Genomic DNA, 57172 nt, shown 5'->3' with positions numbered 1-57172 from the left:
ACACCGCGCAGATCCTCTTGACCCATGACGACCTGTCCGACCGCAAGCGTTACCTGAACGCCCGCAGCACCTTGCGCACTTTGGTCGACCTGGGTGTGGTGCCGGTAATCAACGAAAACGACACCGTGGTCACCGACGAAATCCGCTTCGGTGACAACGACACCCTGGCGGCGCTGGTAGCCAACTTGGTCGAGGCCGACCTGCTGGTGATCCTCACCGACCGCGATGGTATGTTCGACGCCGACCCGCGTAACAACCCGCAAGCCCAACTGATTTACGAAGCCCGTGCCGACGACCCGTCGTTGGATGCCGTGGCCGGTGGTACCGGTGGTGCCCTGGGTCGTGGCGGCATGCAGACCAAGCTGCGCGCAGCGCGCCTGGCTGCCCGTTCCGGTGCCCACACCATCATCATCGGTGGCCGCATCGAGCGCGTGCTGGATCGCCTCAAGGCGGGCGAGCGCCTGGGTACCTTGCTGTCGCCCGAGCGCGGCATGCTCGCTGCGCGCAAACAATGGCTGGCAGGCCACCTGCAGACCCGTGGCACCCTGGTGCTGGATGCCGGTGCCGTGCAGGCACTGCGCCAGGCCAACAAGAGCCTGTTGCCGGTCGGCGTGAAGACCGTGCAGGGCAGCTTCCGCCGTGGCGAGATGGTGGTGTGCGTTGGCCCGGACGGTATCGAGGTGGCCCGCGGCCTTGCCAACTACAGCGCCCTGGAGGCGCAGAAGATCATTGGCCAGCCCTCGGACGCGATCGAGTCGATTCTTGGCTACAGCGCCGAGCCTGAGCTGGTACACCGCGACAATCTGGTGCTGGTATGAGCCTGTTCAAGCGGGTGATTGCCGTGGCAGCGCTGGCACTGCCAATGCTGGCCGGGGCCGAGGAAGTCGGCCAGGTGTCCACGGTCTTCAAGTTCCTTGGGCCGAACGACCGCATTGTGGTCGAAGCGTTTGACGATCCCAAGGTCGAGGGCGTGACCTGCTACCTGTCACGGGCCAAGACTGGCGGCATGAAGGGTGGCTTGGGGCTGGCGGAAGACCGTGCGGAGGCGTCGATTGCCTGCCGTCAGGTTGGGCCGATCAACTTCAAGGGTGAGTTGAAGGATGGCGAGGAAGTGTTCAAGGAACGCACCTCGCTGGTGTTCAAGACCATGCAGGTGGTGCGCTTTTTGGACAAGAAGCGCAATACGCTGGTGTACCTGGTGTACAGCGACCGCATGATCGAAGGCAGCCCGCAGAATGCGGTGACCGCGATACCGATCTTGCCTTGGGCTCATTGATAGCCTGGTAGATTGCCGGGAGGCCTTCGGCCTCCTTTCGCGACACAAGGCCGCTCCTACAGGGGAGCACATATCCCTGTAGGAGCGGCCCCATCACACCGATATCAGGCCAATTCCTCGGCCTGATCCTCACGCACAACCGCCTTCACTTCATCCAGCCGGCTGATGAACTTCCAGTCCGCCTCGTCGATGTAGATGCCGTTTGGCCCGCTGCCACCTTCCAGGTCGATCGCCACGCGTGCCGATACCTGCGGCTTCACGCTCGCCAGAATCGGCACGAAGCCCAGCTGCAGGCTGGTTTCCAGCAGTGCCGCCTGGTTGCGTTCGTCGATGTCCGCCGCTTCGTCCAGGTAGTACGGCAGGCGAATGCGACCGGCCAGGTCGCGGTCCATCAGGTGCAGCAACAGGTACATGTTGGTCAGCGCCTTGATGGTCATGGTGGTGCCGTTGGACGCTGCGCCGTCGATGTCGGCGTGGATGATCGGCTGGCCGTTGACCTTGGTGATCTCGAACGCCAGCTCGAACAGGTCCTTGAGGCCCAACTGGTTGTGGTTGGCTGCCACCAGGCGTGCCAGGTATTCCTTGGCCTCTTCGTTCTTGTTGTCCTGATCGGCACTTTGGGTCAGGTCGAACACCGACAGGGTTTCGCCTTCTTCGTACTGGCCGGCACTGTGGATGATCTGGTCGATGTGCTTGAGCGCTTCCTTGTTCGGCGCCAGTACCACACGGAAGCTTTCCAGGTTGGACACCTGGCGCTTGTTGATCTCACGGTTGAACAAGGCCAGCTGGTGCTCGAGGCTGTCGTAGTCGCTGCGGATGTTGCGCAGGGTACGGGCGATGTCGGTGACTGCAGCGCGGCGGGCCTTGGCCAGGGTCAGGGCCTCGTCGGTTCGGTGCGCATAAGCGTTCACCAGCAACTGCAGGCGGCGTTCCATGTCGTCTTCGCTGTCGAACTTGGCCACGCCTTTCAGGCGCACCTGGGCGTACAGCGCCTCGATCTGGTTATCCACACGTTGCAGGCCTTGCCAGCTGTCCTGGTAGTCGTTGAGCAGCGGCAGCAGGTTGTCCATCGAGTCGTCGATGGCTTCCATGAACGGCGTGCCATAGGGCAGGTCGGCCGGTAGCAGTTGGCGACGACGCAGGGCGTCTTCCAGGGTGCGCTGCTTGGACTCCAGGTCACCAAGCTGCCTACCGACCAGCTGCAGCTTGGCCGACAGCTGCTGGACACGCTCGGTGAAGGCATCGCTGGAGCGCTTGAGTTCGTCCTGGGCGGCTTCCAGTTGCGACAGCTGTTCCAGCTTCTCGGGCTCTTCGGCGGCCAGGGTTTGGCTGCGGCGGAAGTCCTCCAGCGCTTTCTGCGCATCCAGCACTTCCTGGTACAGGGTTTCGGTCTGCGCTTTGGAGGCGGAGCGGTCGGCGGCCACGGCTTGCTGGGTCTTGAGCTGCTTCAGCTCTTTTTCCAGGCGCTCTTTCTGGTCGCGCAGGGCGGCGCGGTCCGCCAGGGCTTGCAGTGCCGGCGGGTCGATGTGGGTCAAGTCGATGGCCAGGCCCGGGGCTTCGAAACGTTCGCCCTTGAAGCCATCCAGCACCGCTTCCAGCGTTTTCACCCACAGGTCGCTGTCGTCCAGCTCGATGCCACGGTCGCCCAGCGGCAGGCTGAACAGTGCGCCGTTGAACAGGCGCATCAGGCGGTCGACGTCCTGCTGCGAGAACTCTTCGCGCAGGCGGGCGTAGCTGTTGTTGTCGGCGTGGTCCAGCTGCTGCTTGACCTGCTTCAGGCGTTTTTCCAGGTCGCGCACGCGCTCGTCCAGGTCTTCGGCACTGAACTGCCGCGACTGGGCCAGGGCGCCGGCCAGTTCGTCGTGGGCGTCCTTGGCCGCCAGCAACTGCTGCTCCAGCACCTTGACGTCATCGACCAGGGCGAAGCGGTGCTTGAGCACCGACAGCTCGCCCAGCCAACGCTGGATACCGGTGATTTCACGTTCCAGGCGCATCAGTTCCTGGGTACCGCCGCGCTGATCGTTCTGCAGGCGGTCCTGCTCGCCACGGTAGTGCTCGGACTGGATGACCAGCTCTTCCTTGCGCGCCATGGCGTATTCCTGCCAGGTGCCCAGCAGGGTGTCGAGCACAGGCGAAATGCGGTGCAGCTTGCCGCGCAGGATGTCGCGCTGGGCAACACCACCAGCCAGGGCCTCGACCAGTGGGCCGGCAGCAACCAGGGCGTTGTAGTCCTGCTCCATGCGGCGTACGTCGCGGAAGGCCTCTTCGCACGCCGCGATGTAGTCGACGCTGCCTGAACGCAGGCTGTGCTCGAACGCGTCGAGGAACAGCTGCTTGAGCTTGGCCGCGGTGATTTCGCGCATGTGCAGCAGGTTGATGAACAGCGCGCGGAAGGTTTTCAGGCTTTGTTCGCTGGTGGAGCGCAGCGGGATCATGGTCAGGTCCAGCGGCACCGAGGTGTGGCCGCCAACCAGCAACCGGCGCAGTTCGTCCGGCTTCACTTCATAAGCCTTGATGCCAAGGCGCTCGAGGTTGGTGAACAGCTCTTTCTGGCGTAGGCAGGTGTCGTTTTTCTGGTAGTGGGCCAGGTCCAGTTCGCCTTTGTAGGCGAAGAACTGGTGGCCGAAACCGCCACCCGGGCCGCGGCCGACCACGCCGATCACGTGCGGGCCGTGGGGCAGGCTCAGTTCGCAGAGTATGTACGAGGTGTCGCTGGCAAAGTAGAAGCGGCGCGACTGCTCGAGGCTGTACTTGCCGAAGCTCATGTCCGACATGCGCGCCAGGATAGGGAACTGCAGGGCGTTGATCGACGCCGATTTACCCAGGTTGTTGGCGCCGTACACCGACAGCGGGTGCTCCAGCGGGAACAGGCCAAGGCTGTAGCCGGCGGTGTTGAGCAATGCGAAGCGGCGGATGCCGTAGCGTTCCTGGCTCATGCGTCAATCTCCTGTTGCTCTTCGCGGATGGCCCGGGCCAGCGCGTCCTCTTCGCTTTCCTCGCCCTCGAAGGGCGTGAGGTCGAGCGGGTCGTCGGTACGGTTGAGTTCTTCGGCGCTTTCTTCCTCGACCAGTACCGGGGGCGGCAGCGGCAGGTCGCTGTGCAGGGTGGCGGCTAGGTCGCGGTCTTGCTGCACCGAAAGGCACACATCGAGGAAGCGGTGCATGGGCGGCAGGAAGCGGTAGATACCACCTTCCTCGTGGGCGAAGCCGAGCTGGGTCATGCGCCGCAGGATCTTTTCTTCCAGCTCGTCCACTGTCTGCACTTCGGCTTGCAGGAACAGGTCGCGGTACTTGTCCAGCAGCGAGGGCAGTTCGTCGCGGCCAATGCTGCCGCCGTCGAGTACGGCCATCGGGTCACGGCCCTGGTCGGCAAGGTGTTCGACCAGGATGAAGGTGAACAGCGACAGGCGCTGCGCGGTCTTGTTGACCTGGGCGGCGGTCATGTCCGGGACGAAGTAGTAGAAGCCACGGGTGTCGCACACCAGTTCGAAGCCCAGGGCCTTGAACAGGGTGCGGTACTGGTCCTGGAAATTCGACAGCTGCGCATACAACTCGGGGTCGCGGCGGCTGACGTGGAAGCCTTTGAACAGCTCGCGGAAGATCGGCGCGAGCTGGGACAGTTCGGAAAGATCAAGATGCATGGGCTGGGCTCGCGTTGGATTCGGTAGGCGCGCTGGCGGCGTCTTCGCGGCTGGAGGTCAGGGCGAACGAGCGCAGGCTGACCAGGTGTTCCTGGGTGGTGTACTCGCGGCGGTCGAGGCGTTCGCGCTTGAAGCGTTTTTCCCGCGACAGGCGCGAGAACCAGTACAGCAACTCGTCCGTAGCACCCTCGGGCTCCTGCTCAAGCAGCCAGACCATCAGGTCAGGCAGCGGCAGGGCTTGTTCGCAGCGTTCGGCCATTTCTTTCACCGTGCGCGGGGCGCGGGGCAGGGCACCGGACTGGGTCTTGTGGGCCTTGGGGAAGCGCGCTGGCTTGGGTTCGAAGCGGGCCAGGGCGTAGACGTAGGCCTCGACCTGGCTGGCACTGCCAAGGAAGGTGCTTTGCGGGCGGGTGAACATCGGCATGGCCGCTTGCGGCACGGCATCGATGCCCTTGCGCCGGATCACCGACAGGGCCAGTGCGGCGCCACGGGTCACGGCATTGTGCCGGCGTGCTTCTTCGCGCAGTGGCAGTAGCAGCTCGCGGGCGTGGCGCAGGGTCAGCTGGGCGCTGGTCTGCATTTCCAGGATGCGTGCGTGGGTACGCAGCAACATGTCGTCATCGACCAGGTGGCCCAGGCGCGCCTGTTCGCCCAGCAGCTTCAACAGCACGGTCTCGACCTTGCGTACGCCCTGCTCGAAGGCGCCGTCGGCGTTGACCAGCTGGATCATCGGCTCGACGTATTCGTCCCAGGTGGCGAGTACTTCGGCATACCGCTGGCGCAGCGGAATCTGGCGGTTGCTGGTCTTGGCCCGTTCGGCCACGGCTACCAGCGCCTGCTCGTCGTTGTCGAGTTTTTTCAGCACATCGCGCACGCGCATGTCGAGCAGGCGCAGCTGGCGCGCCAGGTCGTCGCTGTCGCGATTGTCGAAGGCATCCTGGATGTGCCCGGCCAGGCGTTCCAGGTGGCGCAAGTACGCTTCGATTTCCAGGCACAGGCCCAGCCGGTGTTCGCGGCGCAGGTAGGCGAGGAAGTCGTGGATCTGCGCGTTGAGCTCGAAACGGTTCGGGCTCTTGGCAACCGGGACCAGGATATCCAGGCGGATCCACACGTCGAGTAGCTGGGTGATGTCCTGCGGGGTGCTTTCGAGCTGCTGGCGGGCCACATGCTGGCGCAACTCGACCAGGCTCAGGGTGCCCTGGTCGAAACGCTCGCACAGCGGCTCGATCAGGGCCCAGTGTTCGGCTAGGGCGCGCAGGACGCGCTTGGGTTCGATCATTGGCTTCGACTCGTTGCCAAGAAAAAGGGGGCGATTGTACTGCATCCCGGGGGGAGGTTTTCACCCCTTGGTCTGTAATGAGGGATAACCTTATGGCTAGTAGGTGTATGGCGTTGTTTTTGGGGCGGTTTTGAGAGCGAGCGCCGCACCGGCGGCGCTCGGTCTGATAGGCGCTGCAAAAACCAAGGCGTACACGTTAGAATGCCCAATTGTCTTCACCCCTCGGATACCCATCCCTTGCTCACCGAACCCCGTCGCCGCGCCTACCTTTCCGCCATGCAAGTGGTGCACTGGTTGCCGCGCGCCGAACTGCCGTTCGCCGCACCGTCGCGGCCGGAGCTGTTGTTGCCGGTGGCGACGGTCGAGGATGTCGATTTCGAAATCAGGCCGGCATCGGCTGCAAATGACGCTCCCGCCACACCCCAGGCCCGTTCCGGCGAACGGCCGAAAATCGAGATCCCGCGCCCGAACAGCGCGCCCAAACCCGCCGCCAAGCCGGTCGAGGCCGAAGAGCAGCCGGCGGCACCCCGCCCGGCGCCCGTGCCACCTCCACGCTTCTCGTTGCAGTTGCTGCGCGCCGGCAGTTGCCTATTGCTGGTGGAGTTGGCCACAGGCCAGCCGTTCCAGAGCCGCGACCCGTCCTACCTGCTGCTCAAGGACATGCTGCGTGCCGCCGGCCTGCCCGACGCCCCGCAGATCATCGGCGAGCCTGTGCGCTGGCCGCTGCTGGTGCGCGGCAACATGGACCAGGGCCCGGAGGCCGCGCGCGATTTCGTCCAGGGTTTTGTCCAGGCCCGCCTGGAAGACGCCCCGAGCACCTGTCTGTGGCTGATTGGCTTGCCGGCACTGCGCTTTGCCGCCAATGCCGATGCCGAGGCCTATTACCAACCCCTTAAGCTGGACGGCCTGGGCGACGCCTGGGCGCTGCCGGGCCTTGAACTGTTGATGGACGAGCCGCAACGCAAGGCGGACGTCTGGAAAGCCATGCGCCAGCTGATGGCGCGCTGGAAGAGCGTTGAATGAGTGACTCGATCAGTTTCCGCCCGATGACCGAGGCGGATCTGGATGCCGTGCTTAAGATCGAATATGCCGCGTTCAGTCATCCCTGGACCCGCGGAATCTTTCAGGATGCGCTCAAGTCGTACGAGGTCTGGCTGATGTTCGACGGCCAGCAGCAAGTGGGCCATGGCGTAATCAACGTGATCATCGACGAAGCCCACCTGCTCAATATCACCGTAAAGCCGGAAAACCAGGGTTGCGGCATGGGCCTGCGCCTGCTCGAGCACCTGATGGCCCGGGCCTACCAGCTCAATGGTCGCGAATGTTTCCTGGAAGTACGCGCCAGCAACCAGTCGGCTTATCGTCTATACGAACGTTACGGTTTCAACGAAATCGGCCGGCGCCGTGACTATTATCCGATTGCTGGTGGCCGTGAAGATGCCCTGGTGATGGCCTGCACGCTGCTTGAGGATTGACCTGGCTTAATCGATAGCAGCCACGGCGTGGTTTTCTTTGTTCTCCAAGCACGGATGGCTTAAGGATGAAAAAACTGCTTCTTGTAGCAGGCCTGTTGATTGCCGGGGCTGCTCACGCCGATGAGCGCGACGTGTGGATGTTCGCCCAGTGGGCTGGTGACCATCAAACTCGGCCCTTTCGTGAAATGCTGGTCGATGCCCGTCTATATGGGGTAGTGCCTATCCATCAGTTGCTGCGGTCGGCCTCGGACTGGAAGCTGTGCCGAGCGTCGCCTTTCGCCGTGCCACCCGCCGACAATTGGCCGGCTGTGCGCACCACCCTTGCGTTGATCAAGACACTCGATGACCAAGGCATCCTGCGCCAGTTCGAGGTGGTTTCGGCTTACCGTGAGCCGCGACTGAACGCCTGCGCCGGCGGGGCAGCGAACAGTGCGCATATGCGCGCTTTCGCCGTCGATATCTTGCTGCCAGCCTGGGCCGACCCCAACCCGCTGTGCCGTTTCTGGCAGCAGCACGGGCAGGCCTGGAACATGGGCCTGGGGCGCTATCCTTCAGGCCGCATTCACGTGGATACCGCCGGTTATCGCACCTGGGGTGGCGATGGCAGTGCGGGGTCGTCGTTCTGCAGCAAGCCCAAATGAGCCAGAGAGCGCCGGCATTCGTCCATTACCCACTCGGCGAAGCGCTGGCGTTTGCTGTTGTCGTCCAGGGGCAGTGGGCTAAGCAGGTGATAGGCCGAGCCGTCGCGCACAAAACCGTAGGGGGCCTGCAACTGCCCGCTGTCGAGTTCGTCGCCCACCATCAGGGCTGAGGCCATGGCCAGGCCCAGGCCGGCGCTGGCGGCCTGGATAGACAGGTAGAAGTGCTCGTAGTCGCTGCGTTCGTTGTGCAGTGCCTGCTGGCCGCTCAGGCGCAGCCAGGTGGGCCATGCAGCGGGGCGGGTGGTGCTGTGCAGCAAGCGCTGGCCGTCCAGTTGAATGGGGGCGCCGGGGTGGCGCACCGGGCCGATCCATTCGTCACAGATTTTCTGGTTGTACAGCTGGTTGCCCCAGTGGAAGTCGTCGCGGCGGATTGCCAGGTCGACACCGCTGCGGGCGAAGTCCAGCGGCCCGCCTGCGGCCACCAGGTGCAACTGCAGGTCGGGGTGTGCAGCATGGAAGCGGGGCAGGCGTGGGATCAGCCAACGCATGGCGATGGTCGGCTCGCAGGACAGCACCAGCACATTGTCGCGGGCCTGTTGTTGCAAGCGCTGCACGGCGCCTTCGAGTTGTTCGAATATTGCCTGGGTAGTGCCTTGCAGGGCTCGGCCGGCGGGGGTGAGGAAAATGGCCCGGTTACGGCGCTCGAACAGCTCGACGCCAAGGCTTTCTTCAAGCAGGCGTACCTGGCGGCTGACCGCGCCGTGAGTGACGTGCAAGTGTTCGGCGGCGCGCACGAAGTTCTCGGTTTGGGCGGCGATGTCGAAGTAACGCAAGGCATTTAATGGCGGCAGTTTCATGGTCTTCCTGCTGGCCTGTGCAAGCGTTTGCACAGGTTAACGTTTTGCTTGTCTGTGAGGAAAACTATCAGATTTACAGCACTTTAAATCGATTTTTACTCTTCTATAAGCACTCGATAATAACGCGGTCTGCGCATTTTCATCGCCTATCGAGAGCCCCTCAGCATGACCGAACTAATTGCCGTCGCCTTGTTTACCCTGCTCGCCGTCATCAGTCCTGGCGCCGACTTCGCCATGGTCACTCGCAGCAGTTATGCACAGGGCCGCAAGGCCGGGCTGGCCGCCGCAATGGGTATCGCCCTGGGGGTACAAGTGCACGTGCTGTATACGGTCTTGGGCATTGCCGTGGTTATCAGCCAGAGCCCGGCGCTGTTCCTGGGCATGAAAGTACTGGGCGCGGGCTATCTGGTTTACCTGGGCTACAAATCGCTTACCAATACTCAACGCATCAGCCTTGAGGGGGGCGGTCAATCGGCCGCCAGCATGGTGCAAGCGCTGCGCACCGGCTTTCTGACCAACGCCCTCAACCCCAAGACCATGTTATTCGTCATCAGCGCCTTCACCCAGGTGGTGCAACCTGGTAGCCCATTGAAGCAGGCATTCGCCTACGGCGCATTCATGTCCTTTGCCCATTGGCTTTGGTTCAGCCTGGTCGCAGTGTTTTTCTCCAGCACAGCATTGCGCAAGGCAATGATCGACCGTCAGGTGCTGGTGGACCGCGTCATTGGGCTGGCGTTGATCGGGCTTGGCCTGGCAGTGGCGGTGGCCGGTATCCGTTGAGCGGGGATGATTGCATGTTGGGGTGATGGCCATTTAGAATAGAATCATTCCCATTTGCGAAGCTTCGCGATGATACCAACCCCATCTGCCGCCGCTGAGGCCTGTCTGTGAGCCCGGAAATCCTTCACGAAGCTGCCGAATGGCTGGTGCGTCTGGAGGGCCAGCCGAGTGGGCGCGACCGTGAGGCGTTCCGTGCCTGGTTAGCGCAGGACAGTGAGCATCTGGAAGCATTCCAGCGCATGCATGAAACTCTGGGCCCCATGCAAGTGCTCAAGCAGGCGCCTGCATGCAGCGCGCAACTGAGCTGCAATCAGCAGCGCCTTTCGAGCCGGGGGCTGAAGGCACTGGCCTTGATCGTGGCCGTGGTATTGGCGCTGTCATTGGCGCTGTAGCTGCAGCAGGGGCCAGCCTATCGCCAGGCGACAACTTTTTCGTAGGCAAAGAAAAAGGGCTTACCTTGCGGTAAGCCCTTCGTCTTGTTTGGTGGCTACACAGGGACTTGAACCCCGGACCCCAGCATTATGAATGCTATGCTCTAACCAACTGAGCTATGTAGCCGATGGCGCGCATTATTCTCTTGAACGGCCCCCCTGTCAACACTCATTTCAAAAAAAATTTGCACGCTTTCAAAAACTTAGCAGCCAGCCCCTGTTTCAGCGCACCACAAGCCAGTGTCCCAGCACGCCCTGCAGTTGCAGATGCTGGGCGTCAGCCAGGGATTGCAGGCTTTCGCCAGGCCGGTCGAGATTGAAATCGCCGCTCACGCGTCGATGCGCCACTTGTTCATCCATCATCCACAGACGCTGCCCTTGGTAACCGGCAAGGCGTTCGAGCACTTGCCCCAAAGGCATGTCGGTGGCTTTCAGGCGACCGCTGCGCCAGCTGTCGGCGGTTTTCAGGTCGGCCTTCTGCACCGGGTCGACGCGCTTGCCATCGAAGGTCACCCGCTCACCCGCCGAGACCATGCGCTGCTCACCGCCCTGGGTGACCATGGCCTTGCCACTGAGTACCACGAGTTCGTCACGCCCGGCATGGCGGGCTACCTGCAGGCGGGTGCCGTACACCTGGATGCGGGCGTTGCCGACTTCTACCTCCATGGCTCGCCCGTCGAGCATCACTTCCATGAACACCTGGCCCTGCACCAGGTGCAGCAGGCGGGTGCGCCCGCGCAGGTCGACGTTCATCGCGCTGGCGCTGTCCAGGTTCAATGTCGTGCCATCTGCCAGGCGCGTGCTGCGGCGCTCGCCCACATCGGTGTGCAGCTCACTGGCCAGGCGTTGCATCAGCGGCCAGTACAGGTAGGCTGCGGCGCCCAAACCAAGCAGGAATACAACCGCCAACCATTTGCCCAGGTGGCTGCGCTGCACAGCGACTTGCCGTGGGCGAGGGCGAGCGGGGGGTGGTTGCAGTTGTTGCCAGAACGTTTCCAGCTCGGCATAGGCGTGTGCGTTCTCAGGGGCTTGGCACCAGGCCGCGAATGCCTGGCGCTGGGTGTCGTCGCAACCGGGCTGGCGCAGCAACGAAAACCACTCCAGCGCTTCCTGCTGTGGGTCGGGCTGCAGTTGCTTGGCGGGCATCGGGCTCATGGGTTCGGTCTGCTCACGATAGGGGCCGTTTCGCCCAACGATGACAGGGATAATGAGCCAAGGATGCTAATTATATTGAGAACCATTTTCAAGTACGTTGCGACAGAGGGATAAAAAAGGTAGCTATGTATCTATTTGTTTCCCGATAATCGGATCCCAAACCTGAGGACGGAGATTTAGGCAAATGGCCACCAGTAGTGCCTCCACCGCATCCACCGCTGCAACGGCCAACCAGGCCACACCGCTGGTGATGCGCATCATCGGTTTCTGTGCCTTGGCGCACTTGATCAACGACCTGATCCAGTCGGTACTGCCGGCGATCTACCCCATGCTCAAGGCCAACTACGACCTGAGCTTCGCCCAGATTGGCATGATCACCCTGACATTCCAGATCACCGCCTCGCTGTTGCAGCCCTGGGTCGGCTTCTTCACCGACCGCCGACCGACGCCCAACCTGCTGCCCCTAGGCACCCTGTGCACACTGGTGGGCATCGTGATGCTGGCCTTCGTCGGCAGTTTCCCGATGATCTTGCTGGCGTCGGCGCTGGTGGGCATCGGCTCGTCGACCTTCCACCCGGAAACCTCGCGTATCGCGCGGTTGGCTTCGGGTGGGCGTTTCGGCCTGGCCCAGTCGACTTTCCAAGTGGGCGGCAACACCGGTTCAGCACTGGGCCCGCTGCTGGCGGCGGCCATCGTCATTCCGTTCGGCCAGACCCACGTGGCCTGGTTCGGCCTGGCCGGGCTGTTCTTCCTCGGTGTCACCCTGATGCTGCGCGGCTGGTACAAGGAGCACCTCAACCAGGCCAAGGCGCGCAAGGCGGTGCAAGCCACCCACGGCATTTCGCGCAATCGGGTGATCGCGGCGCTGATCGTGCTGGGCCTGTTGGTGTTCTCCAAGTACTTCTACATGGCCAGCTTCACGAGCTACTTCACCTTCTACCTGATCGAGAAGTTCGGTGTATCGGTGGCCAGCTCGCAGCTGCATCTGTTCCTGTTCCTCGGCGCGGTAGCAGCGGGCACCTTCTTTGGCGGGCCGATCGGTGACCGTATCGGGCGCAAGGCGGTGATCTGGTTCTCGATCCTGGGCGTGGCGCCGTTCACCTTGGCGCTGCCGTATGCCGACCTGTTCTGGACCACGGTACTGAGCGTGGTGATCGGTTTTATCCTGGCGTCGGCGTTCTCGGCCATCGTGGTGTATGCGCAGGAACTGGTACCGGGCAGTGTGGGCATGATTGCCGGGATCTTCTTCGGCTTGATGTTCGGCTTTGGCGGCATTGGCGCGGCGCTGTTGGGGTATGTGGCAGACCTGCGCGGTATCGAGTATGTGTACGGGCTGTGCTCGTTCCTGCCATTGTTCGGGCTACTGGCGGTGTTGTTGCCGAGCACCGGTAAGCGCTGATGCAAGCGGGGCTGCAAAGCAGCCCCGACGATTGACGATTGGGCACCCTTGGCCTAGAGTGCCGCCTCTTTTTTTCAACCACCTGCGTAGTAGCCAAAGCAATGTGCCGTACCCAATCCCTGCCCAGCGCCCGCCAGCCTGCCTTCCAGGCCCTGCGTCGTGCATGGCCGAGCGACACGGTACTCAAGCGCCGCCGCAGCGTGCTGTTTGCCTTCACCTTTTCGCCACACCTCGCCTGAACTGATCTGCGCTTTTGCGTCGCTCGCCGCCCCGGCGTGCGCGCCTGTGTCTGCACGTCTTTTCGGTTTGCAAGGAGTGGTACATGAACATGCGTTTACTGGCGGGCCTGTTGTTCGCCGTTTCGGTTGTGGGTTTCAGCCTGGGGGCCAGCTTGCCGCTGGTGTCGTTGCGCCTGCATGAGGCGGGGGCAAGCACCCTGGAAATCGGCATCATCTCGGCCATCCCTGCCGCAGGCATGATGCTCTCGGCGTTTCTGGTCGACGCCTGTTGCCGTCATCTCACCCGGCGCACCATCTATCTGCTGTGTTTCAGCCTGTGCACGGTCAGCATTGCCTTGCTTGAATCGGCTTTCGGCTCGCTGTGGCTGCTGGCGCTGTTACGCCTGGGGCTGGGGCTTGGCATGGGGATCGCCATCATCCTCGGCGAGTCGTGGGTCAACGAACTGTGCCCAGAGCACAACCGCGGCAAGATCATGGCCCTGTACGCCACCAGCTTCACCGGTTTTCAGGTGCTTGGCCCAGCCATGCTGGCAGTGCTGGGCGCAAACAGCCCCTGGATAACGGGTGTCGTCACGGTCTGCTATGGGCTGGCGTTGCTGTGCATCGTGCTGACCGTGCCCAACGACCATGTCGAACACGAAGAGGGCGAAAAGAGCTTCGGCCTAGCCGGGTTTTTCCGTGTGGCGCCGGCGTTGTGCATGGCCGTGCTGTTCTTCTCGTTCTTCGATGCCGTGGTGCTGTCGCTGCTGCCGGTTTACGCCACCAGCCATGGTTTTGCCGTTGGCGTGGCGGCGTTGATGGTGACGGTGGTGTTTGCCGGCGACATGCTGTTCCAGCTGCCGTTGGGCTGGTTGGCCGACCGGGTCGAGCGCACCGGGCTGCACCTGGCGTGCGGGCTGGTGGCGATGGCGATCGGCATCGGCTTGCCTTGGCTGCTGAACCTGACCTGGCTGCTGTGGCCGCTGCTGGTGGTGCTGGGCGCGGTGGCAGGGGGCATCTATACCCTGGCGCTGGTGCTGATCGGGCAGCGCTTCAAGGGCCAGGACCTGGTGACAGCCAATGCCAGCGTGGGCTTGTTGTGGGGCGTGGGCAGCCTGGTGGGGCCGTTGGTCAGTGGGGCAGCCATGAACGTCGCGCCGCATGGCCTGCCCATGGCGCTGGCACTGATGGCCGGGCTGTTCGTGTGCTTTGCCAGGCAGTCGTATCGGCGTGCAGGGCGGATGCGGGCTGTGGCGGAATAATGCCCCTCACGCCGCGCCGATGCTTACCCAGTAGCGGGTCCTGTAGTCGACCCGCACCGGCAGGCTGCGGCTGAGCAACTGCAGGATTTGCTCGGTGTCGGCCAACTGATAGGTGCCTGAAACCTTCAGGCCCGCCACCTCTGGAGCGCAGCGCAACAGGCCCGGGCGGTAGCGGCCGAGTTCGCTGACAAATTCGGCAAGTGGCATTTGTTGCACGCTGAGTACCCCGTCAGTCCAGCCCCAAGGGTCGCTGTGCAGCGCCAACGCCTGGATGCTGCCGTTGGTCCCGACTTGCAAGGTTTCACCTGGCAGCACCTGCCTCGGTGAGGCCGAGGCAGGGAACAGCGTGACTTCACCTCGACGCACCGACAGCAGCAGGCCCTGGCTGTTTTCACGCAGCAACAGTTGGCCATCGACGGTGGTCAGCGGACCGATACGGGTGTCGATGTGGAACGGGCGGTTGTCATTCGGGTTGCTGTCCAGGCTGATTTCGCCCCGTATCAGCTCCAGCTGGCGTTGCTGCGCGCTGAAGTGCAGGTCGATGGCGCTGGCAGTGTTGAGCTGGATACGGCTACCGTCAGTACTTTGCCACTGGCGCCGTTCACCCGTGGCGGTGCTGCTGTCGGCCAGCAGTTGTGGCAGGCCCAGCGGTTCGCGTGCGGCCCAGCCCAGGCTGCCGCCTACGGCCAACAGCCCCAGCAACTTCAGGTGGTCCCGGCGGCTGACGCGTTGGCGCTGGCTACCCTCCAGGGTGCGTCGGCTCAGGTCCTTGGGCAGCCCGGCCAGCTCGTCGCTTAGATGACTGACCCGCTGCCAGGCCAAGGGGTTGTGCGGGTGGCTGCCCAGCCACTGCTGAAACTGCTGCTCGGTACGCGCGCTGGGGCTGTCGAAGCGCAGTTTCACCAACCAGTCGATGGCCTGATCGACCTGCACCTGTGCCGGCGTATCATCAGGCATCGGCATAGCGCAACCGATAGCAGACACCCAGGGCCTTGGCCAGATCGCGCTCGACGGTGGCCCTGGACACCTCCAGGCGTTGGGCGACCTGCACGATGCTCAAACCGTCGAGCTGTGCCAGCAGGAACGCCTGGCGCACGCGCGGCTTCAACTGGTGCAAGGCGCGGTCGAGGCGTTCCAGGCTATCGAGGATGACCAGCCTGTCCTCTTCGCTGGGCACTTCGGCTTCGGGCAGGTTAGCCAGGCTTTCCTGGTAAGCCCGTTCCAGCGCGCGGCGGCGGAACTGGTCGATCATCAAGCCACGGGCGATGCTGCTGAGGTAGGCGCGCGGCTCCTTCAGCGGCGACACCTGGCGGGCGCGCAACACGCGCACGAAGGTATCCTGCGCCAGGTCTGCGGCGTGTTCGCTACAGCCGACCCGGCTGCGCAACCAGCTGCGCAGCCAGGCATGGTGGGACTGGTAGAGCAGAGCGACCTCGGTCGGTTTGAGCGTGTCGTTGAACTGCATCGTAGCGAAGGCCCGGTCCCGTGATGTGTGCGATTGTGAATGGTTCTCAATTCTATGCGGGGAGGATGGCGCGGAGCAATGGTATGCCAGGAATTAGCCGCGCAAGAACCGGCGTTTGCCCGATGAGCGGCTGCGCTAAGCTGGACCTGCAATCGACTTGACGGAGTTGCCATGATTCTGGCCGACCTTTCCCCCGAGGCCTACCGCGAGGCCACCGCACACCTGGCGTCACTTGACCCGGACTGGTCGCGGCACATTGCGGCGACCGGGCCTTGTCTGCACCAGGCCACCTCGGGACGTGAGCCTTACGAAGCGTTGGTGCGGGCGATTGCCTATCAGCAGCTGCACGCGCGTGCGGCGGAAGCGATCCTGGGGCGGTTGCTGGCTCTGTTTCCGGCGAATGCCTTCCCGCAGCCAGAGCAGTTGCTGGCGGTTACCCCGCAAACCTTGCGGGCCTGCGGCTTCTCGGCGAGCAAGTTGGCGACGATCCAGGGTATCGCTCAAGCCAGTCTGGAGGGCTTGGTGCCGACGCGGGAGCAGGCGTTGGCCATGGCCGACGAGGCCTTGATCGAACGCCTGGTGGCGCTGCGTGGGGTAGGGCGATGGACGGTCGAGATGCTGCTGATCTATAGCCTTGAGCGATCGGACATTTTGCCAGTGGACGATTTTGGTGTGCGTGAAGGGTACCGGCGGCTCAAGGGGCTGGAGAAGGCGCCGACACCGGCGCAGATGCGCTCGCTGGGGGGCGCTTGGCGGCCGTTTCGTACGGTGGCGGCCTGGTATCTGTGGCGTGCCTGAGGCTATTGCATTGCCCGTTGCGGCCCTTTCGCGGGCCAGTACAGGCGACAACTTATCTGGATGCTGAACCATGACCCTCTACACCACCCCCGACCAACGCTGGCAAGCTGTCGAGTCCCGCGACGCCACCGCCACAGGCCACTTCGTGTACGCCGTACGCACCACTGGTGTGTACTGCCACCCTGGCTGTAAATCACGCCTGGCCAAACGCACGAACGTCGATTTCTACGACACCCCCGCTGCTGCCGAAGCCGCGGGCTATCGCGCCTGCAAACGCTGTATCGGCAAGGCCAGCACCGCCCGCCATCGCCAGCTGGTCACCCGCGCCTGCCGGCTGATCGAAACCAGCGACCCCGCGCCCAGCCTCGACCAGCTCAGTGCGCAACTGGCCGTCAGCCCCTTCCACCTGCACCGGCTGTTCAAGGCCGAAACCGGCGTTACCCCCAAAGCCTACGCCACGGCCTTCCGCGCCCGTCGCTTGCGCGCGCACCTGGAAGACGGCCAGCGCTCGGTCACCGATGCCATCTACGACGCCGGCTACAACTCCAACAGCCGCTTCTACGAAAGCGCCGACCAGCGCCTGGGCATGCGCCCACGGCAGTACCGCGCCGGCGGTGCCGGGGCTACCCTCCATTTTGCCTTGGGGCAGTGCTCGCTGGGCGCGATTCTGGTGGCCCAGAGCGACAAGGGCATATGCGCGATCCTGCTGGGTGACGACCCCGAAGCCTTGTTGAACGCCTTGCAGGACCAGTTCCCCAAGGCTCACCTGATAGGCGGTGACAGCGCCTACGAACGGCTGGTCGCCGAAGTGATCGGTTTCGTCGAGGCCCCGGCGCTGGGCCTGGCCCTGCCGCTGGATGTGCAAGGCACCGCGTTTCAGGAGCGAGTGTGGCAGGCCCTGCGCGAGGTGCCGGCCGGCAGCCGGGTCAGCTACACCGACATTGCCGAGCGCATTGGCGCGCCCAAGGCCGTGCGTGCAGTGGCCATGGCCTGCGCGGCCAACCCCATTGCCGTGGCCATCCCCTGCCACCGCGTGGTGCGCCGGGATGGCGACATCAGCGGCTACCGCTGGGGCGTGGAGCGCAAAGAGCAATTGCTGAAGCGAGAGACGGCACTCTCCTGATTGCCAGAAGCCGCGTAGAATCCCCCGCCAAATCGAATTGTAAAGAGGAATATTCGATGAGGCGTGTCAGCCTTGCCCGTAGTTGCCCAGGCCTGATGGCCCTGCTGGCCTTTATGCTGGTGCTCGCCAGCCCGGCGTGGTCGGCCCCGGCCACGCCATTGTCCAATTTGGCGGCTGCCGAAGCGCCAGCACTGGACGAAAACGCCAGCCTTGAACAGCTGAACGACCGCCTGGACCAGATCCGTCAGGGCGTCACCAGCGAGGCCAACGACGACCTGCTGTCGCAACTGCGTCTTGCAGCCATGCAGGTTCAGCGTCAGGCCGATGCATTGAGTGCACAGCGCACTGCCGATGTGGGAAAACTCGACGACAAGCTGAAGGTCATCGGCCCGGCCCAGCCGGACGAGGCACTCACTCTGACCCAGCAGCGCAAAGAGCTGGAGGCTGAGAAAAAGGCGCTGGTAGCCCAGCAGGACCAGGCCATCAAGCTGACCCAGTCGGCCCGCGACCTGTCCACGCAAATCGTCAACCTGCGCCGCAGCCAGTTCAACTCGCAGATCACCAGCCGTGCCGCTTCGCCACTGAGCCCGGCGTTCTGGCAGAGCATCATCCGCCCCACCCAGGACGACGTGGCGCGCCTGCGCGACCTGCGCGGCGAGGCAGCCGATGCCATCAACAGCGCCTTCAGCGCCGATCACCGCTGGCTGTTCATTACCAGCCTGGTGGCGGCGATTCTGGTATGGACCTTGGTGCGCCGCGTGCTCGAGCGCTTGCTGGCCAGTGCCATGGTCGGCTGGCTGCCCGAAGGGCGCCTGCGCCGCAGCGCTTTGGCCCTTGGTGTCAGCCTGGCAACCTTGGGTACCATCGCCGGTTCTGTTTCGTTGCTGCGCTGGGGGCTGGAAAGCAGTGCAGAGTTGGGTTCGGATATCGCCAGCCTGACCAACCACATTCTCGCCCTGGTCGTGTTCAGTGCCTTCATCACCGGCCTGGGCCGCGCCATGCTGATGCTGCAGCGGCCGTCCTGGCGGCTGCCGCCGATCCATGACGAAGTTGCCAGCGCGCTGGGCTGGTTCCCGAAGGTACTGGCATTGGCCCTGATGGTCATGATGACCATGGAGCGCATGAACAGTGTGATCGGCGCCAGCCTGGCGCTGACGGTGGCCGTCAACGGGCTGACCGCACTGGTAGTGGCGTTCATCTTTGCCGGCGCGTTGCTGCGTTATCGCCACACCCTGCGCAAGCATGAACTGGAGCGCCCGACGGGCCTGGCTGGGCTGATCCCGTTCGTGATGGTCATCTGGCTGGCGTTGATCCTGCTGGCACTGCTCACCGGCTACCTGACGCTTGCCTATTTCCTCACTGCCAAGTTGCTGTGGGTCAGCCTGGTGGTCACTTGTGCCTACTTGCTGACCACCTTCTTCGGCGACCTGTGCGAAACCCTGCTGTCGCCACGCCAGCCCGGAGGCCTGGCGCTGGCCTCGACCCTGGGCCTGGCACCTCGTCACCAGGCGCAAGCCAGCACCATCCTGGCTGGCATCGGCCGCACCATCGTGCTGTTCCTGGCGCTGTTGCTGGTGTTGATGCCATCGGGCACCAGCCCCAGCGAACTGCTGCTGAGCCTGGGCGATTGGGACGGCACCGGCGGCAAGCTGCTCGGCAACCTGAATATCGTGCCGCAGGACATCCTGCTGGCCCTGGCGATTTTCTTGGGTGGCCTGTTCGCCATCCGTGTGGTCAAGCGCTGGCTGAGCGATCGCCTGCTGCCGGAAACCGACATGGACGCCGGCATGCGGGCCTCGCTGGTGACCCTGGTGGGTTACCTGGGTTTCCTGTTCCTGGCCATGCTGGTGATGTCGACCTTGCGCATCAATCTCACCAGCCTGACCTGGGTGGTCAGTGCGCTGTCGGTCGGTATCGGTTTCGGCCTGCAGCAGATTGTGCAGAACTTTATCTCCGGCCTGATCCTGTTGACCGAGCGCCCGGTGAAGGTGGGTGATTGGGTGAGCCTGGCGGGTGTCGAGGGCGATATCCGCCGCATCAACGTGCGCGCCACCGAAATCCAGATGTCAGACCGTTCAACGGTGATCGTGCCCAACTCGCAGTTCATCTCGCAGAACGTGCGCAACGTGACCATGGGCAATGCGCTGGGTGTGGTCAGCATTACCTTGACACTGCCGCTGGAGACCGATGCCAACCAGGTGCGTGAGCTGCTGCTGGCGGCCTACCACGAGCATGAGGCGATTCTGGATGCGCCGGCTTCTTCGGTGTCGTTCAAGGACCTGACGACCAGTGGCATGGTGATTGGCGTCAGCGGCTACGTGGCCGGGCCGCGGCAGGTGTCAGGCACCCGCAGCGACCTGCTGTTCACCATTCTTGGGCGCCTGCGTGACGAAGGTATTCCCCTGTCTTCGCCACAGAGCATGGTACTGGTGCAAGAGGGTGTGCGCCCCGCTGACGAATCGGTGTGAATGCCGGGGGCTGCTCTGCAGCCCTATCGCGGCACAAGGCCGCTCCCACAGGTACCGCGCATGCTGAAGGGCTGCACACTTGCTGGGGGAGCGGCGCCTTGCGATGTTAGCCGAGGCAGCGCGTCACATGCTTGACCGATTGGTACGCCGACAACCCCCAAGGCCCCAGCTCGCGGCCGATCCCGCTGCCCTTGGTACCGCCCCACGAGGTTTCGACGAACACTGCCTGCACAGAGTTGATCCATACGTGGCCAACCTCCAGCGCATCGGCCACGCGCTCGGCACGCTCCAGGTCAGCGGAGCAGACGGTGGCTACCAGCCCGAAGCGGCTGTCGTTGGCTTCGGCAATCGCCTGTTCCTCTGTAGCAAAGCGCCGTGCGCACAGCACTGGGCCAAAGATTTCCTCGGTCCACAGGCGGCTGTCTTTCGGCACGTCGGCATACAGCGTGGGGCTGACGAACCAGCCATCACGGTCCAAAGCCTTGCCGCCGGCCAGGCACTGCAAACCTTCTTCCCGCGCCGTGGCAAAGTAGCTGGCCACCTTCAGCCACTGCGCCTGGCTGGTCAGCGGGCCCATGTCGACCTCTTCGGTCAATGGGTTGCCCACCCGCAGGTTTTCCAGTGCCGCCTGCAAGCGCGGCAACAGCGCATCGGCAATGCCGTCCTGGACCAGCAGCCGTGAAGTGGCCGAACACATCTGCCCGGCGTTCCAGCTGATGCCGGCAACAATCCACTCCACCGCCTGGTCGATGTCGCAATCGTCGAACACCACGATGGCTGACTTGCCGCCCAGCTCCAGTGTCACCGGCCGGCACTGCGCCGACGCGCTACGCATTACCTGGCTGCCGACGCTGTTGCTGCCGGTGAACGACAGCTTGTCCAGGCCGTTATGGTTGCTGAGCGCGGCGCCAGTCTCGGCCTTGCCGTTGACAATGTTCAGCACGCCGGCCGGCAGGCCCAGGGCGTCGGCGAGCTGGCCGTAGGCCTGCTCGATCAGCGGGGTGACCTCCGACGGTTTGAGCACCACGGTGCAGCCGGCAGCCAGGGCCGGGGCGAGCTTCCAGGCACTGGTAACCAGCGGGAAGTTCCACGGCACGATCAGGCCGACCACGCCCACCGGCTCCAGGCGGGTACGGGCGGTAAAACCGGGTGCGGCCAGCGGCACGTCACGGTTTTTCGACGGCAGTTGCTCGGCCAGTTCGGCGTAGTAGCCGAAGGTGGCGATGGCGTCATCCAGGTCGATTTCGGCCTCGTGACGGGGTTTGCCGTTGTTGCGCATCTGCAAGGTGATCAGCGCTTCACGGCGCTGCCCGAGCTGTTTGGCAAAGCCACGCAGGAAGGTTGCGCGTTCGCTGGCGCTGGTGTTTTTCCAGGCGGGCAGAGCGCTGCGGGCAGCGGCTACGGCCTGATCGACCTGGGCCACGCTGGCGGCCATCAGTTCGGCGAACGGTTGCCCCAGCGCAGGGTCGTTGACGCTGATGCAGTCGCTGCCCTGGCCTTCGACCCAACGGCCGGCGATATAGTGGGAAGTGGTCATGGTTGGTTTCCAGTCAGGCCATTTCGGCAGTGGTCACAGGCGTGCGCGCGGTGCTTTTGCAGCGCACCCAACGCGGGCCCTGGGGGCCATACACGCCGGCAGGTTCAGGGAACAGGTTGAGCAGCAGCAGGTACAGCACGCCAGCCAGCCCCAGGGTGACTGGCAGGCTCAGGTCGATGCCACCGGCCAGGTCGCCCAGCGGGCCGACGAACTGCCCCGGCAGGTTGACGAAGCACAGGCCGACCGCCGCGCTGGGGATCCACGCCCCCATGCCGCGCCAGTTCCAGCCGTGCAGGAACCAGTAGTGGCCACCACGCTGGCCGCGGGTGAACACCTGCAGGTCATCGGCGTGGTAGAAGCCGCGGCGAGTAATCAGGCCAAGGATCATGATCACCATCCACGGGCTTGTGCAGGTAATGATCAGCACGGCAAAGGTCGACACGCTCTGCACCAGGTTGAAGGTGAAGCGGCCAACGAAGATGAAGCCGATTGCCAGCACGCCGATCAGCAGCGTGGCGCCGGCACGGCTGAGCAAGCGGGGGAACACGCTGGACATGTCCAGGCCCGTGCCATACAGCGCGGTGGTGCCGGTGGACATGCCGCCGATCACCGCAATCAGGCACACCGGCAGGAAGAACCAACTTGGCGCTACCGCCAGCAGGCCGCCCACATAGTTGTTGGCGGCGATGTAGTCCGGTGCCTGGGTGGCAACCAGGGTGGCGGTACACAGGCCGAACAGGAACGGAATCAGCGTTGCGCCCTGTGCCGCGATCACTGCCAGCATGATGCGTGCCTTGGGCGTCTCACGCGGGATGTAGCGCGACCAGTCGCCCAGGAAGGCGCCAAACGACACCGGGTTGCTCATGGCCAGGATCGCTGCGCCGACGAACGCCGCCCAGAAGCCTGCCTGGCCAAGGTTGACGCTGCCTGCATAACCCGCATCGAACGGGCCGGCAAAGGCGACGATGCCCAACAGGAACAGCAGGCTTGAAGCCCACACGGCAATCTTGTTGACCCACAACATGAAGCGGAAGCCGAAGATGCATACCACCAGTACCAGCACCGCGAACAAGCCGTAGGCCAGGCCCAGGGTCAGGTCGGTTTCCGGCAGGCCGGCCAGGCGCTTGGCTCCGCCGACCAGGGCATCCCCCGAGCTCCAAACCGACAGCGAGAAGAACGCCACCGCCGTGAGCAGTGACAGGAACGAGCCGACGATACGCCCGTGCACGCCAAAGTGCGCGCCTGACGAAACGGCGTTGTTGGTGCCGTTGAGCGCGCCGAACAACCCCATTGGTGCAAGGATCAGCGCACCGACGCCAACGCCAAGCAGAATGGCCCACACACCCGCCTGGAACGACAGCCCGAACAGCACCGGGAAACTGCCCAGCACGGCGGTAGCGAAGGTATTGGCACCGCCGAAGATCAGGCGGAACAGGTCTAGTGGGGAGGCGTCGCGTTGATCGGCGGGGATCTGTTCGACGCCGTTGGTCTCGATACCGGTCGAGTGGCTCATGGTGGTGCTCCAGCGCGGTTGTTGTAGCCTGCGCAGTGCGCGGGCCTTCTTGTGGGTGCGATGGCAGGGCGGCAGTGCCGCGTAAAGGTGATCAGGCCGGCGTTACGACCGACAGGTGCTCGTGACAGGCCAACCACTGGTCGGCCTGGCGGCGAAAGACAATAGTCTCGCGTTCGCTCAAGCGGTGTTCTTCACCGGCGATACGGATATGCGTGGCCACATCGTGCATGAAGATCGCCACGTCACCTTGCAGGCTTACCTGAGCGTTGCTCGACTCGCAGGCGAGCACGGCAAAGCCTTCGGCCTGCCACTGGGCCCAAAGGTCTTCGTAGGCGCGGCGCGACAGCAGCGGCTGTGGCAAGGTGTGGAACAGGAATGTGGCGTCTTCGCTGAAACAGGCGAAATAGCGGGCGGTGTCGTTGCTGGCGAACGCGGCAACGAGGTCGGCGGCGGCTTGGCGCACCTGGAGTGTCTGGTCCACGGGAGTGGCCTCACGGTTTTTGTGATTATGGTGAAGCGATTCTGGTGGTGGTTGGCGAGGGGACAAATCGCTGACGGCAAATAATCAGTTCAGGAATTTGTGAAGTGATGGCCATGGGCAAGTCTCTTGAAATGCGCGCACTTGTAAATAATACTGCTTCCCATTAACACCCTCGCGTAACCCTGCCTCGAGGTACTCCCGTGTCGTCGCTGCCCCACAACGCTCAAGTCGGCGAGCTTTACCGTGGCCATCACTCCTGGCTGCGTGGTTGGCTGTTCAAGCGCCTGGAGTGCCAGCACCAGGCTGCCGACCTGGCCCAGGACACGTTCCTTCGCCTGCTGGGGCGTGACACCTTGAATGGCCTGCGCGAGCCACGCGCATTTCTGGCCACCGTCGCCAAGGGGCTGGTGGTGGACCATTACCGCCGGCTGAGCCTGGAACGGGCCTGGCTCGACAGCCTCGCGGCGCTGCCTGAGCCGGAAGCTCCGTCAGCCGAAGCGCGGGTGCTGGTGCTGGAAACCCTGGTGGAAATCGACCGGATGCTCGATGGGCTGAAGCCCAAGGTGCGTAGCGCGTTCCTGCTGTCGCAGCTGGACGGGCTGACTTATCCACAAATTGCCGAACAGCTGGGCCTCTCGCTCAGTTCGGTGCAGCAGTACATGACCCAGGCGTTCGGCCATTGCTACCGGGTGCTGTATTCGTGAGCGCATCGGAACCGACTGAGCAAGTGGTGGCGCAGGCCATCGGCTGGCGCGTGCGCCTGGCCTCGGGGCTGGCCCAGGTCGAAGAACTGGAAGCCTGCCAGCGTTGGCGCGGTTTGCACCCAAGCCATGAGCAGGCCTGGCAACGGCTGGCGGTGTTCGACGGGCGCCTGGGGGCGATGCCGCCACCCCAGGCAAGCCAGGCCCTGCGTTACCGCGATCGACGCACGGTACTCAAAGGGCTGGCGTTGCTATTGGGCGGCTCAGCCGTGGTCGGTAGTGCCAGCCTGGGGATGCGCGGCTCGCCCTGGCTGGCAGGGCAGCGCACTGCCATGGGTGAGCGCAGGCGCCTGCAACTGCCGGATGGCGGCTGGCTGCAGATGAACAGTGGTAGCGCGTTGGACCTGGCATTCGACAGCCAGCAGCGGCGTATAAATCTGCTGGCTGGCGAGGTGATGATCCAGACCGGCAAGCAAGGGGCCGAACGGCCATTCTGGGTTGAAACCCCCTTGGGGACCTTGCAGGCACTCGGGACCGGTTTCTCGGTGCGGCTGAATGACGAGAGTGCGTTGCTGGCCGTGGAGGAGGGGGCCGTTGCGGTGCGGCCGGGTACCTTGCTGCAATCTGCAGCCGTTATACGCGCGGGGGAGCAGGTGCGTTTCAACCGGCAAAGGGTATTTGCGACCCAGCCATTGGACCGTGACGCACTGGCTTGGCGCGACGGGTATCTGGTCGTTCGGCAGTGGCCTTTGGCCCGCCTGTGTGCCGAGCTCGGGCGTTATCGCAACGGGGTGTTGCGCTGTGACCCTGCGGTAGCGGACTTGCTGATTTCCGGGGTGTTTCCGCTGGACGAGCCGGACCGGGCGCTGGCGGCATTGGGCCGTACTTTGCCTGTGCGAACGCGGTACTTGACCCGCTGGTGGGTGACCCTGGAGCCGGCCTGACAAAGCGCGTGAGCCCCTTCGCGGGCATGCCCGCGAAAACGTTCATGCACATCTCACAGAAACTATTTTCTTTTTTTTTGCAGTTTTTTCGCCGTGGCTCGGCCTCCTTGCAATTCCGCTCATGACCACAAGGAAACCCCATGGCGTCGTCCCCGCACACCCCGCTTGCTCGCGCCCTGCGTATCGCCCTGCTGGGCCTGAGTGTCAGCCTGCCCATTGGCAGCCTGGCGCAGGCTGCGCCAAGCCACCACGTCGAAGTCCCGGCCGGTAGCCTGGAAGGTGCCCTCAACGCCTATGCCCGCCAGGCCGGCGTGTTGCTGAGTTTCGACCCGGCACTCACACGTGGCCTGAGCAGCCGCGGCCTGTCAGGTGATTACCCGATCGACGTAGGCTTCGCTTCCCTGCTCGGCAACACTGACTTGGCCGCCGAAGCCAGCAGCGATGGCAGCTGGCGCCTGGTACGTGCGACGAGCCAAGGGGCGGTCACCTTGCAGGCACAGACCATTTCCGCCCTAGGCGAAGAGAACCCGCTGGGGCCGGTGGGCAGCTACGTGGCCAAGCGCAGTGTCACTGCAACCAAGACCGACACGCCTATCCATGAGACCCCGCAGTCAATTTCGGTGGTAACCCGTGAACGCATGGAGGCTCAAGGCGTGCAGTCGGTCAATGAGGCCCTGCGTTACACCCCGGGCGTGTCTTCCTACGGCGCCAACAACCGCTCCGACTGGTACACGGTCGTACGCGGCTTCTCGCCGACGACCTATCTAGACGGCCTGCAACTGCCGACCACCATCAACCTGGCCAGCTGGATGGTCGACCCCTACATGCTCGAACGTGTCGAAGTGCTGCGTGGTCCGGCAGGCGTCTTGTATGGGCAGGGCGACCCCGGTGGGGTGATCAACCAGGTATCCAAGCGCCCGAGCACGGTCAGCAGCCACGAAATCCAGGCCCAGTACGGCACTGACGCGCGCCGACAGCTGGGCTTCGACAGCACCGGCGCGTTGGATGACGAGGGCGTTTGGAGCTACCGCATAACGGCCATCGGCCATGAAGCCAACATTCGCGACACCCCTTGGGAGGACAAGCGCCAGGCACTCTCCGCCGCCCTGACCTGGCAGCCGTCGGAAGAGACCCGGCTGACCGTAATGGGCAATTACCTGGCGGACGATTCCAACGCCCAGGACAACTTCCTGCCGGCAGTTGGTACTTTGTCCCACTCGCCCTACGGCAAGATCGGTCGCGATACCTTCACCGGCGACAAGCACTTCTCCAAGTACGAGAAGACCCAGTACAGCCTCGGCTACGAATTCGAAACGCGCCTGAACGACGTCTGGCAGCTGCGCCAGAACCTGCGTTATTCGCATCTGGACCTGAATGACAACATGGTCTTTGGTGTTGGCACTACCGCCTACTACGGCATGGAAGGTGGTGACGAGCGCACACTGTTACGCTACGCCGGCATCGAGAACCCCAAGTACAGCCGCTGGGCTGTGGATAACCAGGCCCAGGCCGACTTCAGTACTGGCGACATCCGCCATACCCTGCTGATCGGTGTGGATTGGCAGCGTCAGCAAACCTCTGACCCGCAGGCCTACGTCCTGACCACCCCTGTCGACCTGTATGGCGGCACGGACTATGGCCCGGTCGACCCAAGCCAGTTCACTCCGGACACCTGGAGCTACAGCCATCAGACCAGCCGACAAACCGGGTTGTACCTGCAAGACCAATTGCACTTCGACGACCATTGGGTACTGACCCTGGGTGGTCGCTATGACTGGGCCACATCGCAAACCCGAAACTGGACCGATGCCGGTTCCGATCCCGAAATACATACCCGTGACGAGGCGTTCAGTGGCCGGGTTGGCCTGGTGTATCTGGCCGACAACGGCCTGGCACCCTACCTGAGCTACAGCGAAGGTTTCACGCCAAACCCTGGCACCGATGCCAACAATCAGCCATTCGAGCCCACCGAAGCCAAGCAATACGAAGCGGGTATCAAGTACCAGCCACCGGGCTCGAACAGCTCGCTGACTGCCGCTGTCTTCGAGATTACCCAGGACAACGTGCTGACCACTGCGCCAGGCAACCCCAATGACAAGGTACAGACGGGGCAGGTGCGCTCGCGTGGCATCGAGTTGGAAGGGGTGGCCAGCCTGAGCAACGAGCTCAACTTGATCGCCACCTATACCTACCAGGACGTGAAGGTGACCAAGGCCAACGACGAGACCGATGGCAAGACGCCCATCAGCATCCCGACACCGCGCAACCTGGCCTCGGTATGGGCTGACTACACCTTGCACGATGGCTTGCTCAAGGGCCTGGGTTTCGGCGCAGGGGTGCGCTACACCGGTCGCAATCCGGGGGCACCGGACAACTCGCTGAACGTGCCGGCCTATACCTTGCTCGATGCCGCCGTGCATTACGAAACCGGGCCGTGGCGGTTTGCGGTAAACGCCAGCAACCTGGCCGACAAAGAGTATGTGGCGGGATGCTATGACGCTACCCGCTGTATCTACGGCAATGGTCGCACAGTGCTGGGCACGGCCACCTATCGCTGGTAGACACCGACCCTGTGGGAGCGGGCAGTGCCGCTGAAGGTTGCTGTCATCTGGCTGCAACGAATATTCAGCAACATTTCTGCCATCTCCCCGTGCCTCATTGCGAGTTCGAATGGGCCATCCCGCGCTGCACCTGCCACAGGACCACGACCTGTTCGGCTTGCTCTACGCCTTCGCTTTCCGCCCCGGCCAGCCAGGGCGCGAAATCGATTCGACGCAGTTGTTGCACACGCTCGGCCAGCCGCTGGAGCCCGGCGAGTTTCTCTGGGTGCACCTGAACCTGGCCCACGCCGCCTGCGAGCGCTGGCTGCGCACCCACCTGCAGTTGCCCGACGCTTTCTTCGAAACGCTGCGCGAAGGTTCCCGCTCGACCCGCATCGAGCACGCCGACTCAGCACTGCTGGCAGTGGTCAACGATGTGGTGTTCAACTTCGGCCTGGTGTCGTCGGACATTTCCACGCTGTGGGCCTGTGCCAGCAGCCAGTTGCTGGTGAGTGCGCGACTGCAGCCGTTGCACTCGGTGGACAAGCTGCGTTCGTCGGTCAAGCAGGGTGAGCGTTTTCATTCGTCCATCGAACTGTTGGTCCACCTGCTGCGTGACCAGGGCGATGTGCTGACCCAGATCGTGCGTGAAACCACCACCAGCGTCGATCGCATCGAAGACCAGTTGCTGTCCCAGCGCCTAAGCGACAACCGTGCCGAGCTGGGCAGCATGCGCCGGGTTCTGGTGCGCTTGCAGCGCCTGCTGGCGCTGGAGCCGGGGGCGCTGTTGCGCTTGCTCAACCGCCCGCCGGAGTGGCTGAAGGAACAGGACATACGCCAACTGCGTGCCGCCACTGAAGAGTTCACCCTGGTGATCAGCGACCTCACCGCCCTGGGCGAGCGGATCAAGCTGCTGCAGGAAGAAATCGCCGCCAAGGTCAACGAACAGACCAACCGCACTTTGTTCACCCTGACCGTGGTAACGGTGCTGGCGCTGCCGATCAACATCATCGCGGGCTTCTTCGGCATGAACGTGGGTGGCGTGCCGCTGGCGGAAAACCCCCATGGCTTCTGGGTGCTGGTTGCCCTGGTGGCGACCTTCACCGTGCTGGTTGGGCGCTGGGCGTTTCGCAAGCGCCGGGAATACTAAAACTGGGCAGGCACAGAACAGGCGAACCGACTGACGGTCGCTCCCACCCTTCATCCTTGCCTACGCTGATACTCCCAACCCGCTGAAGCAAGGAGATCCACCGTGAGCTTCCAATACAAGCGTCTGGACAAGAACAACGCCGCCGTGCTGCTGGTCGACCACCAGACCGGCCTGCTCTCGCTGGTAAGGGACATCGACCCCGACCGCTTCAAGAACAATGTGCTGGCCCTCTCGGACCTGGCCAAGTACTTCAAGCTGCCGACCATCCTTACCACCAGCTTCGAGACCGGCCCCAACGGCCCGCTGGTGCCGGAACTGAAAGAGCAGTTCCCCAACGCCCCCTACATTGCACGCCCCGGCAACATCAACGCCTGGGACAACGAAGACTTCGTCAAAGCAGTCAAAGCCACCGGCAAGAAGCAGTTGCTGATCGCCGGTGTCGTCACTGAAGTGTGTGTGGCCTTCCCGGCCTTGTCGGCACTGGAGGAGGGCTTCGAAGTATTCGTTGTCACCGATGCATCAGGCACCTTCAACGAACTGACCCGAGATTCGGCCTGGCGGCGCATGGAGGCTGCGGGGGCGCAGCTGATGACCTGGTTCGGCGTGGCCTGCGAGCTGCACCGTGACTGGCGCAATGACATCGAGGGGCTGGGTACCCTGTTCTCCAACCATATCCCCGACTACCGCAACTTGATGACCAGTTACAACAAGCTGGCCAAATAGCGCCACCCGGCGGGGCTGCACGGCAGCCCCCGCATCAATCTGCAAGCGAAGCGGCAAACCGTCATGAATCGACCATACTGACTCTTCATTCGCCTTCAGGAGAGTGTCATGTCGAAGCCGTCCAGGAAGAAACCCACCCAGGAACAGCCAGAAAAACTGGGCGGCAAGGCCTACGAAAAAGCGCTCAGGAACCTGCATGTAGAGCTGGTGAAGCTGCAGGAGTGGGTGGTGGCCAAGGGCTTGAAGGTATGCATTGTCTTCGAAGGCCGCGATGGCGCCGGCAAGGGCGGCACCATCAAGGCCATTACCGAGCGCGTCAGCCCGCGGGTGTTTCGTGTGGTGGCGCTGCCGGCGCCGACCGAACGGGAAAAATCCCAGATGTACCTGCAGCGCTACCTGGGCCACTTGCCTGCGGCAGGCGAAGTGGTGATCTTCGATCGCAGTTGGTACAACCGCGCAGGGGTGGAGCGGGTAATGGGCTTCTGCTCCGATGAGCAAGTGGATAAGTTCCTGACCGGTGTGCCGGTGTTTGAAAAGGTCATGGTCGAGTCGGGGATCATCCTCATCAAGTACTGGCTTGAAGTCAGCGCCGAAGAGCAAACCCGGCGCTTGCAGGATCGCATCACCGACGGCCGCAAACTGTGGAAGCTGTCGCCGATGGACCTCAAGTCGTACACCCGCTGGGATGACTATACCCAGGCGCGTGACGACATGTTCCAGGCCTCGGATACCGCTTGGGCGCCGTGGTTCATGGCGCACTCCAACGACAAACGTCGCGCTCGGCTGAACATCATCAGCCATCTGCTCAGCCGTATTCCCTACAAAGACATCACCCGCGAGCAGCTGGTGAAGCTGCCCAAACGCGGCAAGATCGGCAAGTACAAGGCTGTGGCCTACCCGTTCAAGGTCGTCGAAGAACGCTTCTGAACCCCTTCCTACGGGAAGCTGCGAAGGTACGAGCTCATGCCTCATGACGGCAGTCTGCTGCAGGCGACGGTGGTGTTCCTGTTGGCCGTGGTGCTTCTGGTACCGCTGGCGCAACGTCTGAAAATGGGGGCGGTACCGGGTTATCTGTTGGCGGGTATCCTGATTGGCCCGTCGGTGCTTGGGCTGCTCGGCAACCCGGACAACGTGGCGCGGCTGTCGGAAATGGGCGTGGTCATGTTGCTGTTCGTGATTGGCCTGGAGCTGTCCCCACGGCGTCTGTGGACCATGCGCCGGGCGCTGTTTGGCGTCGGCAGCTTGCAGGTGGGGCTTACCGCCGTGCTGCTTGGGCTGCTGGCGTATGGGGTGTTCGACCAATCCAGGGCCGCTGCCATCGTGCTGGGCCTGGGCCTGGCGCTGTCGTCCACCGCCTTTGGCTTGCAGGTCCTGGCCGAACGCAAGGACCTGGGCAAGCCTCACGGCCGTCTGGCCGTGGCCATTCTGCTGTTCCAGGACATTGCCGCCATTCCCCTGATTGCTGTGGTGCCGTTGCTCGGTGGTGATGTCAGCACCGCCGACGAAGGTGCCTGGCCGTTGCTGGCCGTGGCTGTTGGCATTGGTGTGCTGATTGTTTTTGGCCGTTATCTGTTGACCCCGGTATTCAAGTGGACGGTGGGGTCGGGTCTGCCTGAGCTGTCGACCGCCACGGCTTTGCTGGTGGTGCTGGGCACCGCCTGGTTGATGGAGCACGTGGGTGTTTCGATGGCGCTGGGGGCCTTTCTGGCCGGCGTGCTGATGGCCGAGTCGCCCTTTCGCCACGAACTGGAAACCCAGATCGAGCCAATCAAAGGCCTGCTGCTGGGGCTGTTCTTCGTTGGCGTGGGCATGAGTGCCGACCTGCGCCTGCTGTTCGGCATGCCGCTGATGGTGTTGGGGCTCACCTTGCTGCTGGTCGCCATCAAGCTGCCCTTGTTGTATGGCCTGGGGCGCACGCTCGGTGGGCTCAACAAGGCACAGGCGCTCTGCCTGGGCGTAGTGCTGGCCTCGGGGGGCGAGTTCGCCTTCGTGGTGTTCAAGCTGGCGCTGGACCATCAGGTCCTCACCCAGCAGGTGCACGACCTGCTGGTACTGGCCATCACCTTGTCGATGGCCGTGGTGCCCTTGGTAATGATGGCCTTGGCGCGGCAGCTACGCGACGACAGCCCCGTGCAGGTATCCCCTGAAACGGGCCAGTGAATTGCGCCTGGCTGGTGCATTGAATGTCGGGAGGTGGATCATGCAGTCGAGTTTCAAGCTGGACAGCGCCCTGTCGCGGGGCTTGCTCGATGTACTCATCAAGGCCGGCCTGGTGGCAGCCTTGGTGATCTTCTCCTTCCAGGTATTCCAACCGTTCCTGGAATTGATGCTGTGGGCGGTGATCCTGGCGGTCACGTTGTACCCGTTGCATTGCCGTATCCAGCGCCGCACTGGGCTCAAGCAAGGCTATGCGGCGACGCTGGTGGTGCTGCTGGTACTGGTGGTGCTGTTGGTGCCGATCTACCTGGTCGTGATGTCCATTGGTGAATCGGTGGACAGCCTGGTGACCTTGCTCAAGAGCGGTGCCTGGAGCGTGCCGGTCCCACCTGACTCCGTGGCGAGCTGGCCACTGATCGGGCCGAAGGTGCATGCGCTGTGGTTGGCGGCCTCCGAAAACATGGCCAGTGTACTGAATCAGTGGATGCCCCAGATCAAGGGTGCCGGGCTTACCGTACTGGGCGCTGCGGCCAGTGCCGGTGGGGCCTTCCTGCTGTTCATCGGCGCGATCATCATTTCCGGGGTCATCATGGCCTTCGGTGAACGCGGTGAAGTCGCAGCGCAGCGTATTGCCATGCGGGTTTCGGGCGAAGAGCGCGGTAAGCCCTTGGCCACGCTGTGCACCGCTACCATTCGCGCGGTGGCGCAAGGCGTGATCGGCATTGCGTTCATCCAAATGCTGTTGATCGGTGTCGGTTTCGTCATCAAAGGCGTACCAGGGGCAGGGATGCTGGCCATCGTCATCCTCATGCTTGGGATTGCCCAAGCCCCGGCCACGTTGGTCACGGTGCCGGTAATCATTTATGTATTCAACACCGAAGGCTTCACGGTGGCGGCCATCGTTTTTGCCGTCTACACCTTCGTCGCCGGCCTTGCCGACAACGTGCTCAAACCGATGCTGCTGGGGCGCGGGGTCGATGTGCCGATGCCGGTGGTGCTGATTGGGGCACTGGGCGGCATGGTGGTCAAAGGCATCATCGGGTTGTTCATTGGCCCGGTAATCCTAGGCGTGACCTACGTGTTGTTCTGGCAATGGGTTGCGCTGCAGGTGCCGGAGCAACCGGCACCCCCCGCCGCCTGAGCCATGCCCAACTGCTGCTATGGCCTGGGGTTGCTGATGCTGCTGGCTGGTTGCACCCAGGTCGGCCCCGATTTCGAAAAGCCCCAGGCCCCGTGGCTGGACGGCTGGAGCACACCCATGCTGGAACAGGCAGGGCGTAGCGCCACCACCCCTGACCTGCGCCAGTGGTGGGCGGTGTTTGCCGACCCGATGCTGGACGCGCTGATTGCCGAGGCCGACGCCAACAACACCAACCTGCGCGTGGCTGGCCTGCGTATCGCTGAAGCTCGTGCGCAATTGGCCATCGTGCAGACCGGGCGTTATCCACAGCTGCAGCAACTGAGCGCGCAGAGCCTGTACCTGAAGCAGAACCAGTCCGGTACTGCCACCGCCCGTGATTCGGTGTTCTGGCAATCCAGCGTCGGCTTCGACATTGGCTGGGAGATCGACTTCTGGGGCCGCTTCAGTCGCGCCATCGAAAGCGCAGATGCCCTCTACTTCGCCTCCCAGGCCAACTACGCCGACGCCATGTTGTTGCTGCGTGCACAAGTGGCCGACACTTACTTTGCCCTGCGTACCGCCGAGGCGCGGCTGGATATCGCGCAAGAGAACGCCAAGCGCCAGGCGCGTAGCCTGGAGATCACCGAGCGGCTTTTCCGCCACGGCGAACATGACGAACTCGACTGGCAGCAGGCGCGTACTCAATACCTGGCGACCCTGGCCACCATCCCTGAATTCGAGAATCAGCTCAACGCCCTGCGCAATGTGTTGTGCTCATTGCTGGGCCGCCCGCCCGGGCCGCTGCCGCAGTTGCAGGCCGGTCATGGCCAGCTGCCGCTGCCAGAGCGCGCAATATTGCAGGACGTGCCTGCCAACCTGCTGCAGCGCCGGCCAGACATTCGCGCCGCCGAGCAGGCAGTGGCGGCGCAGTCGGCGCTGGTCGGGGTGGCCGAGGCCGATCTTTATCCACAACTGAGCCTGCTTGGCAGTATCGGCTGGACCTTTCTTTCGGCCAGTCACCTGCCCAACACTTTCGACCTGGCGGCAGGGCCGAGCCTGATCTGGAACCCGTTCGACTACGGCCGGCGCAAAAATGCCGTGCGGGTGGAAGATGCCCGCTTGCAGCAACTGATCGAGCTGTACCACCAGGGTGTGCGCGAAGCCGCCCGTGAAGCCGACGACGCTGCCAGCGGTCTGGTGCGCTCGCTGCAAAGTGCAACCATTCGCGACCAGGCTTCCCAGGCGGCGCAACGCTCGCTGACCCTGGCCAGCTCGCAGTACCGCGAAGGCTTCGCCGACTTCCAGCGGGTGCTCGATGCCCAGCAACTGCTGTTGCAGCAACAGGATGGTTACCTGGTCAGCCGTGGCAACGCGGTCAGCAGCCTGGTGACGTTGTACAAGGCCCTGGGCGGAGGCTGGGACACCCGCCGCGCGCCGATCGACCCGGCCACCCGCCAGCACATGCAGCAACGCACCGACTGGGGCGAGCTGCTCGACGTGCCAGCCTCCAGCGCACATGCACAAGGTGAAACCGAATGAGCGACACCAGGCCAGCGCCGCCCCCGTCAGCCCCTGATCGCGGTATGCGCTGGGTGCTGTTGCTAATTGCCGTGAGCCTGCTTTGGTACCTGCTGGCGGACCGCTTCACGCCATACACCCAGCAGGCACGCCTGCAGGCCTACGTGGTGCCGGTGGCCGCCGAAGTGGCCGGGCAGATCAAGCGTGTGGCCGTCGGCAACAACCAGGAAGTGCGCCAGGGCGATGTGCTGTTCGAACTCGACCAAGAACAGTACCGCATTGCCTTGGCCCGCGCCGAAGCCGATCTCGATACCGTGCGCCGGCAGATCGGCGCCAGTACCGCTGGCATCGACTCCGCTCAGGCTGCGCTCGTGGCGGCCCAGGCCAATGAGCGCAAGGCGCGGCAGGACGCAGAACGCCTCAAGCGGCTGATTGACGAAGACCCCGGCACGGTATCGGTGCGCCGCCTGGAAGGCGCACAGGCCACCCGTGACCAGGCCATAAGCCAAGTGGCGGCGGCCCGTGCTGAAGTGGTGCGCGCCCGTGAACAGCAGGGCGGTGCACAGGAGGACAATGCCCAGCTGCGCAGTGCAGCGGCCAACGTGGAAAAGGCCCGCCTGGACCTTGCCCGTACCGTGGTACGCGCTGATGCGAACGGGTTGATCACCGACTTGCGCACCGACGTTGGCCACTATGTCGGGGCGGGCAGCCCGATGATGACCCTGATCAGTATTCATGACGTGTGGATAAGTGCCGACATGACCGAGAACAACCTCGGTCGGCTGCGCCCCGACACGCCGGTGCTGGTGGTGCTCGACGCGCTGCCCGGCACTGTGTTGAAGGGGCGTATACGCAGCATTGGCTACGGTGTGAGCGTGGGCCAGCCTGCAGCGCCGGGTACGCTGCCGACCGTGCAGAACAGCCGCGAGTGGCTGCGTTCGGCGCAGCGCTTCCCGGTGATCGTCGAGCTGGAGCGCGACCAGCTTCAGGACAAGACCGTGCTGCGGGTCGGTGGCCAGGCCGAGGTCATGGCCTTGCCCGGCGAAGGTAACCCCCTGAACCTGCTGGGCCGGTTGTTCATGTGGCTGATGAGCTGGCTGTCATATGCCTATTGAGCTGCGCCGCCTGCGCGCCCTGCGCCTGGCCTGGGGCGTGGCACTGTGCCTGGCAGTGAGCTTTGGTATCGGCTTGCCGGTGCCGATCCTGGCACCTGTGTTTGCAGTATTGCTGCTCGCCATGCGCAGTCAGCCACTGCCCCTGCGTGCGGCGCCGGCCCTGGCGCTGCTGGTGCTGCTAAGTTGCGGCAGCGGTCTGCTGCTTATTCCGCTGTTGCGCCATGCCCCAACGGCTGGCGTGTTGCTGGTGGGGGTGGGGGTTTTCCTGACATTGCGCTATGCGTTGAAGGGGGGCAACGGCCTGCTGGCCAACCTGCTGGTGGTCGGCCTGACCATGATTGCTGCTGCCGGCACCAGCGATTTCACATTGGCGCTTTCGGTAGTCGAAGCGCTGGCCAAGGGCATGCTGCTGGCGGTGCTGGGCACGACAGTGGCGCATGTGCTGTTTCCCGAGCCAGCCGATGCGCCGGCACAACCGGCGGCGGCGCTGCTGGCCAGCGAGCATGTCAGCTGGGTGGCGCTGCGGGCCACACTGATCGTGATGCCGGCCTTTCTCCTGGCGTTGATCGCGCCGGACCAGTACATGCCACTGATCATGAAAGCCGTGAGCGTTGGGCAGCAGGCCGGCGAAACCCGTGCGCGGCACGCCAGCCGAGAGCTGATCGGTTCAACCTTGCTTGCTGGGGTGTTGGCGATAGTGTTGTGGGGGGCGTTGAGCCTGTACGTGCACCTGTGGATGTTCTTCCTGTGGGTACTGCTGTTCGCGCTCTGGCAGGCGCGACGGCTGTACCAGGCCGTGTCGAACCGGCAGAGCCCGGCTTATTGGGTGAGCTGCCTGACGACAATGCTGATCCTGTTAGGGCAGTCGGTGCAGGACAGTGCCGGCGGGCAGGACGTTTACCGCGCCTTTGCCGTGCGCATGGCACTGTTTCTGGCGGTGTCGGTGTATGCCAGTGCCATGCTTATCTGGATTGACCGGTTTCGGCTTCGGGTACGGGCTGTTTAGTTCCTCTGTCAGGGCTGCCAATCGACCCCACTCTCTTCCAGATAGGCATCCACTGCCGCGCCCACTGTAGGGTGAAAAGCCCTCTCTCCCATATGCTCGAACAACCCGAATCGCCGCATCTTGTCCTTCACCGGGTCCTTCATTTCGGCAAACTGCAACTCCACCCCCCGTGCCTCCAGCGCTCGGTCCAGCTCGGCCAGCATGTCCGCCGAGGTGATGTCGATACTGGTCACCGGTTCCGCCGCAATTATCAGCCGCTGCACCGGCGTCGGCGACGCGTCCACCGCCGCCATCACTGTGCTCTGGAACTGCTCGGCATTGGCAAAGAACAGCGGCGCGTCCCAGCGCAGCAGCACCAGCCCCGGAATACGCCGGGCCTGTGGATAACGCTGCACGTCATGGTAACCACGCAGCCCATCGGCACGCCCGAGCACCGCGTGGTGCGGCCGCCAGCCGTCCCACAGGAACTCGATCACCGACACCGCCACGGCAATGCAGATACCGGGAATGGCGCCGAACACCGCCACACCGACAAAGCAGGTGATCGACAGCCAGAATTCCCACTGCTGCATGCGGAAAATACGCTTGAGGTCGGCGAACTCGAACAGCCCCAGCGCAGCGGCAATGACCACCGCAGCCAGCGCGCTGTTGGGCAGGTGCTGCATCAGATTGGGCGCTACCAGCAGCAACAGGGTTACTGCCAGCGCGCCGATGATGCCGGTGAGCTGGGTCTGCGAGCCGGCGGCTTCGGCCACCGGTGTGCGTGACGAACTGCTGCTGATCGGGATGCCTTGGAACAGCCCCGAAGCCAGGTTGGCCACGCCCAGGCCGAACATCTCCTGGTTGGGGTTTACCGGCATTTTCAGGCGTGCGGCATAAGAGCGTGACAGTACGCTGGTGTCGGCGAACGACACCAGCGCCACGGCAACCCCGCCCAGTATCACCTCGACCAGGTCGATGTCGGTTACCCAGGGGAAGACGAAGGTGGGCAGGCCCTGGGGCAATTGCCCGAGTACCTTGACGCCCATTTGGTCGAGGTTGAACAGGCTTACTGCCAGCGTCGCCAACACCACGGCGATCAAGATGCCTGGCAGGCGCTTGAACGGTTTGAGCAGCAGGATCAGCACCAGGCTACCGGCGCCCACGACGAAGCTTGGCCAGTGCCCCTGGCCGGCGAACAGCGCCTGGCCCAAGTGCCAAAGGTCGCGCAAGGGCCCCTCACTGTCGACTTTGAGGCCGAACAGCTTGGGCAACTGGCTGATCAATACGGTGAGGGCGATGCCGTTCATGTAGCCGTAGCGGATCGGCTTGGACAGCAGCTCGGTGATAAAGCCCAGGCGCAGCAGCCCGGCAACCACACAGAACGCCCCGGCGACCAGCGCCATCATGCTGGCGATTGCGATCGCCCGCTGCGGGTCGCTGGCAGCGTACTGCACCACCACTGCCAGGATCGGCGCGGCCAGCGCCGAGTCCGGCCCCAGCACCAGGATGCGGCTGGGGCCGAACAGGGCATAGGCCAGCAGCGGGATGATGGTGGCGTACAGCCCATAGATACCGGGGACGCCGGACGCTTCGGCGTAGGCGATGCCCACGGGTACCAGCATGGTGGTGAGCACCAGGCCGGCGGCGATGTCCTTGGGTAACCAGGCCGCTTTGTAGTGGAGCAGGGTGACGAGGCCGGGCAGCCAGCGTTGCCAGTCGAAGCGTGTGGGGTGGGGCATGGTGCGGGCTCTGGAGAAGGAGGGGGCTCAATCACAGAATAGGTGTTGGCGCCGGGTAGCGCTTCCCGCGTCTCGCCTATAAAATGCGATAAATTCTCATTAGCTTTTGGTCCTGCCCGTGTCCGCATCCCACACCAGCAAGCTGGGTTTGTTTTTCAGCGATCACCACCGCTGGTTGCTGCGGCATGTGCAACGGCAACTGAGCAACCGCCCAGACGCCGAGGACACGGCTGCCGAAACCTTCTGCCAGCTGCTTGCCGCACGGGTCGACCCAGCGGCCATCGAGCAGCCGCGCGCCTACCTCTCGACCATTGCCAGGCGACTGATTTCCGACCGCCATCGCCGCCGACGCCTGGAGCAGGCCTACCTGGAGCGGCTGATGCTGCTGCCTGAAACGCTGGCGCCCTCGCCGGAAGAAACCCACCTGCTGCTGGAAGCCCTGCACGCCATCGACCGCAGCCTGGCAGGGCTGCCGCTGGTGGTGAAGAAGGCGTTTCTCATGAGCCAGCTCGATGGCCTGGCCTATGCGGAAATTGGTCGGCGCCTGGGCGTATCCGAACGTACGGTTGGTCGCTACATGACCCAGGCCTTGCGCCAGTGTTACCTGAGCGGGGCGCAAGCATGAGCCGGCGCGTATTGAACCCTGCCGCCGAACAGGCAGTCGCGTGGATGGTGCGCCTGCGCTCCGGGCGAGACGATGCCCGGCAACAGGCGCTTTTTCAGCAGTGGCTGGGTGATGACCCGGCCAACGTCCATGCCTGGGAGCAATTGCAGCGTGGCTTGGGCGAGCACTTCGAGGTTGTGCGCCGAGCTCCTGGCGCTTTGCGCGATACCTTGCTGCAGCCGGAAGTCGGTCGGCGCGATGTGTTGCGGGCAATGGCCGGGCTTTCTGTGCTGGGTGGCAGTTTGTGGTTCGCCGCCAGCAGCGATACCGGCCAGGCATTGACGGCCGATTTGCGTACAGGCACCGGCGAACGTCGCAGCTTGACGTTGGCTGATGGCAGCCGGCTGACATTGAATGCCGACAGTGCGGTCGACCTCGCCTTCTCCGGCGGCCGTCGGCTGGTGCGCTTGCGCAGGGGAGGGCTGGTGGTGCAGGTGGCTGCAGACCCGAGCCGTCCGTTCATCGTGCGTAGCGCGCAAGGTGATGTGCGCGCACTGGGTACGCGTTTTCTGGTTGAGCAACTGGCCGACGCCACCCGCGTGGTGGTGCTGGAGCACGCCGTGCGCGCTTCGTTGCCCAATGGTACCGAGCTGGACTTGGCAGAGGGTCAGGCAGCGTTGTTGCATGCGCAGCGCATCGAGCCACTGACGGCGGGGCAGGCCTACCGCGCCGACTGGGTGCAAGGTCACCTCAGTGTGCTGGACGAGCCCCTGGCGTTGGTTATCGATGCCTTGCGCCCGTATCGCCCGGGGTTCGTCCGTGTCAGCCCGCAGGTGCGCAACCTGCGGGTACAGGGGGTGTTCCCGCTGGATGACAGCGAGCGCACCTTGGCTGCCCTTGAAGAGACGATGCCGATCAGCGTGAAACGCTACGGTGCCTGGCTGACCTTGATCGAAGCGCGCTGAGCGGGCTGCTTTCGAATGAAAATTTTTATCATTCGTGTCCGGTTTTTCTTGCTCGTCCCACCTCTCTCCTGACAACAGCAAAAATTCAGGAGTATCCACGTGTTCAAACCTTGGCCCCTCGCCCTTGCCATCGCGCTGGCAACCGCACCAACGGCCGTCGTCCAGGCGCAAGGATCTGCGCAGCAACAGCTGCAGCGTTTCGACCTGCCGGCCGCCAGCCTGGCGCAAACCCTCAACACCATCGCCCGCCAAGGTGGGCAGGTGATGTCGCTGGACCCGGCTCTGGTCGTCGGCAAGCAGGCCCCCGCGATCCAGGGTGAGATGAGTGCCTTGCAAGCCGTGCAGCTTGCGCTGGTGGGCAGCGGCCTGCAACTGATCGTCACTGGCAGCGGCACCTTCAGTGTGGTGCCGACGGTGGACGCCAAGGGCGCGCTGGAACTGGGTGCTACCAACATCAACAGCGTGGGGCTGGGCGAAACCACCGAGGGTTCTGGCTCGTACACCACCGGCGCCGTGACGATCGGCAAGACCCCTCAGTCGCTGCGCCGTACACCGCAGTCGGTGACCGTGGTTACGCGCAAACTGATGGACGACAAGAACCTGGTCTCACTGGACCAGGTGATGGCCCAGACCACAGGCATTACCCGCGCCAACCGTGGCTACGGCAACCATCACTTCAGCTCCCGGGGTTTCGACATCACCGACGACAGTTACATGGTCGACGGCGTGGCCGGGCAGGCCTACGCCTACACCGGCTGGATGATCCCCGACATGGCGGTGTTCGACCGTGTCGAGGTACTGCGAGGCGCCTCGGGCCTGTTGGTAGGGGCGGGCAACCCAGGCGGTGCGGTCAACCTGGTGCGTAAGCGCCCGACGTCGGAGCCACGTTTCTCCGTGACCACCCGTGCCGGCTCCTGGGACAATTACCGGCTGGACCTGGACGCCAGTGGCAGGCTGAACCCGCAAGGTTCTCTGCGCGGCCGCGTGGTGGCGTCCTACGAGGACCGTGGTTACTTCACCGATGTCAGCAAGTCCAAGCGGCCGTTGCTGTACGGCATAGTCGAAGGCGACCTGAGCGACGCCACTACCGTTGCTTTGGGTTTGCGCCGGCAGACTTCGCGCATTGACGGCTACAGCGTGCTGGGCTTGCCGAACAACCCGGATGGCAGCAACCCGCACCTCAAGCGTTCCACCTTCCTGGGCCAGGACTGGGCCACGCTGCAGACCCGCACCGACGAAGTGTTCGCCGACCTCAATCACCGTTTCACCGACAACTGGAGCGGCAAGCTGGCGCTGTCGCACTCCGAAAGCAGTTACAACCGCAGCGCCATCGAATGGAGCGCAGAGGACACGCTGGAGTACGGCAGCCCCACTGGGCCGATGATCAACGACACCAGCTTTCACAAGTTCGATGTCACCGCCAACGCGGTGGACGGCCACCTGGACGGCGAGTTCGAAGCGTTTGGCCTGAGCCATCAGCTGTCGCTGGGGGCCAACTGGTCCCGGCGCAAGATGAATGACAAGGACGCCACGGTAAAGCTCGACAGCCCCATCCCGCTCAATGTGTTCGACCCGGACCACAGCATTGTCCCAGAACCTTCGCGACAGGGATGGGACTACAAGGAAGACACCTTCGATACCCGTTACGGCACCTACCTCAATGCCCGCCTGCACATGACCGAGGACCTCAGCCTGGTACTGGGCGGGCGCCTGAGTTGGTACAAGACCGAGGCCTGGAGTGGCGGGCTGAAAAGCACCAATGAACAGAAGCACGAGTTCACGCCTTTCGTTGGTGCCATCTACGACCTGAACAACAACTGGTCTCTGTACGCCAGCTATGCCGATATCTTCATGCCCCAGGCCAGTTACCGCAGTGCGGGTGGCAAGATGCTTGACCCCGCTATCGGTTCCAACTACGAAACCGGCATCAAGGGCGAGTTGTTCGACAAGCGTCTGAACCTGTCCTTTGCGCTGTTCTATATCGAACAGGAGGACGTCGCCGCTCGCGACTATGCCAATGATGGCAACTGTCCCACAGACGTTGCAGGCCGTTGTTACGTGAACAGCGATGGCATCAGCCGCAGCAAGGGCTTCGAGGCAGAGGCCAGCGGTGAGTTGCTGCCGGGCTTGCAGGTGGCGGCGGGTTATACCTTCAACACCACGCAGTCGGAGACTGGCGGGCCGATCTCGGCACAAACGCCCAAGCATCTGCTGCGGGTGAACACCAACTACACCCTGCCGGGTGAGTGGAACCGCCTCAGTGTCGGCGGTGGTGTGTCGGCCCAGTCCCATTACTACGACGCTTACAATGGCGTGAGCAACAGCGGCCGGGCGGTGTTCGATGCACGGGCGGCGTACAAGCTCGACCAGCACTGGACGGTGGGCGTGGACGTGGAGAACCTGCTGGACCGCAAGTATTTCGACTCGACCGGTTACTGGACCCGCGGCACTACTTACGGCGCGCCGCGTAGCTACATGCTGACCTTGCGTGGGGATTTCTGACGTTCTAAGGGTGATTGCCCTGCGATCACCCAGCCCATCCGGGGGCGCAGACATGCATCGACCTTCGTCCCTGTAAACTTCTATCGATTGATGCCGATACACCTTGTGTATCCCGGTGCCCGTCCCGCCAGGCATTGTCAAAGAACAAGGAGTTTCATCATGTACGCCTCGCTCATCGATCCCGTCACACAGGCTTTGAGGCAGGCGCTCGATATCGCCGTACACTTTGACCGAAGTACTCAGGAGCGAGAAAAGCTTCGTGCGGTGCTGCGCAAGTTGTTGGTGATCCGTGAAATGCACTCCAGCTTTTTTGTGTGCATTGGCGGAACTCAGGGCGCGGGCAAGACGCATCTTTTGCGCGAGTTGTACGATCTGGAGGACTGGCTGCCAGACAACCCTGGGCGTGGCGAATGTCGGCCGCTCTTCGTGCTTGAGCGCGACTGTAAAACACCCTATGCCTGCGGTGTGGACGAGCTGGGTCAGGAAACAGAGATAGACCAGCAAACCCTGTTCAATGAACTGCGCAGCTTCGCGGCAGGCGAGCGTTTCATGTTGCTGCGCCTGTATGTGCCTAAGCGTCACTTCGGCGAGCGCGCGGGTTTCTTGCTGTTACCTGGCTACGAAAAACTCAACCGGACCAACAGCCTGTGGCAGCAGGAAATGCGCGATACGCTCAAGCATGCCACGGGCAGTATCTTGGTGACCAACGCCAATGCTCTGGCTACCCAGTCCACTCAAGATGTATTGGTGGAAATGCTGGAACAGGCGTTACCCGGCCGGCACCCGATCATTGCCATTGGGCGCACGGAGAACCAGTCCCAGGAAACACGTGAAGAATTGCGTGTCTCTGCGGCGTTGAACTGTCAGGTGCCGGCCGACCAGGCAGATCGTGTTGTCTGCGTTGGCCGTGGTGAGGAATACAAGGCGCTCTGGATACCACAACTTCTCCAAGCGTTAGGCCAATACGCCGAGCCGGGGCTGGACGTCTATCAGCAACGGCTGACAGATCTGCAGGCCGTTCTAGAGCTGGAGCTGGAAGTCGCGGTGGGTTTCCTGGATGGCCTGATCGACAATGCAGCAGCTTCTGCCAGTGCCAGCGAGGGGCTGGTCAAGAAGGTTCTGGATCAGTTCCGACGTTCCTCGGATGCCTACCGAGTGAAGTATAAAAAACGCCTTCTTCAACATGTCGACCAGTACACGCGGTGTGCGATAGGCAGTGCTACACATGCGTTTGGCGAGGAGGAGGAGGGGTGGTCCAATGTGGGTAGAAATATCGTCGATTTCCTCTCGCTCAAGACCAGCGAACCCGAGCAGCGCTACATCAGCCGTATTCACAAGCATTGGGAGCAGCAAGGCGAGCAAACCCCGGTGCATGCGATTTACCTGGCGCTGACGCATGTGGCTGACGATCACTTCAAACTGGGGCTGGAGGTTGCCCTGGATGAAAATCCTGCCCTGCTGCTGGAACACCGTCAGCAGCAACAGCCCGCTCGGTACCTGGGTTACGAGAAGGCTGACGGCACTGTGGTGGTTCCTGAGTGCAATCTCCCGGCTGCGCCTGACTTGCAAAAAAGTGTCTGCTTGTTGTTGAACCAGACTATCAGCGAGAACCACCTCGACCCCGCCACGGTTCGTACTCGGCAGTTCGATACTGCATTGAAGCTTCTGCCGGCACTGACCATGGAGTATCTACGCATGAGCCAAGGTATGGCGTTGTTCCAGCGGCAGGTGGTCGATACTGCCCAGCTGGTCAAGTATGACCCCGATGCCCTCGCCAAGGACATTCGTGCTTCGTTGCCAGGCTTTACCCAGGGAGCCAAGCAGGTAGGGCGTGCGTTGCTCGCAATAACCGCAGTGGACTTGGCCATCGATGGCAGCCTGGATGTCCTTCCGGTACTGGCTGGCGGTACTGCCACGGGGTTGGGAGCGACACTGTCCATGGCGGCAACCGGGCTCATGGGGCTGGGCTTCATTGGTTACAAGGCTGCCAGTTCGGTCCACCAATACAATGTCGCCAAACGCAACTTCATCGTGGCCAGCCTGGAGCGCTTCAGGGATCACCTGGTGGAAAGCAGCCTTGAGCACTACGACGAGCTCATGAACAAGATCGAGGAGCGGATCGAGCATAATCTCAGTGTGGCCTACGGCATTGATGCCAATCAGTTTTCCGAGCGTGATGCACTGGCAAGGGTGATGCGCGCCTTGAATGCATCGCGACGCCATCTGACTGCCGAGATTGATCGTGCCCAAGCCTCGTTCGTGGTCTGAGCGTTATCGTCAGCGCCATGACTGGGCGCTGCAAGCCTACGACCGTTTTGTCCATGAGCTGGCCCCGGAGGTCAGTGGCCAGCTCCGGCGTTCCGAGCAAGTGACCGTGGTGGTGTATGGCGCCACTCAAGTGGGCAAGACGACCTTGATCCTTGACCTGCTCGGCCTCGTCTCGGACACCCGCGAGGAAATTGCCGAGGTGCTGCGGGGTGGCCAGACGCTGGGCAAATCAGCGACGATCATGCCGTTGCGCTACGGGCGCTCAAGCGACGATCACTGGTACATCGGCCAGAGTGGTCCGCTGGACAGGCAGGCGGCTACCCGGGCACTTGCTGATACCCGCCGAGCGGTGGAGCAAGGGCAGCGCACTGGCATCGATCTAACCGACATTCTCATCCCTGCTCGGTTTTTCCCGCTGGCGAGCGAGAATGCTCTGGACGTCGATGTCAAACTCATCGACCTGCCCGGACTGGACGCGCGCAATGCCCACGAGCGTGAGCTGGTTGCAACACTCGCTCGAACCTTTGTCACGGTGGCCGATTTGGTGCTGCTCGTAACCCAGGCCAGCAGCCTTGGGTTCTTGCGGCCAGAAAACTTGCAGATAGAAGAGCTGGCTAATTGGGTGCATCAGCCGGTGCGCTTTCGGGTGGTCATTACCTCGAGCTTTTCTCTGAGCAGCGTGCGCAAGCGCATGTTGGCCGCCCCGATGGATGTAACAGCACTGCGCTCGGCAATGAGCGAAGAAATACAGACACTCGAATTGACCATCCCCGAGCATTTTCAAAGCAACCTCTTTGTGATGGAGCTTGGGGATTCGGCGCGTGAGATGGCTGAGGCAGACCCCGCGTACTTCGCCCTGGTATGCCCTGTTGTCGATACCTTTCGGCGACAGCTGATCGAGGATATCAAACGCTCCAGCGGGCCATTGTCCCGCGTGTTCGCTGCCTTTCAGCTCGACCAGGTGGTGACCGGGCAGATTGCGGCGTTCGAGGACAGTTATCGAGAGCAAAGACGTGAGCGGCTCGCAAGCCTGGAGGCATTCGAGTCACGGCAAAAAGCGCTTTATCCGTTGCAGTCAGATGATGATGTAGCCAGAGTGCTGCAGGTGCGCAGGGACGAGTTGCTGGCAGAGCGGCAATTGACGGAGCAGTGGACGCATATGCTCGAAGGACTGCTGCGTATCGACATCGGGCCAATTCTCGAAGGGCTTTTCCCCACACATGTCATTGCGCGGGGAGAGCAAACGGTACCTGCGGTACAGGAACTGCTTCGTTGTGCGAAAAAATGCCTCAAGCACCAGCTCGAAAGCTGGATAGAGGCCTTTCAAACACTGCTTTTTAGTAGTTTTGGTGAAGAACTACAGGGCCACTGCAAGGTGCTCATGCGCGCAGTGCGTCCTGTGGTTTTTGACGAAAGCGATTTTCATCCGTTGGACTATCACCTCGACCAATACACGCTGGAAAGCTATTTCTGGTCGTCCAGCTACGAAACAGACATGGGTATGCTCGAACATGTCGTTGCTGTGAGCAGAGGCCGTTGTATTAAGTTGGCGCACATGTGCTTCATCGAGGCAGTGAAAAATCAAGCTTCTGAACAACAACGCGCCTTGCCAGAAGTCGATCGGCAGTTGCGCGCGGTGCAGGAAGCCCTTGATAAGCACGCCCGGCACCTGCGTGGACTGCAGGCCTTGAGCGACCAATTGAGCGTGAACATCGCCCGCATGGAAGGCTCGAAAAAGATGGCCCAGCATTTTGAGCAGCGTGTTGATCAGAGCCTGTCGCGGGCGTTACAGGCATGCACAGACGAACTTGATAAGGGGCAGTGCGCCACGGACAAGTTTCTTGGGCTCATGCAAGCCCATCTGCTTATCAGTGAAGCCGAAAAATTCTATTCCGGGAAGGATGCTCAATGATCGACCAGGACGTTAAGGGCGAACGCGCTGCTGCCAAGCAGGAGTTGACTCAGTTACTGGTCGATATTCTGGTACCGCCGCTGAAAACTGAAGTGAGCGCATTGCTCGAAGAAAACATTTACCCCTTGGAGCGCAGTATCCTCGAGCGCCAGGACCGACTGGAAGCTCAAACAGGCAAAGTCACACGTTTCATCAACAAGCATTACCCAGAGAGCAGTCTCCCGCTTGAAGAGCAACTGCAAACGCTGGAGTTTGCCCAGCAGGATGCAAACGAGCTTGCGCAGTCGCGCAATGTACAATTGCTGGAGATCCTCGGGCAGCACAGTCAGCAATCCCAGGATATTCAAACCGGTGTTGTGGGGTTGTCAGCGCAGATCGGTGGAGTTGGGGAACACCAGGTTGCCTTGCAGGCGCAAGCGCAACGGTTGGGCGATGCCAGTTTGCAGAGCGTTGCCCAGCTAACTCAGAATCTGGCGTCCTTCGCGCAATGGCACCAGCAAGCACATACTCAAGCGGTAGACGCAGTCCAAGCCATGGGGGCCGCTGCAGACAGTAAGCTGGATCAGTACCAACAGCAGCAGCAATCGCAATGGCAGGCGGTCAGCCATCAAACCATCAGTATTCAAACTGAGCTTGAGGTGCTGGCCCAAGGGCTGGAAACCGCAGAGGGGCGCCGGGTAAATGCCGAAGACCAGCTTCAGCGCTGGGCTCAAACGAATCAGGAGGATGTCAGTCAACTTGCCCAGCAGCTGGCTTCGCTGATCTCGGCGCAGCAGCAGGGCCAAGCTGAGCTACATGAAACGATGTGCATGCTGGGTGAGGCTGCGGCCGGCAAGTTCGAGGGTCAACAGCAGCGGTTGGCGTCGTTGTTCATGGCGCAACAACAGGCCCAGATCGAGCTGCATGCAACGATACGGACACTAAGCGAGGTTACGGCCAGCAGGCTTGATGCTCATCAACAGCAAATGCAGAAGCACTGGCTTACAGTGCATGGCAGCGCACAGCAGCGTTTGGGTCGTAGCCTTGGCAGTTTGTTGGAACAGCTGCGTGAGTTGGACAAGGAAAGCGTGAGTCGATTGGAAAAACTCACCCTGCTAACGGCCGATCACTTGCGCTCGGCCGTGCACAAGGAGGTTTCAGCACTGGGGCAGCAATTGCAGGACCTATGGCAGACTCAGGCAAACAACCTGCATGAGCGGCTAGGGGAGCAACATCAGGCACTTTCGGCCGCCCATGCGCACCACCAGACATATCAAGCGCAGGCATTGGCGCTCAAGGCTCAGGTGGTCAATGGCCAAAAGCACCTTAAATGGGTGGCGTATGGTTGTGCGGCGCTTGCAGCGGCCAATCTTGGTGGTTTGTTGTATCTCGTATTGGGACCGTAGCGAGTTGGTTTCTAAGATACGAAGCTGTTTCTTGGCCGGGGTTACAGATGAAAATGGTGGCCCTTGAATACAAAACCCCCGTATCGCCTGGCGATCACGGGGGGTCTGAAGTCTTTCAAGTAGCGTGGAATTCCACGGTGCCCATCAGACGTTAAAGCGGAAGTGCATCACGTCACCGTCTTTGACGATGTAGTCCTTGCCTTCCAAACGCCATTTACCGGCTTCCTTGGCACCGCTTTCACCCTTGAACTGGATGAAGTCATCATAGGCCACCACTTCAGCGCGGATGAAGCCTTTCTCGAAGTCGGTGTGGATCACGCCTGCGGCTTGTGGTGCGGTGGCACCTACGCGTACGGTCCAGGCACGTACTTCCTGCACGCCGGCAGTGAAGTAGGTCTGCAGGTTCAGCAGCTCGTAACCGGCGCGGATCACGCGGTTCAGGCCAGGCTCTTCCAGGCCCAGGGCCTCGAGGAACATGTCCTTCTCTTCACCATCTTCCAGCTCGGCGATTTCTGCCTCGATCTTGTTGCACACCGGCACCACTACCGCGCCTTCTTCCTCGGCGATGGCCTTGACCACGTCCAGGTGCGGGTTGTTGTCGAAGCCGTCTTCGGCCACGTTGGCGATGTACATCACCGGCTTGCTGGTCAGCAGGTGGAAGCCACGAATGACAGCTTTTTCGTCGTCAGCCATGTGCTTCATCAGGCTGCGTGCAGGCTTGCCTTCGGTGAAGTGCGGGATCAGCTTTTCCAGTATTGCCTTCTGCGCCAAGGCTTCCTTGTCGCCGCCTTTGGCGTTGCGGGCTACTTTCTGCAGCTGCTTTTCGCAGCTGTCGAGGTCGGCGAAGATCAGTTCGAGGTCGATGATCTCGATGTCACGCTTGGGGTCGACGCTGTTGGAAACGTGGATCACGTTCTCGTCTTCGAAGCAGCGCACCACGTGGGCAATGGCGTCGGTCTCGCGGATGTTGGCGAGGAACTTGTTGCCCAGGCCTTCGCCTTTCGACGCACCGGCAACCAGGCCGGCGATGTCGACGAATTCCATGGTGGTCGGCAGGATGCGGTTTGGCTTGACGATTTCAGCCAGCGCAGCCAAACGAGCGTCGGGCATTGGCACGATGCCGCTGTTTGGCTCGATGGTGCAGAAAGGGAAGTTCTCCGCCGCGATGCCAGACTTGGTCAGGGCGTTGAACAGGGTGGACTTGCCGACGTTGGGCAGGCCGACGATGCCGCAATTGAAACCCATGGGTATTCCCCTCTCTAAAGGAAATCAGGCCTTCTGGCTGTGCAGCTCGCGCATCGCCTTGGCGAAATCGCCGGCAAGCACGTCCGGCAGCACGCCGAGGGCAAAATCGATGCTGGCGTCGAGCTTCTCCTGCTCGGCGCGCGGCGCGCGGCCCAGGACGAAGTTGGATACCAGTTTGGCGTCACCTGGGTGGCCGATGCCAAGCCGCAGGCGGTGGAAGTCGTTCTGGTTACCGAGCTGCGCGATGATGTCGCGCAGGCCGTTGTGCCCACCATGGCCGCCGCCGCGCTTGAGCTTGGCAACGCCTGGGGGCAGGTCGAGTTCGTCGTGTGCCACCAGGATCGCTTCCGGCTTGATGCGGAAGAAATTGGCCAAGGCCGCCACGGACTGGCCGCTGCGGTTCATGTAGGTGGTGGGGATCAACAAACGAACGTCGTTGCCCTGATGGCTGAATTTAGCCGTCAGGCCGAAATATTTTTTGTCAGCGGTCAGCGAAACACGCTGGGCGCTGGCAATGCGTTCAACGAAAAGAGCCCCTGCGTTATGCCGGGTCTGTTCGTATTCGGGGCCGGGGTTACCCAGGCCAACGATCAACTGGATGGCGGTCACGTCAGGGGCTCTTCCTTGGAGTTGGTGGGTTACAGTGCGCGCGGCACTGTAACCCGATCAACGCCGGCGTGCGAGTGGATTACTCGGCAGCGCCTTCTGCTTCTGGAGCAACGCGTGGAGCGTGAACGTTGGCAACAGCTTTGTCATCACCGTGGGCCAGAGCGACGAACTCTACGCCTTTCGGAGCTTTCAGGTCCGACAGGTGGATGATGGTGCCGACTTCGGCGTTGGCCAGGTCAACTTCGATGAACTCAGGCAGGTCTTTGGCTTCGCAGGAAACTTCGATCTCGGAAACAACGTGCGAGATCTCGCCGCCTTTCTTGACCGGGGCTTCTTCACCGATGAAGTGAACCGGAACCTTGGCAGTCAGCTTCTGGCCAGCAACGACGCGAACGAAGTCGGCGTGCATGATGAAGCCTTTGGCTGGGTGGCGCTGCATGGCCTTGACCACGACGTTCTGCTTGGCGCCGTCGACGTTCAGTTCGATAACGTGGCTGTAGGCAGCTTCGTTTTCGAACAGTTTGGCGATTTCCTTGGCCACGATGGTCAGGGATTGGGCTTCTTTATCGCCACCGTAAACAACGGCAGGGATGCTGGCGGCGTGACGCAGGCGGCGGCTCGCACCTTTCCCCAGGTCAGTACGCGCTTGGGCGTTCAGGATGAAGTCAGTCATTTTGTTTCTCCAAAATAGCCTCCCGAATGGCGTTTGCGACCAGCGCCAGACGGGGATGGCAAAAAAGCCCCGCCCCAACACAGGTTGGGGCGGGGCGCTTCACATCAACACGTGTCCCGCTTAGCGGAACATCGCGCTGATCGATTCTTCGTTGCTGATGCGGCGTACCGCTTCAGCGACAACCGGTGCGATATCCAGCTGGCGGATACGGTCACAGGCTTGAGCAGCGGCGGACAGCGGTACGGTGTTGGTCACCACCAGCTCGTCCAGTACCGACTTCTCGATGTTCTCGATCGCGCGGCCCGACAGGACAGGGTGCGTGCAGTAGGCGTAAACCTTGGCAGCGCCGTGCTCTTTCAGGGCTTTGGCCGCGTGGCACAGGGTGCCGGCGGTGTCGACCATGTCGTCTACCAGGATGCAAGTGCGCCCTTCGACGTCGCCGATGATGTGCATAACCTCGGAGTGGTTAGCCTTTTCGCGGCGTTTGTCGATGATACCCAGGTCGACGCCCAGGGACTTGGCGACAGCGCGTGCGCGCACGACACCACCGATGTCCGGGGAGACGATCATCAGGTTCTCGAAACGCTGGTCTTCGATGTCGTCGACCAGTACGGGCGAGCCGTAGATGTTGTCGACGGGGATATCGAAGAAGCCTTGGATCTGGTCAGCGTGCAGGTCGACGGTGAGTACACGGTCGATACCTACGACAGTGAGCATGTCAGCGACGACTTTGGCGCTGATGGCTACACGTGCCGAACGCGGACGGCGGTCCTGGCGGGCATATCCGAAGTAAGGAATCACGGCGGTGATTCGGGAGGCTGAGGAGCGGCGGAAGGCGTCGGCCATCACTACCAGTTCCATCAGATTATCGTTGGTCGGGGCACAGGTCGGCTGAATAATGAAAACGTCTTTACCGCGAACATTTTCATTGATCTCAGTGCTGATCTCGCCGTCGGAGAATTTACCGACAGAGACGTCACCGAGAGGGATATGCAGCTGACGTACGACACGCCGAGCCAGATCGGGGTTAGCGTTCCCCGTAAAGACCATCATCTTGGACACGCGCAGTACCTGAAGGCTGAGGGTATACCTGGATGAGTATAAGGAAAATGGCAGGGGCGGCTGGATTCGAACCAACGCATGGCAGGATCAAAACCTGCTGCCTTACCGCTTGGCGACGCCCCTGTATCTGTTGCTGCGAACGCTTATGCGCTCGACTTCTTGACCAGACTTTGCAGCTTGCGATGCAACATCGAAATATTGCTTCCTTTCGCCACAAACCCTGTTTGGGTCGCTGAAAGAAGGGCCAGAACTTTATCAGCTTCGGCTTTGCTTGGGAAGGCCCCAAACACACAACTTCCAGTGCCGGTTAGCCGAGCCTCAGTGAATTTCCCCAGTGAATTCAACGCATTGCGAACTTCTGGGTAATTCTGCTCTACCACCGGTTGGCAGTCATTTCGACTGTTTCCCTCGGGAACGGGGCGCATCTTAAGGGGGAGTGAATCACGTGTCAACTGTGGATGTGAAAAAATTTCTACTGTGCTGACAGACACTTGCGGCACCAGTACGACATACCAGGGCTCGATCGGGTCGACCGGTGTCAGTTGCTCGCCCACACCTTGGGCGAACGCCGCATGGCCGCGTACGAACACCGGCACGTCGGCACCCAGGCTCAGGCCCAGTGCGGCCAGGCGGTCTTCGTCCCAATCCAGTTGCCACAGGTGGGCGAGGGCCAGCAGGGTGGTGGCGGCATCCGAGCTGCCGCCGCCGATGCCGCCGCCCATGGGCAGCACCTTGGTCAGCCAGATATCGGCACCGAGTGCGGTGCCTGATTGTTCTTGCAGCTTGCGCGCGGCGCGCACGATCAGGTTGCTGTCGTGGGGGACGGCCTCGATCTCGGTGTGCAGGCGGATCACGCCGTCTTCACGCAGGGCGAAGCTCAGTTCGTCGCCGTGGTCGAGGAACTGGAACACCGTTTCCAGCTCGTGGTAACCGTCGGCGCGGCGGCCGATGATGTGCAACCACAGGTTGAGCTTGGCCGGGGCGGGCAGGGTGAGCGTGTGCATAGGGTCAGTGCCCCAGCTGGCGCGGTTGCCAGTCCTTGACCACCAGGGTCACGTCCAGGTCCTTGCCGTGCAGTTTCAGGCGCTCGGGCAGCCAGTAACCGTTTTGTTCGGTGTAGCTCAGGTACTGTACCTGCCAGCCATCCTGATCGAGGCTGGCCAGGCGGCTGTCACCATCCAGGGTCAGCTTGCTCTTGCTGTCGGGGGCAGGCAGGCCGCGCACCCACCAGACCAGGTGCGAGACTGGCAGCTGCCAGCCCAGTTGTTCTTCAAGCAGGGCTTCGGGGCTTGTGGCCTCGTAGCGGCCCTGGTTGGCCACTTCGAGCACCACGCCACCTGGGCGCCCGGTCAGGCGTGCGGCGCCACGGCCCAGCGGGCCGGCCAGGCGAATGTCGTAGTAGTCCTGGCGTTGCAACCAGAACAGGGTGCCGCTGCCGGAGTCGCGCGGGGCGCGGATGCCGACCTTGCCGTTGATCTGCCAGCCATCGAGGCTGCTCAGCTGTTCTTTATGGGCGCGCCACTGCTGCGGGTCGCCGTGACCCTGCAGGGCTTCTCGGCTACCGAAGCCGGCACAGCCGGCCAGCAGGGCGATAAGGGTGAAGGTGATGCAATGGCGCAGGAACATGGCGTTAAAGAGTCTCGGATCCGGTCAGGCGCAAAATGGTCTTGCGCAGGATGGGGCTGTCGGCCTGGGCTTCGAAGCCCTTCGCCCAGACCTGGCGGGCTTCACGGCGCTTGCCATTGGCCCACAGCACTTCGCCCAGGTGAGCGGCCACTTCGTGGTCGGGGAAGCTCGCAAAGGCCTGGCGCAGGTAGGTTTCCGCTGCGTCGAGGTTGCCCAGGCGGTAGCTGACCCAGCCCAGGCTATCGAGCACTGCCGGGTCGTCCGGGGTCAGCTGGTGGGCTTTGTCGATCAGTGCCTTGGCTTCGGTATAGCGAGTGGTGCGGTCGGCCAGGGTGTAGCCCAGGGCGTTCAGGGCCATGGCGTTTTCTGGCTCGCGGGCGATGATGGCGCGCAGGTCTTTCTCCATTTGCGCCAGGTCGTCGCGCTTTTCGGCCAGCATGGCGCGGGTGTACAGCAGGTTGAGGTCGTCCGGGTAGCGCTGGATGGCTTGCTGCAGCACCTGGCTGGCCTGGGCGTCCTTGTTGTTGTTGCTGTAGCTTTCCGATTCGATCAGGTACAGCTGGATGGCGTAGTCTGGCTGGGCTTCGCGGGCTTCGGCAAGCAGGCGCGAGGCCTCGCTGCTGCGGCCGTTGGCGATCAGGATGTCGGCCTGGCGCAGTTGTGCCGGCAAGTAGTCGGGGCCAGGGCCGACCAGGGCGTACTCACGCAGGGCGCCAGCAGGGTCGTGGCGCTCCTCGCGGATGCGGCCCAGGTTCAGGTGTGCGGCGTCGACGTTGCTCTCACGCTCGATCAATTCCTGCAGGTAGCCTTCGGCTTCATCCCAGTCTTTGTTCTCCAGGCACACCAAGGCCAACGAGTAGCGCAGTTCGTCATCATCGGGGTATTGCTGGACCAGGCTGAGGAACTCGCCCTTGGCATCGGCGATGCGGTCCTGTTCGACCAGGGTGCGGGCGTAGGTCAGGCGCAGGCGTTTGTCGTCCGGGTTGTCGCGGATTGCGCCGCGCAGCAGTGGCAGAGCCTCCGGACCACGGTCCAGGGCCTGCAACAGGCGAGCGCGCAGGAGGATCGGGGCAATTTCGCCGTTTTGAGCCGGGTGCGATTCGAGCAGCTCCAGGGCTTCTTCGGCCTTGCCGTCCTGGTTCAGCAACAAGGCCTTGCCGAATACCAGTTGGCCGTTGTCAGGGTATTTCACCAGCAGGCGCTCGAAGCTTTGCAGCAGGCCGTCGCGGGTGCTCTGGTCGGTTTCGGCCGCAGACAGGGCGAGGAAGTCGAAGTGGGTGTCGCCCTGGCCCTGTAGAACCTTTTCCATGTAGGCCATGGAGTCGTCATAGCGGCCAGCGCGGGCCAGTTGGATGGCGGCGGCACGTTGGGCGTCGAGGTTCTGCGGGTCGTTACGGGCCCAGACTAATGCATTGTCCAGCGACGGCTCGTCAGCACCGAGGTATTCGGCAATGCGGTAGGCGCGCTCGGAAACCCCAGGGTCCTGGGTTTTTGCCGCCTGGTCGGTGTAGTTGGCCAGGGCGATGTCGAAGCGGTTGCGCTGGCCGGCCAGCTCGGCTACCAACAGGCTATAGAGTGTGTCCTGCTTGAACGAGCCATACACCACGGGCTTTTCCGCCTCGCCCTTGCCGGCTTCGGCGACGGGAGGCTCGGCTTTTTGCGGGGCCAGGCTCTGGCAGCCCTGGAGCAGGGCGAAGGCAAGCAGCAATGCGTATGGTTTGTTCATAGAAAGGCTTATAGGAGGACTCACCGGCGGTCGGAGCATGATGACACAAGCGCGGGGGCAAACCCACCTGCGAAGGTCGTGGTTTACAGCCTGGGTGGCGCAAGCGTCGGACAACGCAGTGGGGCGATAGGTTCGGTGCCGATGTCGGGGTTCTGAGATGGATTCAAAGGCTATGAAAATGGTCGTGTTGCCCACGCATCATGTCATAGATAATGCGACAGCAGCAGTGCTCTGAATAAGATGATGTGAATAATCCAAAGGCTTAATAAGATGCACTTTTCACGTCGGGCTCGTTATACAGAAGTACTTGAGTCTGCCACCGCCGGCGCGGCAGGGCGCGAGATTTAAATGAAATGCCGGCATGCGTTAATTAGCAGTAGTGCTAGAAATAATGCTAGGTTGAAGATGACGAGTCTGCATAGTCGTTTTTTAATTCGAGCGGGTAGCTTATCAACTTCTTCAAGGTTTGTCAGGCCTCTGCGTGCGTACGCTTCTGAGAAAACTAACATGATAGACAGTGCTCCAAATCTAATGATTTTGCCAGTCAGGCCAAATTCAGAATATAGCTTTCTATTGTCCTTTACGATTTTGCAGTTGGGCAGCAGGGACTCTATATATTCGGTGTCGCGATGTGATAAATAAAACGTTACAGGTAGTGAGATAAAAATCGCGGTAAAAAGAATGCCATAGGCCGCTCCCAAAACAAGTTGGATTGTAGTCACTTTATCACTCGCTCATACAAAATTTCGCCCAGATATTCTCCTCCGTCACTTCCGAACTCTCCGCCTACCATTCCTCCCAAGGCTCCGCCCCCTACCCCACAAGCGATCGCTCCAGGCCCGCCTGATGCTATTCCGAAGACCACACCGCAAGCTGCCATGCCAATCAAATTTCCACCGATTGCGCCAATTAGGCCTCCTCCCACGCCACCTGCAAGTGAACCACTCTCAACGATGGTAGCTCTTTTGCATTCTCCCTCTCTCCCTTCTGTGCATGCTTTTTTGATTGATAAGCTTGTGCTTGCGACCTCCAACGCAACGCCTATATAGGCGCCTTTCTTGATCAGGTTGGCGGCCTTGCCAACCCCTGCGACTTTATCGGCATACCCTGCAATTTCCCCTGTATGCAAATAGCTTTTCGTGGAGATGCCGAGCGTTTTTTTGATCGACCCTCTGTTTCGCAAGCTGGCACCAAACGCTGCCATTTTGCTCAACTGCTCATCCAGCCTGGCGAACAGCGCCACACGCCTGGCATAAAACTGATCGCGAGCCTTGAACGTTCCTGAACTCATGTGCTCCTGATACAGCTTTTCAATTTCCAGCAACGTGTCCTGAATGCCTTTCAAGTGCCTGCTCCAACCGTCGCTGACCACGCCTGCACCGATGGAGGCATGGGCAAGCAGGCTCTTCAATAACTCGAAATTATCCAGAAAAAACTCATCTGCACCTTGCCCGCTACGCATCAACCCCATGTGTGCTACGGCAGCCTTCGTCATCAGAAACGCCTCCTGGCTAGTACACGAAGGCGTGGACCAGTCACCGACAATGACCAGTTCGCCGCTTCTGACCACACTGTTGTATATGTGTGAGTTCAGTACATCGAACTTGCTGGCCGAGTGGCCGCTCAGGGCAAGGCCGGCCTTGAGTGTGTGGTAGTTCTGCATTTTGGGGTTGATGAACGCGCGAGCTTCGGTCATGGCAATTTCCTCACGCGTATTTCTTGTTGCCGATCCGGTCCCAACCGCCGGCAATATTGCCGCCGCCCGAACCGTCGATACGCTTCTGTAAGGTGTAGGTGGTCTTGATCCTTCCGTAATCGAGGCGAACCACCTCGATCGGCACGCCATCGGCAGCACTCTGTGTGTAGTCTGCAATGATTACTTCTTCGAGAATAATCTCGTAATACTTGAGCTTGTCGCCGCCCGCGCGGCACAGTGCGAGTTTGACCTCCTTGAGATGCTGCCCTGCGCAGCTGGCCTCCATGAGCTTGCAACTGGCGCTGTCGAGAAACTTGGTAAAAGTGAAGTGGCTCACCTCGGCGCGCCCCGAAGTGGCGCCCCCTGCCGAGCTGGCAGTGGCGGAAGTGCTTTGGCTTACACCGAA

50 protein-coding genes and 2 tRNA genes (1 of these 52 cut by a window edge) are annotated in these 57172 nt (G+C 62.3%); 30 read left to right on the top strand and 22 right to left on the bottom strand.

The annotated features are described in order from the left end of the window. Positions 1–818, top strand: the 3' portion of a protein-coding gene (gene proB / locus DM807_RS14765; RefSeq protein ID WP_179027495.1) for a glutamate 5-kinase. It extends 301 nt beyond the left edge of the window; 818 of the gene's 1119 nt are visible here — the last part of the coding sequence; its start codon lies off the left edge, out of view; its stop codon occupies positions 816–818. Continuing rightward, entirely contained in the window at positions 815–1276 is a 462-nt protein-coding gene (locus tag DM807_RS14760; protein WP_012270436.1) for a CreA family protein, read from the top strand. The genes proB and DM807_RS14760 overlap by 4 nt, the downstream gene beginning before the upstream one ends. Positions 1277–1380: 104 nt before the next feature. Here DM807_RS14760 and mksF read toward each other — a convergent pair whose 3' ends face one another. The 3 genes from mksF to mksB are packed head-to-tail and all read right to left on the bottom strand — an operon-like array spanning position 1381 to position 6195. Further along, a complete protein-coding gene (mksF, locus tag DM807_RS14755; RefSeq protein ID WP_012270437.1) occupies positions 1381–4212 on the bottom strand; it encodes an Mks condensin complex protein MksF in 2832 nt (943 codons plus the stop codon). After that, positions 4209–4916 (bottom strand): Mks condensin complex protein MksE, encoded by a 708-nt coding sequence (mksE, locus tag DM807_RS14750; protein WP_179027494.1) that lies wholly within the window; start codon positions 4914–4916, stop codon positions 4209–4211. Before mksE ends, mksF begins: the two co-directional genes overlap by 4 nt. Continuing rightward, positions 4906–6195, bottom strand: a complete 1290-nt coding sequence (gene mksB / locus DM807_RS14745) for an Mks condensin complex protein MksB (RefSeq protein WP_012270439.1) — start codon at positions 6193–6195, stop codon at positions 4906–4908. The genes mksE and mksB overlap by 11 nt, the downstream gene beginning before the upstream one ends. Positions 6196–6432: 237 nt before the next feature. On the opposite strand from mksB, the gene DM807_RS14740 reads away from it, so the two are divergent. The 3 genes from DM807_RS14740 to DM807_RS14730 all read left to right on the top strand — a co-directional run bounded on the left by DM807_RS14740 (position 6433) and on the right by DM807_RS14730 (position 8311). Continuing rightward, positions 6433–7218, top strand: coding sequence for an energy transducer TonB (locus DM807_RS14740; RefSeq protein ID WP_179027493.1), 786 nt, complete (start codon positions 6433–6435; stop codon positions 7216–7218). Then, positions 7215–7670, top strand: a complete 456-nt coding sequence (rimI, locus tag DM807_RS14735) for a ribosomal protein S18-alanine N-acetyltransferase (RefSeq protein ID WP_012270441.1) — start codon at positions 7215–7217, stop codon at positions 7668–7670. The genes DM807_RS14740 and rimI overlap by 4 nt, the downstream gene beginning before the upstream one ends. A 65-nt stretch (positions 7671–7735) precedes the next feature. Continuing rightward, positions 7736–8311, top strand: a complete 576-nt coding sequence (locus DM807_RS14730; RefSeq protein WP_179027492.1) for a D-Ala-D-Ala carboxypeptidase family metallohydrolase — start codon at positions 7736–7738, stop codon at positions 8309–8311. Here DM807_RS14730 and DM807_RS14725 read toward each other — a convergent pair. Then, the gene (locus DM807_RS14725) at positions 8251–9168 is read right to left on the bottom strand and encodes a LysR substrate-binding domain-containing protein (protein WP_012270443.1); all 918 of its coding nucleotides are present in this window, start codon (positions 9166–9168) and stop codon (positions 8251–8253) included. The genes DM807_RS14730 and DM807_RS14725 overlap by 61 nt on opposite strands. 165 nt (positions 9169–9333) lie before the next feature. Between DM807_RS14725 and DM807_RS14720 the strand changes: the two genes are divergently transcribed. Together DM807_RS14720 and DM807_RS14715 are read left to right on the top strand one after the other, a co-directional pair. Next, the gene (locus DM807_RS14720) at positions 9334–9948 is read left to right on the top strand and encodes a LysE family translocator (RefSeq protein ID WP_012270444.1); all 615 of its coding nucleotides are present in this window, start codon (positions 9334–9336) and stop codon (positions 9946–9948) included. Between the two features lie 107 nt (positions 9949–10055). Further along, positions 10056–10340, top strand: coding sequence for a DUF4880 domain-containing protein (locus DM807_RS14715; RefSeq protein ID WP_012270445.1), 285 nt, complete (start codon positions 10056–10058; stop codon positions 10338–10340). 89 nt (positions 10341–10429) lie between these two features. Here DM807_RS14715 and DM807_RS14710 read toward each other — a convergent pair. Next, positions 10430–10506, bottom strand: a tRNA-Met gene (locus tag DM807_RS14710). 95 nt (positions 10507–10601) lie between these two features. Then, positions 10602–11534 carry a FecR family protein gene (locus DM807_RS14705; protein ID WP_179027491.1) on the bottom strand — a complete coding sequence of 311 codons (933 nt, stop codon included), beginning with the start codon at positions 11532–11534 and terminating at the stop codon, positions 10602–10604. A gap of 184 nt (positions 11535–11718) precedes the next feature. Between DM807_RS14705 and DM807_RS14700 the strand changes: the two genes are divergently transcribed. The 3 genes from DM807_RS14700 (at position 11719) to DM807_RS14690 (ending at position 14413) form a co-directional block, all read left to right on the top strand. After that, positions 11719–12933, top strand: a complete 1215-nt coding sequence (locus tag DM807_RS14700; protein WP_012270447.1) for an MFS transporter — start codon at positions 11719–11721, stop codon at positions 12931–12933. Positions 12934–13034: 101 nt separating this feature from the next. Further along, the gene (locus DM807_RS14695) at positions 13035–13172 is read left to right on the top strand and encodes a hypothetical protein (protein ID WP_171577253.1); all 138 of its coding nucleotides are present in this window, start codon (positions 13035–13037) and stop codon (positions 13170–13172) included. A gap of 83 nt (positions 13173–13255) precedes the next feature. Then, the gene (locus DM807_RS14690; RefSeq protein ID WP_012270448.1) at positions 13256–14413 is read left to right on the top strand and encodes an MFS transporter; all 1158 of its coding nucleotides are present in this window, start codon (positions 13256–13258) and stop codon (positions 14411–14413) included. Positions 14414–14419: 6 nt separating this feature from the next. Here the strand turns inward: DM807_RS14690 and DM807_RS14685 are convergent, their stop codons facing one another. Both DM807_RS14685 and DM807_RS14680 read right to left on the bottom strand, forming a co-directional pair. Next, the gene (locus tag DM807_RS14685) at positions 14420–15376 is read right to left on the bottom strand and encodes a FecR domain-containing protein (protein ID WP_012270449.1); all 957 of its coding nucleotides are present in this window, start codon (positions 15374–15376) and stop codon (positions 14420–14422) included. Beyond that, a complete protein-coding gene (locus tag DM807_RS14680; protein ID WP_012270450.1) occupies positions 15363–15878 on the bottom strand; it encodes a sigma-70 family RNA polymerase sigma factor in 516 nt (171 codons plus the stop codon). Before DM807_RS14680 ends, DM807_RS14685 begins: the two co-directional genes overlap by 14 nt. Before the next feature lie 171 nt (positions 15879–16049). On the opposite strand from DM807_RS14680, the gene DM807_RS14675 reads away from it, so the two are divergent. From DM807_RS14675 to DM807_RS14665, 3 genes are all read left to right on the top strand, one after another. After that, positions 16050–16676, top strand: a complete 627-nt coding sequence (locus DM807_RS14675; RefSeq protein ID WP_012270451.1) for a DNA-3-methyladenine glycosylase family protein — start codon at positions 16050–16052, stop codon at positions 16674–16676. Between the two features lie 70 nt (positions 16677–16746). Then, positions 16747–17799, top strand: a complete 1053-nt coding sequence (ada, locus tag DM807_RS14670; protein WP_012270452.1) for a bifunctional DNA-binding transcriptional regulator/O6-methylguanine-DNA methyltransferase Ada — start codon at positions 16747–16749, stop codon at positions 17797–17799. Between the two features lie 56 nt (positions 17800–17855). Continuing rightward, on the top strand, positions 17856–20267 hold the full coding sequence (locus DM807_RS14665; protein ID WP_060492874.1) for a DUF3772 domain-containing protein: 2412 nt from the start codon (positions 17856–17858) through the stop codon (positions 20265–20267). A gap of 106 nt (positions 20268–20373) precedes the next feature. On the opposite strand, the gene DM807_RS14660 is transcribed toward DM807_RS14665, so the two are convergent. The 3 genes from DM807_RS14660 to DM807_RS14650 all read right to left on the bottom strand — a co-directional run bounded on the left by DM807_RS14660 (position 20374) and on the right by DM807_RS14650 (position 23798). Continuing rightward, positions 20374–21804: an aldehyde dehydrogenase family protein gene (locus tag DM807_RS14660; protein ID WP_179027490.1), complete on the bottom strand. Its 1431-nt coding sequence runs from the start codon at positions 21802–21804 to the stop codon at positions 20374–20376. Positions 21805–21817: 13 nt separating this feature from the next. After that, on the bottom strand, positions 21818–23317 hold the full coding sequence (locus DM807_RS14655) for a purine-cytosine permease family protein (RefSeq protein WP_060514801.1): 1500 nt from the start codon (positions 23315–23317) through the stop codon (positions 21818–21820). A gap of 91 nt (positions 23318–23408) precedes the next feature. Beyond that, positions 23409–23798 (bottom strand): YybH family protein, encoded by a 390-nt coding sequence (locus DM807_RS14650; RefSeq protein ID WP_012270456.1) that lies wholly within the window; start codon positions 23796–23798, stop codon positions 23409–23411. Positions 23799–23998: 200 nt separating this feature from the next. On the opposite strand from DM807_RS14650, the gene DM807_RS14645 reads away from it, so the two are divergent. The 11 genes from DM807_RS14645 (at position 23999) to DM807_RS14595 (ending at position 36772) form a co-directional block, all read left to right on the top strand. Beyond that, entirely contained in the window at positions 23999–24502 is a 504-nt protein-coding gene (locus DM807_RS14645) for a sigma-70 family RNA polymerase sigma factor (protein ID WP_012270457.1), read from the top strand. Further along, on the top strand, positions 24499–25443 hold the full coding sequence (locus tag DM807_RS14640; protein ID WP_012270458.1) for a FecR domain-containing protein: 945 nt from the start codon (positions 24499–24501) through the stop codon (positions 25441–25443). Before DM807_RS14645 ends, DM807_RS14640 begins: the two co-directional genes overlap by 4 nt. Positions 25444–25583: 140 nt before the next feature. Continuing rightward, a complete protein-coding gene (locus tag DM807_RS14635; RefSeq protein ID WP_012270459.1) occupies positions 25584–28004 on the top strand; it encodes a TonB-dependent siderophore receptor in 2421 nt (806 codons plus the stop codon). A 109-nt stretch (positions 28005–28113) separates the two neighbouring features. After that, a complete protein-coding gene (locus DM807_RS14630) occupies positions 28114–29133 on the top strand; it encodes a transporter (protein WP_012270460.1) in 1020 nt (339 codons plus the stop codon). A 102-nt stretch (positions 29134–29235) separates the two neighbouring features. Further along, on the top strand, positions 29236–29856 hold the full coding sequence (ycaC, locus tag DM807_RS14625) for an isochorismate family cysteine hydrolase YcaC (protein ID WP_012270461.1): 621 nt from the start codon (positions 29236–29238) through the stop codon (positions 29854–29856). A gap of 108 nt (positions 29857–29964) precedes the next feature. After that, positions 29965–30783, top strand: coding sequence for a polyphosphate kinase 2 (gene ppk2 / locus DM807_RS14620; RefSeq protein WP_012270462.1), 819 nt, complete (start codon positions 29965–29967; stop codon positions 30781–30783). 36 nt (positions 30784–30819) lie between these two features. Then, positions 30820–32016 (top strand): monovalent cation:proton antiporter-2 (CPA2) family protein, encoded by a 1197-nt coding sequence (locus tag DM807_RS14615; RefSeq protein WP_012270463.1) that lies wholly within the window; start codon positions 30820–30822, stop codon positions 32014–32016. 40 nt (positions 32017–32056) lie between these two features. After that, the gene (locus tag DM807_RS14610; protein ID WP_060514804.1) at positions 32057–33154 is read left to right on the top strand and encodes an AI-2E family transporter; all 1098 of its coding nucleotides are present in this window, start codon (positions 32057–32059) and stop codon (positions 33152–33154) included. 3 nt (positions 33155–33157) lie between these two features. Further along, entirely contained in the window at positions 33158–34672 is a 1515-nt protein-coding gene (locus DM807_RS14605) for an efflux transporter outer membrane subunit (protein ID WP_060514805.1), read from the top strand. After that, positions 34669–35766, top strand: coding sequence for an HlyD family secretion protein (locus tag DM807_RS14600; RefSeq protein WP_012270466.1), 1098 nt, complete (start codon positions 34669–34671; stop codon positions 35764–35766). Before DM807_RS14605 ends, DM807_RS14600 begins: the two co-directional genes overlap by 4 nt. Then, a complete protein-coding gene (locus tag DM807_RS14595; protein ID WP_012270467.1) occupies positions 35756–36772 on the top strand; it encodes a DUF2955 domain-containing protein in 1017 nt (338 codons plus the stop codon). The genes DM807_RS14600 and DM807_RS14595 overlap by 11 nt, the downstream gene beginning before the upstream one ends. 8 nt (positions 36773–36780) lie before the next feature. On the opposite strand, the gene DM807_RS14590 is transcribed toward DM807_RS14595, so the two are convergent. Next, positions 36781–38493 carry a SulP family inorganic anion transporter gene (locus DM807_RS14590; RefSeq protein WP_179027489.1) on the bottom strand — a complete coding sequence of 571 codons (1713 nt, stop codon included), beginning with the start codon at positions 38491–38493 and terminating at the stop codon, positions 36781–36783. Between the two features lie 118 nt (positions 38494–38611). Between DM807_RS14590 and DM807_RS14585 the strand changes: the two genes are divergently transcribed. The 6 genes from DM807_RS14585 (at position 38612) to DM807_RS14560 (ending at position 48129) form a co-directional block, all read left to right on the top strand. Next, entirely contained in the window at positions 38612–39118 is a 507-nt protein-coding gene (locus DM807_RS14585) for a sigma-70 family RNA polymerase sigma factor (RefSeq protein WP_060514813.1), read from the top strand. Next, positions 39115–40062 (top strand): FecR domain-containing protein, encoded by a 948-nt coding sequence (locus tag DM807_RS14580; RefSeq protein ID WP_179027488.1) that lies wholly within the window; start codon positions 39115–39117, stop codon positions 40060–40062. Before DM807_RS14585 ends, DM807_RS14580 begins: the two co-directional genes overlap by 4 nt. Before the next feature lie 99 nt (positions 40063–40161). Beyond that, positions 40162–42564: a TonB-dependent siderophore receptor gene (locus tag DM807_RS14575; RefSeq protein ID WP_179027487.1), complete on the top strand. Its 2403-nt coding sequence runs from the start codon at positions 40162–40164 to the stop codon at positions 42562–42564. Positions 42565–42723: 159 nt separating this feature from the next. Further along, positions 42724–44832: a hypothetical protein gene (locus tag DM807_RS14570; protein WP_179027486.1), complete on the top strand. Its 2109-nt coding sequence runs from the start codon at positions 42724–42726 to the stop codon at positions 44830–44832. Beyond that, positions 44807–46744, top strand: a complete 1938-nt coding sequence (locus tag DM807_RS14565) for a P-loop NTPase family protein (protein WP_179027485.1) — start codon at positions 44807–44809, stop codon at positions 46742–46744. Before DM807_RS14570 ends, DM807_RS14565 begins: the two co-directional genes overlap by 26 nt. Then, complete coding sequence (locus DM807_RS14560; RefSeq protein WP_179027484.1) at positions 46741–48129, top strand: coiled-coil domain-containing protein; 1389 nt, start codon at positions 46741–46743, stop codon at positions 48127–48129. The genes DM807_RS14565 and DM807_RS14560 overlap by 4 nt, the downstream gene beginning before the upstream one ends. A gap of 144 nt (positions 48130–48273) precedes the next feature. Here DM807_RS14560 and ychF read toward each other — a convergent pair whose 3' ends face one another. The 10 genes from ychF to DM807_RS14510 form a co-directional block, all read right to left on the bottom strand. Further along, positions 48274–49374, bottom strand: coding sequence for a redox-regulated ATPase YchF (ychF, locus tag DM807_RS14555; RefSeq protein WP_012270475.1), 1101 nt, complete (start codon positions 49372–49374; stop codon positions 48274–48276). A 24-nt stretch (positions 49375–49398) separates the two neighbouring features. Further along, the gene (gene pth / locus DM807_RS14550) at positions 49399–49983 is read right to left on the bottom strand and encodes an aminoacyl-tRNA hydrolase (protein WP_012270476.1); all 585 of its coding nucleotides are present in this window, start codon (positions 49981–49983) and stop codon (positions 49399–49401) included. 79 nt (positions 49984–50062) lie between these two features. Further along, positions 50063–50656, bottom strand: coding sequence for a 50S ribosomal protein L25/general stress protein Ctc (locus DM807_RS14545; protein ID WP_012270477.1), 594 nt, complete (start codon positions 50654–50656; stop codon positions 50063–50065). Positions 50657–50776: 120 nt separating this feature from the next. Further along, positions 50777–51718: a ribose-phosphate pyrophosphokinase gene (locus DM807_RS14540; RefSeq protein ID WP_003247410.1), complete on the bottom strand. Its 942-nt coding sequence runs from the start codon at positions 51716–51718 to the stop codon at positions 50777–50779. Positions 51719–51766: 48 nt separating this feature from the next. Then, a tRNA-Gln gene (locus DM807_RS14535) sits at positions 51767–51841 on the bottom strand. 20 nt (positions 51842–51861) lie between these two features. Next, the gene (gene ispE, locus DM807_RS14530; protein ID WP_012270478.1) at positions 51862–52722 is read right to left on the bottom strand and encodes a 4-(cytidine 5'-diphospho)-2-C-methyl-D-erythritol kinase; all 861 of its coding nucleotides are present in this window, start codon (positions 52720–52722) and stop codon (positions 51862–51864) included. Between the two features lie 4 nt (positions 52723–52726). After that, the gene (gene lolB / locus DM807_RS14525; RefSeq protein ID WP_012270479.1) at positions 52727–53344 is read right to left on the bottom strand and encodes a lipoprotein insertase outer membrane protein LolB; all 618 of its coding nucleotides are present in this window, start codon (positions 53342–53344) and stop codon (positions 52727–52729) included. Positions 53345–53348: 4 nt separating this feature from the next. Beyond that, complete coding sequence (locus DM807_RS14520; RefSeq protein ID WP_060492847.1) at positions 53349–55070, bottom strand: tetratricopeptide repeat protein; 1722 nt, start codon at positions 55068–55070, stop codon at positions 53349–53351. Positions 55071–55788: 718 nt separating this feature from the next. Next, positions 55789–56766, bottom strand: a complete 978-nt coding sequence (locus DM807_RS14515; protein ID WP_069943236.1) for a hypothetical protein — start codon at positions 56764–56766, stop codon at positions 55789–55791. Positions 56767–56776: 10 nt separating this feature from the next. Next, positions 56777–57172 (bottom strand): Hcp family type VI secretion system effector (locus DM807_RS14510; RefSeq protein WP_179027482.1); only part of this gene is annotated, 396 nt, incomplete at its 5' end.

This window comes from Pseudomonas hunanensis (assembly GCF_013393325.1).
Taxonomy (GTDB): Bacteria; Pseudomonadota; Gammaproteobacteria; order Pseudomonadales; family Pseudomonadaceae; genus Aquipseudomonas; species Aquipseudomonas putida_P.
This window is presented reverse-complemented; position numbering and strand designations above follow the sequence as displayed.

What these genes read in the sequence shown, in the direction of transcription:
- DM807_RS14760 (WP_012270436.1), top strand. Translation starts at nt 815, where the DNA reads ATGAGCCTGTTCAAGCGGGTGATTGCCGTGGCAGCGCTGGCACTGCCA.
- mksF (WP_012270437.1), bottom strand. Translation starts at nt 4,212, where the DNA reads ATGAGCCAGGAACGCTACGGCATCCGCCGCTTCGCATTGCTCAACACC.
- mksE (WP_179027494.1), bottom strand. Translation starts at nt 4,916, where the DNA reads ATGCATCTTGATCTTTCCGAACTGTCCCAGCTCGCGCCGATCTTCCGC.
- mksB (WP_012270439.1), bottom strand. Translation starts at nt 6,195, where the DNA reads ATGATCGAACCCAAGCGCGTCCTGCGCGCCCTAGCCGAACACTGGGCC.
- rimI (WP_012270441.1), top strand. Translation starts at nt 7,215, where the DNA reads ATGAGTGACTCGATCAGTTTCCGCCCGATGACCGAGGCGGATCTGGAT.
- DM807_RS14730 (WP_179027492.1), top strand. Translation starts at nt 7,736, where the DNA reads ATGAAAAAACTGCTTCTTGTAGCAGGCCTGTTGATTGCCGGGGCTGCT.
- DM807_RS14725 (WP_012270443.1), bottom strand. Translation starts at nt 9,168, where the DNA reads ATGAAACTGCCGCCATTAAATGCCTTGCGTTACTTCGACATCGCCGCC.
- DM807_RS14720 (WP_012270444.1), top strand. Translation starts at nt 9,334, where the DNA reads ATGACCGAACTAATTGCCGTCGCCTTGTTTACCCTGCTCGCCGTCATC.
- DM807_RS14705 (WP_179027491.1), bottom strand. Translation starts at nt 11,534, where the DNA reads ATGAGCCCGATGCCCGCCAAGCAACTGCAGCCCGACCCACAGCAGGAA.
- DM807_RS14700 (WP_012270447.1), top strand. Translation starts at nt 11,719, where the DNA reads ATGGCCACCAGTAGTGCCTCCACCGCATCCACCGCTGCAACGGCCAAC.
- DM807_RS14695 (WP_171577253.1), top strand. Translation starts at nt 13,035, where the DNA reads ATGTGCCGTACCCAATCCCTGCCCAGCGCCCGCCAGCCTGCCTTCCAG.
- DM807_RS14690 (WP_012270448.1), top strand. Translation starts at nt 13,256, where the DNA reads ATGAACATGCGTTTACTGGCGGGCCTGTTGTTCGCCGTTTCGGTTGTG.
- DM807_RS14685 (WP_012270449.1), bottom strand. Translation starts at nt 15,376, where the DNA reads ATGCCGATGCCTGATGATACGCCGGCACAGGTGCAGGTCGATCAGGCC.
- DM807_RS14680 (WP_012270450.1), bottom strand. Translation starts at nt 15,878, where the DNA reads ATGCAGTTCAACGACACGCTCAAACCGACCGAGGTCGCTCTGCTCTAC.
- DM807_RS14675 (WP_012270451.1), top strand. Translation starts at nt 16,050, where the DNA reads ATGATTCTGGCCGACCTTTCCCCCGAGGCCTACCGCGAGGCCACCGCA.
- ada (WP_012270452.1), top strand. Translation starts at nt 16,747, where the DNA reads ATGACCCTCTACACCACCCCCGACCAACGCTGGCAAGCTGTCGAGTCC.
- DM807_RS14665 (WP_060492874.1), top strand. Translation starts at nt 17,856, where the DNA reads ATGAGGCGTGTCAGCCTTGCCCGTAGTTGCCCAGGCCTGATGGCCCTG.
- DM807_RS14660 (WP_179027490.1), bottom strand. Translation starts at nt 21,804, where the DNA reads ATGACCACTTCCCACTATATCGCCGGCCGTTGGGTCGAAGGCCAGGGC.
- DM807_RS14655 (WP_060514801.1), bottom strand. Translation starts at nt 23,317, where the DNA reads ATGAGCCACTCGACCGGTATCGAGACCAACGGCGTCGAACAGATCCCC.
- DM807_RS14635 (WP_012270459.1), top strand. Translation starts at nt 25,584, where the DNA reads ATGGCGTCGTCCCCGCACACCCCGCTTGCTCGCGCCCTGCGTATCGCC.
- DM807_RS14630 (WP_012270460.1), top strand. Translation starts at nt 28,114, where the DNA reads ATGGGCCATCCCGCGCTGCACCTGCCACAGGACCACGACCTGTTCGGC.
- ppk2 (WP_012270462.1), top strand. Translation starts at nt 29,965, where the DNA reads ATGTCGAAGCCGTCCAGGAAGAAACCCACCCAGGAACAGCCAGAAAAA.
- DM807_RS14615 (WP_012270463.1), top strand. Translation starts at nt 30,820, where the DNA reads ATGCCTCATGACGGCAGTCTGCTGCAGGCGACGGTGGTGTTCCTGTTG.
- DM807_RS14610 (WP_060514804.1), top strand. Translation starts at nt 32,057, where the DNA reads ATGCAGTCGAGTTTCAAGCTGGACAGCGCCCTGTCGCGGGGCTTGCTC.
- DM807_RS14605 (WP_060514805.1), top strand. Translation starts at nt 33,158, where the DNA reads ATGCCCAACTGCTGCTATGGCCTGGGGTTGCTGATGCTGCTGGCTGGT.
- DM807_RS14600 (WP_012270466.1), top strand. Translation starts at nt 34,669, where the DNA reads ATGAGCGACACCAGGCCAGCGCCGCCCCCGTCAGCCCCTGATCGCGGT.
- DM807_RS14595 (WP_012270467.1), top strand. Translation starts at nt 35,756, where the DNA reads ATGCCTATTGAGCTGCGCCGCCTGCGCGCCCTGCGCCTGGCCTGGGGC.
- DM807_RS14590 (WP_179027489.1), bottom strand. Translation starts at nt 38,493, where the DNA reads ATGCCCCACCCCACACGCTTCGACTGGCAACGCTGGCTGCCCGGCCTC.
- DM807_RS14580 (WP_179027488.1), top strand. Translation starts at nt 39,115, where the DNA reads ATGAGCCGGCGCGTATTGAACCCTGCCGCCGAACAGGCAGTCGCGTGG.
- DM807_RS14570 (WP_179027486.1), top strand. Translation starts at nt 42,724, where the DNA reads ATGTACGCCTCGCTCATCGATCCCGTCACACAGGCTTTGAGGCAGGCG.
- DM807_RS14560 (WP_179027484.1), top strand. Translation starts at nt 46,741, where the DNA reads ATGATCGACCAGGACGTTAAGGGCGAACGCGCTGCTGCCAAGCAGGAG.
- ychF (WP_012270475.1), bottom strand. Translation starts at nt 49,374, where the DNA reads ATGGGTTTCAATTGCGGCATCGTCGGCCTGCCCAACGTCGGCAAGTCC.
- DM807_RS14545 (WP_012270477.1), bottom strand. Translation starts at nt 50,656, where the DNA reads ATGACTGACTTCATCCTGAACGCCCAAGCGCGTACTGACCTGGGGAAA.
- ispE (WP_012270478.1), bottom strand. Translation starts at nt 52,722, where the DNA reads ATGCACACGCTCACCCTGCCCGCCCCGGCCAAGCTCAACCTGTGGTTG.
- lolB (WP_012270479.1), bottom strand. Translation starts at nt 53,344, where the DNA reads ATGTTCCTGCGCCATTGCATCACCTTCACCCTTATCGCCCTGCTGGCC.
- DM807_RS14520 (WP_060492847.1), bottom strand. Translation starts at nt 55,070, where the DNA reads ATGAACAAACCATACGCATTGCTGCTTGCCTTCGCCCTGCTCCAGGGC.
- DM807_RS14515 (WP_069943236.1), bottom strand. Translation starts at nt 56,766, where the DNA reads ATGACCGAAGCTCGCGCGTTCATCAACCCCAAAATGCAGAACTACCAC.